Below are 57,351 nucleotides of genomic sequence, written 5' to 3'. Positions count from 1 at the left end.
TAAATTCCGGCTATGCCTTAGCCCGGCTACAAGGATCCCGCGCGAGGAGTCGCGATTAGGGAGAGCAGTAGTAGCGGAGCGGCAATACGCATGATGTCTCAATCCTTCCAGTCGATAACGCTACTACCAATAACGAGATTTTTATGCTGTGTCAACCGGAATGGACAGGTTCAATCCACTGGTTTATTTAATCGGATTGTAAAGGAGTGCAAATTCTCTTGTCCCATATTCGGTTCATGCCTGATTATCTGGTCATTCCTGCTGTACTCGATCACCCGCACAATCAGATCGACTTATCAGCCCTTGCTGAATTATCTGAGGTATTCCATGGAAAAACGCAGACCTGGCCGTCCAGTCGGACGTTCCGACATTCGTGACAAGCTGCTTGCCGCCGCACGCGAACGTTTTCTCAACACCCCCTACAGCAAGGTGACGACCCGCGAGATTGCCGAGCTGGCAGGCTCCAATCTGGCGATGATCCACTACTACTTCGGCAGCAAGGAAGGCCTCTACAAGGCGGTGCTGGGGGATGTGGCCGAGCCCCTCGAGCAAGCCTGGCACGACGAGAGCAGCAACCGCAGCCTGACCGATCTGCTCAATACCTACTATCAGGTGATGGCGCCCAACAGCGAGCTGACCTCCGCCATCTCCAGCGCATTGTCCACTGAAAAGAGCCCGGGGCGTGATTTTGTGCTGAGCCGCCTGCTGGATCGCCAACTTCCCCAGTTCGATGCCCTGCTCGAATCCATGCGCTCCAACGGCCAGCTGGCGGACAACCTGGACCCCGAGATGCTGAAGATCTCCTTCCTCAGCATGATGTGGCAGCCTTTCGTGATGAAGGATCTCTACGAGCAGGTGTTTGGCCTGACGGTGGATGAGCACTTCATGAGCCGCCTCGCCGCCCACAACTGCCGCCTGATGGAAAACGGCCTGCGCGGTGCCCTGAACTGACTTTTTCGGGATGACGGATGAAAAAGGGCCCCTGGGCCCTTTTTTTCATCAATCTGTTATCTGGGCGTCAACGAAGTGTCATGCCGCCCTCCTAGTCTGCACTCAGGATGCAAAGGAGGGCCGTGATGAACAAGATCCAGCAATGGGACCTGCGGGTGTGCCGTGTCTGCCTGCTCCACCCCTACAATCAGCCGCAGGCCAGGATAAGCCGGCTTGTCTCCCGTACCGGTGACGGCCCCCTCTATGCCGTGGCGGCCTGCCTGCTCTGGTGGCAGGGGAGCGCCGGGCAGGAGGCGGTCAGGGTGGCGCTCTGGGCGTTTGCCCTCGAGTTGCCGCTCTACCTGCTGCTCAAGAATGCCCTCAAACGCCAGCGCCCGGCAGGGCTGCCTGTCTTCATCACCCCGTCGGATCGTTACAGCCTGCCCTCGGGCCATACCGCGGCCGCCTTTCTGATGGCGACCGTACTGGCCGCCAGTTTCTCGCTCTGGGCACCGCTGCTGTTTGTCTGGGCCGCGCTGGTGGGGGCGTCCCGCCTGCTGCTCGGGGTGCATTATCTGAGCGATCTGGTGGCCGGGGCGCTGCTTGGTGGTGGTTGCGCCCTCTGGGCGCTGGGTTGGAGCCAGGGATGAGGATACTGTTCGGCGTTCAGGGGACCGGCAACGGCCATATCAGTCGCAGCCGGACCCTGGCGCGCGCATTGAAGAGCAGGGGCGTGGCGGTGGATTATCTGTTCAGTGGGCGCGCCGCCGACGGCTACTTCGAAATGGGGGAGTTCGGGGATTATCGCACCTTCCCCGGTATCACTTTCGCCAGCCATCAGGGGCGCATCTCGGGCTGGCGTACCCTCAAGGGACTCTCTCCCCTGCGTTTCTGGCAAGATCTGCGTACCCTCGATTGTCGCGAGTACGATCTGGTCATCAGCGACTTCGAGCCGCTCAGTGCCCATGCTGCTCGCCGCTGGGGCAAACCCAGCCTCACCATCAGCCATCAGGCGAGCTTCGACTGGCCCATTCCGCGCTGGGGAGAGAGCGGCTTCAACCGCCAGCTGATGCGCCATTTTGCGCCGGTACGCCAGTCCCTGGGACTGCACTGGTTCCATTTCGGCCAGCCCCTGCTGCCTCCCATCGTCGATCCCCTCGAGCCGGTGCCGGACAACCAGCAGGTCCTGGTCTATCTGCCATTCGAGCAGACAGAGACGATCGCGGCCCTGTTGTCGCGTTTCAGCCCGCAGTCGTTCATCTGCTTCCATCCCGAGGTGCGCAAGCGCAGCGAGTGGCGCAACATCCGCTTTGAACCTCAGGCAAGAGAGGGGTTCAAGCTGGCGCTGGCCGGTTGTCGCGGGGTCATCAGCAATGCGGGATTCGAGCTTGCCTCCGAGGCGCTCTCCCTCGGCAAGAAGCTGCTGGTCAAACCCCTGGGTGGCCAGTTCGAGCAGTTGACCAACGGCAGGACCCTGGAACTGATGGGGCTGGCCCAGTTGATGGACAGCCTGGATGCCAATGCGGTGCGAAGCTGGCTGGAGGCCCCTTCTCCTGGCAGAGTACGCTATCCCGATGTGGCAGGAGAGCTGGCCGACTGGTTGCTGGCCGGTGCCGGGGAGGAGGTGGGGGCGCTCTCCCGCCGCCTCTGGGGCAGGACTCTCTTTCCGGAGGAGGTGTGTGACAGCCTGGGGGAGCTTGCCAGCCGTACCGGCCAGGAGCGTCCCTGGTTATCCCAACTCAGCGCCTTTGACTAAACTGAGTCGATCCCACCACGGAGAGGACGGACACCATGCGCTTTACCAATGAAAACGGCGACACCATGACCCTGGCAGACAATCTCACCCTGCATGAGCTGCTCGACATGGGTGTCAGCATCTCGGTCTGCGAAGAGACGGATCCGGATCAGCAGATCTGGCTGGCAGAACCCGAAGACGAGCAGTGAAACCAGCCAGTTTTTGACGGCCCACCCCCTCGGGGTGGGCCGTTTATTTTGTTCCTGACCGACGCGGGCAGCATGATCCGCTGGTTGTTCCCCCCAGGGCCCCTCTTTGTTGCCCGTCTGGTGGCCAAGTCACTGAATGTTAATAGCTGTTTGAAATTTATGACTGTTATGGCCAGACAAAGCCGTGGACAAGCGTTCACGGGCGGGTTAAGTTGGTTTTTCACCCGCTTTTCGGGTGAATGATGGAAAACCCCTATTTTTCTACTATCGACGGCTCCGAACTCGCCTGATCTGCCTGCAGACAACAACAAGACTCGGATCGGCGCTGCCGGGAAGCAGCGGACTGTCGATAGCTTTCGCTTAACGGAGCAAAGCCTGGAGGGCTTTATCATGGAGATGTTATCAGGCGCCCAGATGGTGGTTAGAGCGCTGGAAGATCAGGGAGTGGAACACGTTTTCGGCTACCCTGGTGGCTCAGTGCTCGACATCTATGACGCTCTCTTCGAAAACGGCAAGATGGAGCATGTCCTGGTGCGGCACGAGCAGGCCGCAGTGCACATGGCGGACGGTTACGCCCGCTCCACCGGCAAGGTGGGCACTGTGCTGGTGACCTCGGGTCCCGGCGCCACCAACTGCATCACGGGGATCGCAACCGCCTACATGGATTCCATTCCCCTGGTGATCCTGTCCGGCCAGGTGCCGACCAGCATGATCGGGGAGGATGCGTTCCAGGAGACCGACATGATCGGCATCTCCCGCCCGGTGGTGAAGCACAGCTTCCTGTGCAAGAAAGCCAGCGACATTCCCGAGGCCATCAAGAAGGCCTATTACATTGCCGCCAGTGGCCGCCCGGGGCCCGTGGTGGTGGATCTGCCTAAAGACGTGCAGAATCCGAAAGAGAAGTTCCCCTATCAGTATCCCGAGTCCGTTTCCCTGCGCTCCTACAATCCGACCAAGGCGGGACACAAGGGCCAGATCAAGCGGGCTGCCAAGCTGCTGACCGAGGCGAGCCGCCCGGTCATGTACGTGGGTGGCGGCGCCATCAACGCCAATGCGGATCACCTGGTGACCAAGCTGGCGGAGCTGCTGAACCTGCCGGTGACCACCACGCTCATGGGACTGGGCGCCTTCTCCGGCACCCATCCGCAGTTCATCGGCATGCTCGGCATGCACGGCACCTTCGAAGCGAACAAGAGCATGCACAACGCGGATCTCATCTTCGCCGTGGGTGCCCGCTTCGATGACCGCGTGACCAACAACGTGGCCAAGTTCTGCCCGAATGCCACCATAGTCCACATCGACATCGATCCCACCTCCATCTCCAAGACGGTGCAGGCTCATGTGCCCATCGTCGGCTCGGTGGAAACCGTGCTGGAGCAGATGCTGGAAGTGATTCGCGAGTGTGGTTTCGACAACGACAAGCAGGTATTGGCGGACTGGTGGAGCCAGATCGGCCAGTGGCGCTCCCGCAACTGCCTGGCCTACGAAACCCATCCCACCCTGATCAAGCCGCAGCAGGTCATCGAGACTCTCTACAAGGTGACCAAGGGGGAGGCGTTCGTCGCCTCCGACGTGGGCCAGCATCAGATGTTTGCCGCCCTCTACTACCCGTTTGCCAAACCACGTCAGTGGATCAACTCAGGTGGTCTCGGCACCATGGGCTTTGGCATTCCCGCCGCCATGGGCGCCCAGTTTGCCAACCCGGATGCGGTGGTCTGCTGCGTCACCGGCGACGGCTCGGTGCAGATGAACATCCAGGAGCTCTCCACCTGCATGCAGTACGGGGTGCCCATCAAGATCATCTCCATCAACAACCGTGCGCTGGGCATGGTCAAGCAGTGGCAGAAGATGTTCTACGGTGGCCGTCACAGCCACTCCTACATGGAATCCCTGCCTGACTTCGTCAAGCTGGCGGAAGCCTATGGCCACGTCGGCATTGCGGTGAGCGATCCGGCGGAGCTGGAGAGCGCCATGGAGAAGGCCTTTGCCATGAAGGACAGACTGGTGTTCATGGACATCTCGGTCGATCCGGACGAGCACGTCTATCCGATGCAGATCAAATTTGGTGCCATGGACGAGATGTGGCTGAGCAAGACGGAGAGAACCTGATGAGACATATAATTTCCGTTCTGCTGGAGAACGAATCCGGCGCCCTGAGCCGTGTGGTAGGCCTCTTCTCCCAGCGCGGCTACAACATCGAGACCCTGACGGTGGCCCCCACCGAGGATCCCACTCTGTCCCGCATGACCATCGTCACCATGGGGGATGAGCGGGTGCTGGAGCAGATCCAGAAGCAGCTGCACAAGCTGGTGGACGTGCTCAAGGTGTGTGACCTGAGCGAGGGTGAGCACATCGAGCGGGAGATCGCGCTGGTCAAGGCGCGCGCCGCCGGTGGTGCACGTGACGAACTGAAGCGGCTGGCGGACATCTTCCGTGGCCAGATCGTCGACGTCACCCCCGAGCTCTACACGGTGCAGCTCGTCGGGACCAGCGAAAAGCTGGACGCCTTCATCAAGACGGCTGCCCAGACCAACGAGATCATCGAAGTGGTGCGCTCCGGTGTCTGTGGCATCTCCCGGGCGGACAAATCCCTGCGTCCCTGATGTGGCCGGATGTGAAAATAGCTGTTCAAGGGCTCTTCGGAGCCCTTTTTCGTGTCTGGCAGCGTTGCGGGCAAGTGGGGGGGCCGGTAGGGATGCTGGCCACAGCATCAGGAGGTTATCGAGGGGGTGAAAGAGAAGGGGGAAGGGAGGGTCTTCACCTGTCATTTTCTTTCAAATGATCGGTAAACTATCCACAAAAGCTGTGGAAAACTCTGTAGATTAGCGGTGTGTCTGGCGTTAGTCGCATGATCTTAAAGGGATATTTCAATTTGATCCTGGCTGGATCGCATTTGTGCAATCCCCTGGCGAGGGTGTGAGCGTTTGCTTATCCCTCGTGCCTTGCCAAGGGCGGAACGCGGATCTGTCCGTGGATCCGGACGGGATCCCGACCTGATCTTGCGGATCAACATTTCTGGGCGCGAACCATAAAAAAACCCGCCTCTCGGCGGGTTTTTCATTGCATCGGACTGCGGGTCGATTACTCAGCCTGGGCTGCCTGGATGCCGGTCAGGGCGATGGTGTAGACGATGTCGTCCACCAGGGCGCCACGGGAGAGGTCGTTGACCGGCTTGCGCATGCCTTGCAGCATGGGGCCGATAGAGACCAGCTCGGCGGAGCGCTGTACCGCCTTGTAGGTGGTGTTGCCGGTATTGAGATCCGGGAAGACGAACACGGTGGCCTTGCCGGCAACCGGGGAGTTCGGTGCCTTGGACTTGGCGACGTTCTCCATGATGGCCGCATCGTACTGCAGCGGGCCGTCGATGATGAGGTCGGGACGCTTGGCCTTGGCCAGCTCGGTGGCTTCACGCACTTTCTCTACATCGGCGCCGGCGCCGGAGGTGCCGGTGGAGTAGGAGATCATGGCCACGCGCGGCTCGATGCCGAAGGCGGCAGCGGAGTCGGCGGACTGGATGGCGATCTCGGCCAGTTGCTCGGCGGTGGGATCCGGGTTGATGGCGCAGTCACCGTAGACCAGCACCTGATCCGGCAGCAGCATGAAGAAGATGGAGGAGATCAGGGAAGAGCCCGGGGCGGTCTTGATGATCTGCATCGGCGGACGGATGGTGTTGGCCGTGGTGTGCACGGCGCCGGATACCAGACCGTCGACCTCGTTGCGCTCCAGCATCATGGTACCCAGTACCACGTTGTCTTCCAGCTGCTCGCGGGCAACCACTTCGGTCATGCCCTTGTTCTTGCGCAGCTCGACCAGACGAGCCACATAGCGCTCGCGTACGGCAACCGGATCGATGATCTCGACGCGGTCGGTCAGTACCACGCCCTGCTGTTCGGCAACACGACGGATCTCTTCCGGGTTGCCCAGCAGGACCGGACGGGCTATGCCACGCTCGGCACAGATAGCGGCAGCCTTGATGGTCCGCGGCTCTTCCCCTTCCGGCAGCACGACGCGCTTGTTGGCCTGACGGGCCAGTTCGGTCAGCTGGTAGCGGAAAGCCGGCGGGCTCAGGCGACGGGAACGGGTGGACTTGGCGGAGAGAGACTCGATCCAGTGCTTGTCGATGTGACCAGCAACGTAGTCCTGCACCAGCTCGATACGCTCGCGGTCATCTTCCGGGATGTCGACGTTGAAGTTCTGCAGGCTGACGGCGGTCTGCCAGGTGTTGGTGCCGGTGATCATGATCGGCAGACCGGTGGCCATGGCCTGTTGGCACAGGGCCATCACCTGCGGTTCCGGGTGGTAGTTGCCGGTCAGCAGCAGGGCACCCAGCTTGACGCCGTTCATGGCGGAGAGGCAGGCGGAGACGATGACGTCGGAGCGGTCGCCGGAAGTCACCAGCAGGCTGCCCGGACGGAAGTGCTCGATCATGTTGTGGATGGAGCGGGCGCAGAAGGTCACGGTCTGCAGGCGGCGGCTTTCCAGCTCACCCTTGTTGATGATCTTGGCGGCCAGGTGCTTGGCGAGATCCTTGGCGCGCGGTGCGATCAGCTGGGTGTTCCAGGGAATGCAGCCGAGGATGCGCAGCGGACTCTTGCCGAAGACCTGCAGCACTTCCAGGTTGTGGCCGGTATCGGCGCCGTGGTGGTGCGCTTCGAACATCTCGGTCAGGTCGGGACGGGTCACGCCGTGCTCGTCAACCGGGGCACCCACCTTGTTGATGACGCAGCCCACGATGCGCGGGTTGTTGACGCCACCGAAGTTGGAGCAGGCCAGCTCGATGCGCTCTTTGAGCTTCTGGCTGGAGTCGTTGCCCGGATGGGTCACGAACACCATGTCGGCGTCCAGCGCCTTGGCGACGTCGTAGTTCAGCTTGTTGGCAAAGGGTTGCTTGTCGGTCGGAACCAGGCCCTCGATCACCACCACTTCGGCGCCGCTGCTCTTCACGTGCTCTTCGAAGCGGGCCACGATCTCTTCCAGCAGGATGTCGGTGTTGCTGGAGGTGATCATGTTCTCGGCGTAGGAGAGGGCAAACGGCTCGGGCGGATTGATGTTGGCAGCGGCGCGGATCACGGCGGTGGAGCGCTCGGTACCGGTTTCACCCGGACGCGGCTGGGCGACCGGTTTGAAGAAGCTGACATTGACACCGTGACGTTCCATGGCGCGAACGACGCCAAGACTCACGGAGGTTACGCCGACACCAGTGCCGACCGGGATGAGCATAATAGTGCGTGCCACTTATTACCCCTTGTTCATTTTTTGGGATCAGGAAAAGGCCGCCCTGGGGCGGCCTTGCTCTACAGCTAATTTATGCGCCGACCAGTTCCAGCGCGTCGTGGGCGATGACCCACTCTTCGTTGGTCGGGATAACCAGGGCCTTGGTGGAACCAGCCTTGGTGATCTCGCCGCCCTTGCCGAAGCGAGCCTTCAGGTTGGCGTCGTGGTCGACGTCAAAGCCCAGCAGGCCCAGCTTGTTCAGGGTGATCTCACGGATCGGGGCGGAGTTCTCGCCGATGCCGCCGGTGAAGACCACGGCATCCAGACGACCGTCCATGGCGGCGGCGTAGGCACCGATGTACTTGGCCAGACGGTAGCAGTACACGTCCATGGCGCGCTTGGCTTCTTCCTTGCTGTCGTAGTTGTCTTCAACGAAACGGCAGTCGGAGGTGACTTCGGTCAGACCCTGCAGGCCGGATTCCTTGGTCAGCATGGTGTTGATCTCGGCAACGCTCATGCCCAGCTTGTCGTGCAGGAAGAAGATGATGGCCGGATCGATGTCACCGGAACGGGTACCCATCACCAGGCCTTCCAGAGGGGTCAGGCCCATGGAGGTGTCGACGGACTGGCCGTTCTTGATGGCGCAGACGGAGCCGCCGTTGCCCAGGTGGCAGTTGATGATGTTCAGCTCTTCCACCGGCTTGTTCAGCTGCTTGGCGGCCTCCAGGCTGATGTAGTAGTGGCTGGTGCCGTGGGCGCCGTAGCGACGGATGCCGTTCTCCTTGTAGAGCTTGTACGGCAGGGCGTACAGGAAGGCTTCTTCCGGCATGGTCTGGTGGAAGGCGGTGTCGAACACGGCCACGTTCTTCTCGGCCAGCTCCGGGAAGACCTTCAGGGCGGCACGGATACCGATCAGGTGAGCCGGGTTGTGCAGCGGTGCGTAAGGAATGGCGGCTTCGATGCCGGCAATGACGTCATCACAGATGCGAACGGAGGAGGTGAAACGCTCGCCGCCGTGTACCACGCGGTGGCCGATGGCGATCAGGTTCTTGGACAGTTCCGGGTTGAGCGGCAGGATCTTGTGAACGATGAAGTCCAGCGCTTCCTGGTGAGCGGCACCGGCACCCAGATCAGCGTTGCCTTTCTCGCCGTTCAGCTTCCACTTGATGCGGGCGTCGTCGAGGTTGAAGCATTCGGCCAGGCCGGACAGCAGGTCATCACCGGTGATTGCGTCAATGACAGCAAACTTCAGGGACGAGCTGCCACAGTTAAGAACAAGAACCAGCTTACTCATGAATAAATCCTATCGCAGATTGGGTTGGGTTGGAGGATGCGCCGGACGCGGTGCGTCCAAAAACTATCAACTTATCCTTATGAGGGTTGGCAATCTGTTGCTTGCCCCTTGTATAGTGATACAAGACCCGATATTCAGACGTCCCTGACTGGTCAGTGGCCGTGCCCCAGCGTAAAAATGGGCGTACAAAGGATAACCTGATTGTTGAAAAATAACAAAGTCATCCTCAACCTTTGTTATTGCCTCTCAAATATTGTCGAGGTTTTGCCGTTAATGCGTTCGAAAAGAGCTCGGAGGTAGCATGAGCATGAACATTTTTGGAACTAAATTACAGCAAGGCCGTCATTATATGACTCTTTGGCCGCGCCGTCCCGAGCTTAATTCCATGTTCCCGGAGAATCGGGTGATCAAGGCCACCGAATTCGCCCTCAAGGTGATCCCGGCACTGGCGGTGCTCAGCGTCATGGTGCAGTTCCAGTTTGGCGAGCTTCATTACTGGCCCTCCGTGATGGCGTCCGTGCTCTTCCTGCTCAGCCTGCCGCTACAAGGGTACTACTGGCTCGGCCAGCGCGCCGATACCCGGCTACCCCCCTCCCTCGCCACCTGGTATCGGGAGATAAACGGCAAGATGAACGAGCAAGGCGGTCAACGTCAGCTGGTGGCGCGTCCCCGCTACGAAGAGCTGGCCGATACCCTCAACGCCGCCTTCAAGCAGCTAGACAAATCCTTCCTCTACGAATGACTTTCCGAAGTCAGACTGACGACAAAGGCGCCCTCAGGCGCCTTTTTCACATTCAGGCGGCCAGCACTTTGCTGATCTCCTGGATGGATAGCTTGTACTGACGGGGGCACTGACGCCAGACCGCCAGCATGCGCTGGTACTTGTCCCGCATGGCGATGTCGCTGGAGAGCTCATCGCAGGGGCAGGGCAGTTCGGGGAAGCGCTTGTCCACTTCCAGCAGGAAGCAGACGTAATCCGCCAGTTCCCGCTCCTGGCTGCGGCTGTAGCCGTTGAAGGCAAGGCGGCTCTCGTTGACATCGGCCCGGGCGCTGGCATCCAGGTTGCCCCAGGAGATGGCCAGTGCATGGTGCAGTTCCAGAGTGTCCAGCACCTCCTGGCAGGTGGCGAGATCCAGGTGGCCGAAGCTCTTCTCCAGCTCGAGGATCTGCAGGCAGTAGCCGCGCTCGACGATGGTGCTGGCACGCTGGTAAAACGCCGCCTTTTCCGGATTGAGTTTGGCCAGGATCTCGTACTGGTTGCTCAGGATCAGGCGTTCGGTGTGGCTCATGTTCATGGGCTGTCTCGCTGGAAAATGAATCTGGGGTCACGTTAACCCATATCCAGGATGAATTTTTTGATCTGAGAGGGGAGGTTGGCGAGAAAAAGGGGTAAGAGGCGCCCTGGTGAGCCGCCAGAGAGTGGGGGCTGATGCCGTGGTGAAACGAGGAGGGCCCGCCATGGCGAGCCCTGCAACAATGCCGCTGGTGGCTTAGCCCTTGACGAGGTCGAGCACCACCTGATGGTGATCGCTGGTCTTGAACTTGTCGAAGCGATGGGCAACCTTGCCCTCTTCATCGATGAGGAAGCTCAGGCGATGAATGCCGTCATACTCCTTGCCCATGAACTTCTTCGGACCCCAGACGCCAAAGGCATCGGCCACCGCGTGATCCTCATCGGCCAGCAGGCGGAAGTTGAGGTTGTCGCGCTCCTCGAACTTTTTCAGGCGCTTGGCGCTGTCCGGGCTGATGCCGAGCACCACCACATTGAGGGCAGCCAGCTCGCTATTGACGTCGCGCAGACCGCAGGCCTGGGTGGTGCAACCCGGGGTCATCGCCTTGGGGTAGAAATAGATCAGCACCTTCTTGCCGCGCAGATCGGCGAGGCGAACCTGATTGCCGTCCTGATCGGAGAGGGAGAAATCGGGGGCCTGGGTACCAGCTTCTAGTGGTGACATGGGGTCTCCTCGGATAAACGCCGTCAGGCGTACTTGTGATTGACGATGAATTCGAACGACTCGGCGCCCAGTCCACGACAGAAATCGGCGAAGGCCGTCTTCGAACCGGGCTCTTCTCCCTGCTTGGAGAGATTCAACTGAAAGTTCGCCTTGAGCAGGTTGAAGGGCTGCTGTTCCAGGGTGATGGTCTGCATGGCCTGGATGTCCCAGCCGTGATCGCTGAAGAACTGGGTGCACTGACTTACGATGCCCGGCTGATCCCGGATCAGCACCTCTGCGCTGGCGCTGATGTCATATTGCAGGGAGTGGTGGCGCTCGGTGCGTTTCATCATGGTGATGAGATCCCACTCCTGGCTGCGCAGTGGGAGGCTGATTTCCAGTTGCATCAGGCTGTTCCAGTCACCGGACAGCAGCATGATGAAGGTGAATTCGTTGCCGAAGATGCCAAGACGGCTGTCGACAATGTTGCAACCGCAGCCACTGACGTGACGGGTCACCTCATTGACGATGCCAGGCCTGTCCGTGCCGATGGCCGTTACGACCAGGTAGTGAGTCATAAATCGTCTCTCGTCCATTATTGAGAATGCGTTGACCGCGGGTGCCGGTACCCTGCTGGGAGGCCTCTTGCGCGCGCGTGCATTCATACGTTTTGTGCCGGATGGTAACACGGCTTGTCCCGTGCCTCCCTTGTTTTTCAAAAGGGGCAGCTTTACCATTACGCCCCTGAAAATCGGGAGAATTATCCATGTTACGCGGTAGTATTGTTGCGCTCGTTACCCCCATGCTGCCCTCGGGCGACATCGATTGGGTCAGTCTGGCAGCGCTGGTGGAATATCATGTGGATGCCGGGACCAGCGCCATCGTCGCCGTGGGAACCACGGGAGAGTCGGTCACCCTGAGCGAGCAGGAACATATCGCCGTGGTTGAGAAGACGGTGGAGTACGCCGCCGGACGCATTCCCGTCATCGCGGGCTGCGGCTCCAACAATACTGCTCACGCCATCGCCCTTTCCCGGCGTTTCGCCACCATGGGCGTGGTGGCGGGTCTCTCGGTTACCCCCTATTACAACAAACCCACCCAGGAAGGCCTCTATCGTCACTATTGTGCGATCGCCGAGGCTAGTGGTCTGCCTCAAATTCTCTATAATGTGCCCGGTCGCACCTGCTGTGACCTCAAACCCGAGACGGTGGCCCGTCTGGCCAAGGTGCCCGGCATCATAGGTTTGAAAGAAGCGACTGGCGATCTTGGCCGTACCCCGCTGCTGCGCGAACTGTGCGGGCCGGATTTCGCGCTTTATAGTGGCGATGACGCCAGCGGATGTGATTTTATGCTGCAAGGGGGCGATGGTGTCATTTCGGTCACCACCAATATTGCGGCGCCCCAGATGGCCGACATGTGTCGTGCTGCCCTGGCCGGTGATGCCGGGCAGGCTCATGACATCAACAATCGATTGATGCCGTTGCATCAGACTCTGTTCTGTGAACCGAGTCCCATCCCGGTGAAATGGGCCTGTGCCCGGCTGGGATTGATGGCGACGGCGACCTTGCGTCTGCCCCTGACCGATCTCACCCCCGAGGGGGAAGCGGCGATGGCGCGAGCACTGACGACTGCGGAGTTGATGGCGAGTGTTTAAAGCAAATGGAAAGGGAAATGCAGTGCGCCTGGTACTGAGTGTCGCGACGGTGGCCGTGCTGGCTGCCTGCAGCTCACCCCAGGAACGCAAAATGGCCAACCGTGGCTTCGAGTATGAAGAGAGCCGCCTCGAAGGCCGCGCCTTCCTTGTGCCCGCCGGGTTGAGTACCCCCGCCTTTAACAGCAATTTCGACATTCCGGCCCTGCCCGAGAGCAGCCGTGAGGGCGCCCTCGGGGCCAAGGTGGACGTGCGTCCGCCCGCCCAGTTGCTCACCGTGGTGCCCGGCAGCCAGGTGGTGGCCAATGCCAGCGAGCCGACCGTCGCCTTCTATGCCCTCAGCACTTCCCAGAGCGTGGAGCGCGATACCTGGGCCTTCCTGATGAACTTCCTGGCCGAACACAAGGTCACCACCGAGAAGCTGGACCAGCAGGACGGCGTCTTGCAGACCGGCTGGTTTGACAACTCCGCGGTGCTCGATGGCTGGGCGGAAGATGACGATGACTTCAAGATCCGTCAGCGTTACCAGTTCACCCTGCGCAACGATGTGCAGCGCCACGCCATCAAGATGTCGGTACGGGTGCTGGATCACGAAGAGACCATCGACGGCGAGACCAGCACTGTGCTGACGCCGGCGGACGCTCAGCGTTATGCTACCCGCGCCCTGAACCAGTTCTTCCTCTATTACGACAAGCAGCTCAAGGCCCGTGAACAGCACAAGTCCAGCGATGGCATGGGGCTGGAGCTGGGTCTGGACAACAACGAGCTGAGCGCCTGGATTGCCGAAGGGTCGTTTGACCAGGTGTGGCGCCGCCTCAATCAGGTGCTGCCTGCCTATGGTTTCACCATCAAGGATACCCAGCAGTCCCTGGGCTGGATCGACGTGGAGTACGACGAGCCGGACAGCGAGTTCTGGAAGGCCAAGGGAGCGGAACCGTTCAAGCTCGAGGAAGACAAGTATCGCTTCCAGCTCGGCGAGATGACGGGCGGCAAGACCTCCATCACCCTGTTCGACAAGGACAAGAAGCCTGTCGCATCCGGTGTCATCTCCCAGATGTACATCAGCCTGTCCGAGGCCTTTGCCAAGGGCTTGGCCGATCAGGGGGCGAAGTAAGCATGGAAACAGGGGCCTCGCGCCCCTGTTTTGTTATGTCCGGGTTGCCGCAGGGCCAGCGTGCCGAGCCGGTTGCCCCGGGCCTGAGTACCTGATGATGTGAATCCCCCACAGACAGGGGTCTGGTGCCCCTGCCTAACTAGTCCCACAACAGGAAGTGTTATTAGCCATGAGTCTTGCAGATCAAGTATTGGCGGTGAACGACGATTTGCCGATCCGTACCGATAAACCTGTCCATTCCGGCAAAGTGCGCAGCGTCTACTGGTTGACCCCGGCAGACAGTGCCCGGCTCATTCGGGAGAAAGGCTATGATGTGCCGGCCGATACGCCCCTGGCCCTCATGGTGATCAGTGATCGCATCTCGGCTTTCGACTGCATCTGGCAAGGGGTGGACGGTCTGAACGGCGTGCCGGGCAAGGGCGCGGCGCTCAATGCCATCTCCAGCCACTGGTTCAAGCTGTTCAAGGAGCAGGGGCTGGCGGACAGCCACATCCTGGACATCCCGCACCCCTTCGTCTGGATCGTGCAAAAAGCCCGTCCCGTGATGATCGAGGCCATTGCCCGCCAGTACATCACCGGCTCCATGTGGCGTGCCTACAAGGATGGTGAGCGGGAATTCTGCGGCATCACCCTGCCGGAAGGGCTCAAGAAGGATCAGAAGCTGCCCGAGATCCTCATCACCCCGTCCACCAAGGGGATCCTCAAGGGGCTGGATGGCGTGCCGGAAGCGGACGACGTCAACGTCTCCCGCGGCGACATCGAGCGCCACCATCAGGCCTTCGGCTTCCGCTCCCCGGCGGACATCGACCACTACGAGGCGCTGCTCAAAGAGGGCTTCAACGTCATCAGCGAGGCGCTGGCTGCCCTGGATCAGGTCTTCGTCGACACCAAGTTCGAGTTCGGTTACGTGACCGATGCCGCCGGTCGCGAGAAGCTCATCTACATGGATGAAGTGGGCACCCCCGACAGCTCCCGCATCTGGGACGGCGCAGCCCTTCGCGGCGGCGAGATCATCGAGAAGTCCAAAGAGGGCTTCCGCCAGTGGCTGCTGAACCACTTCCCGGATCCGGACATCCTGCTCAACAAGAACCGCATGCCCGAGCGCTTCGCCCTGGCCCGGGACAACAAGCTGCCCACCGAGGTGATGATGGATATCTCCCGCACCTATGTGGGGATCGCCGAGATGATCATCGGTCAGCCGCTGGTACGCAGTGCCAATCCGAAGCAGGAGATCATCGAGGTACTGCGGGAGCAGTACGGCCTGATCGACTGAGGCCGACCGCTTTTTTTGCCGCAGGCGCACAAACGTTTGCCGGTGGCAGGGGAGGCGTTTGCAACGCAGATGACAAAACGGGCCCCATGACGGGGCCCGTTTTCATTGGGTTGTCCGGAGCGCTCAGCCATTGACCCGGAAGATCTGACCGGTCTGTACCCCCAGTACCGATTTCTTGTAGGCCTGGGCCACCCGGGCGGCGGGTACCGGCACGAAGCCCGGGAAGAAGTCGGCATACTTGCCCATGGACTCTTCCAGCACGGTGGGGCTCACCACGTTGATGCGAATGCCCCTTGGCAGCTCGCAGGCGGCCCCTTTCACGAAGTGCTCGATGGCACCGTTGATGGTGGTGGCGCTCACCCCCCAGTGGATGGGCTCCTCGCTCAGAATGCCGCTGATGAGGGTGATGGAGCCACGGTCGCTCAGGTGGGCAATGGCGGCCCGGGTCAGGTTGATCTGGCCCATCAGCTTGCTCTGAAGCCCCACCTGCCATTGCTCGTCCGTCATCTCGGTCAGGGCATTGAAGGCGACGCTGCCGCTGGCGACCACCAGGGCATCGAAGGACCCGACCTGCTCGAAGAGCGCTCTGATGGAGGCGGGGTCGCGCATGTCCACTCTGGCATCCCCCTGGCTGTGACCGACCCGGATCACCTGGTGATCCTGGGCAAGCAGTTCGCTGACGGCGGCGCCAATGGTGCCGGAGGCACCCACAATCACAATCTTCATATCTATCGCTCCTGGTTGAGATGAGTTGATGATAGCGGGATAAAAAGGGAGAAAAAGCGCTTATGATGAACCCATTGTTTCCATATTGGTGCTAATGATGGATATCACCCACCTGGCCAGTTTCTATGAAGTGGTGCAACGGGGCAGTTTCTCCGCCGCTGCCGATACCCTGGGGGTGAGCAAGGGGATGCTGAGCCGCCATGTGAGCGCCCTGGAGTCCGCCCTCAATGCCCAGCTGCTCCAGCGCACGACCCGCAGACTCAGCCTGACCGAGGCGGGGCGGGTGCTTCACCAGCAGGCCGGCGAGATCTTCGCCCTGGCCCGGGAGGCGGAGGAGGGGATCCGCGCCCTGACCGAGGAGGACAGCGGCCGCCTGCGCTTCACCTGCCCGGTCAGCACGGGGGACCGCATGGTGAGCGAACTGCTCGCCCGTTTTGCCGAGCTCTGCCCCGGCGTCCAGGTCGAGCTCAACTTCACCAATGCCATGATCGACATGAGCCAGGGGGAGAATGACATTGCCCTGCGGGCCATGGAGCTGATCCCCGACAACCTGGTGGCCCTGCCGCTCGGCAGGCTCAAGGATGTGGTGGTGGCAAGCCCCGCCCTGCTGGCGCGGGAGGGGATCCCCGCCACTCCCTATGAGCTGGGGGGGCGCTCCTGCCTGCTGCAGGGCCACAACCCGGACTGGGAGCAGTGGCACTTTCGCCAGGGGGAGGAGGAGGCGCACATCCTGGTGCAGGGGCGAGTGCGGGCCAACCACTACAGCACCCTGCTGCAACTGGCCCGGGCGGGCATGGGGTTTGCCAAGTGTCCACTGATGCTGGTGGAGGCCAGCCTGGCCCGAGGGGAGCTGGTGGCCGTGCTGACGGAGTGGCAGACCGGCCTGCACCCGATCCATGTGCTGCACGCCCAGCAGCGCCGGGTGCCGCGCAAGATCCGGCTGTTCAAGCAGGTGCTGGCCCAGTGGTTTGCCGAGCGGCCCCATTATCTGCTGGGGTGAGCCTGCATCCCGTTATTTTTCTGTCATCTGGGGCTGCTACCCTGCGCCCTTCATCGCGAAAGGAGAGTCAGGGAATGAAGCGTCATCAGGGTTGGGCAGGGGTTGCGCTGCTGTGCTGCGGCGGTGTGCAGGCCGAGGTCAGGGTCGAGGTGCCCCGGGATTTCCAGATCCTGGCGGTGAGCGCCGGCAAGGTGCAGGACGAGCAGCATGCCGTGCTGGCCGACGGGGAGCAGCAACTGCTGGTGCGCTACGAGGGGGTGATCCCGAGTCGCAACAGCAGCGACAACGATCGCCAGGTTCGCTCCGAGCCTCAGGTGCTTCGCTATGAGGCACGCGGGCAGTCGGTGCGCCTGCAGGCTCCCGTGCCTGCGGACGAGGCCGGGATGGAACGCTACGCCAGGGCCCCTGTCCTGGGCCTGGTGGCGGGGGGGCAGCCCCTCGAGGTGCGCCAGGATACGCTGATGGTGCAGGGGATGCAGATCGGCATGGACTGGCATGCCAGGCTGATGGAGTACAACCGCAGCGAGGGGCCTGCCGTGCTCGCCGGTGCGGCGGATGTGACTGCGGCCGCCGTGGCGACGCCCCGGGCCTCCTCCGTGCCGGCCAGCGCCCTGGAAGGGCAGTTGCAACAGCTTTTCCTGCAGGCGGACCCCGCGCTTCGCAAGCGCTTCATCGGTTGGGCCGTGCCGCGCCTTTAAGTTTGCTCCCCGTTGCAGTAACGTGGGCACATCTTTGATTCCCGATGTGCCCATGTTGATCAGCGAGGCCCCCATGTTTGAATTGCACCCCCGCCTTCAGGCGGATACCCGGATACTGGGGGATCTGCCCCTGTGCCGCGTCCTGCTGGCCAAAGACAGCCAGTATCCCTGGCTGATTCTGGTGCCACGGGTCGCCAACCTGCGGGAGATCCATCATCTGGCCCCCGAGCAGCAACAGCAGTTGATGCAGGAGTCCTGCGCCGTCGCCACCCTGATGGAGCGGGCACTCGGCCCGGACAAGATCAACGTGGCGGCCCTCGGCAATCTGGTGCCTCAGCTGCACCTGCACCACGTGGCCCGCTTCAGCTCGGATGCGGCCTGGCCCGGCCCCATCTGGGGTGCCTGTCCCGCCATTCCCTATGAGGAGCAGGCCTTGCAAGGGGCGGCTGCCAGTTGGCAAACCCGTCTGGCTACCCTGGATGGATTTCAGCCATTTCTGACTGATAATCCAGTCAAGTGAGAGGTGGCTCGCGCTTTGGGCACCGGGATCACGCAATCTGTTAGCGTATCGCGTCGGTGCATGGTGACATGGGCGACACGAGTGACAGCCCCATTATTTCGATCAGCAGGAAGGTTCCATGATAGTGACAAGATCCGAGGATGATGCCGTATTGACCACAGAGGACGTACTGCTGAGCCTGTGCAATTCGGTGACGAGCGTATTGAGTGCGGCGACCCAGACCCAGGTGCGCTTCTCCGGCATGGTGCAGCGGATCAGCAAGACCTGCCTCAAGCCTGACATCGGCTGTTTCGTGCTGTTTGACGGCGGCTTCTCCGGGCTGGTGGTGATCAACTTCTCCGCCGCCGCGGCCATGGAGCTCTACCAGAGCTACATGCTGAGCATGGGGCTCTCCAAGGAGGATCTCGCCATCTCCCACACCTCGGACGAGGTGAGCAACGTCATGGGCGAGCTGATGAACCAGATCGTCGGCAGCTTCACCACCAAGGTGGGGCGCGAGCTGCAGACCCACATCACCCAGAACCAGCCCAAGATGCTGGCGCTCAACAAGCAGGTGATGCTGAGCGTCGACACCAACCTCGACAATCCCGAGACCCGCCGGGTGACCTTCTTCACCGCCAGCAACAACATCTTCTATCTGGAGCTGGCCATGGACAAGACGGAGTTTATCCGGATCCATGATGGCGGCGTGCAGGAGGAGGTGGATCCCGACGAGCTGATCGCCCAGGCCAAGCAGTCAGCCAAACCGGCACCGGCGGCCGCGCCGGCGAGCAACGAGCACGACGATCTGCTGGATTCCCTCGGCATCTGATGGTCGAGGGTTGTGCAAATGAAGAGGCCACCCCGGGGGTGGCCTTCTTGCTTGGGGCGGGTCAGAAGTTGTAAAGCAGCCCGGTACTGAAGCGAAGCGCCTCGGCATCGTAGAAGTCGATGTCGGAGTCGGCGCTGGAGTAGGCTGCGGTGAAGGTGGCGGCAAGGGGTTTGATGCCGAACAGGTTGTGCCAGAAGAAGGTGCCATTGAGGGCGAACTCGCTGGCATCGGCGCGCTGGCCGAACAGGGGATTCGCCTCGTCATACTTGCGCTTGCCGGCGTAGAGGTTGCTCACGATGGACCACTGGGAGGCGCGCTTGGCATAGGTCAGCTGCAGACCGGTGTTCTTGAAGCTCTCCGCACTCCCGTCCAGGCGGGCCTCCTTGTAGAGGAAGGCGGGCTCCAGCAACTGGTCGCCGCCGAAGTGGTACTGGTAGGAGAGTGCCAGGTCGTGGACCTTGCCATTGCGGCTCAGCATGGAGGCGTAGTGGGTGCCGTGGGTCAGGTCATATTGCTGGCCACTGCGCTCCTCGTCGAGCTCCACTTCCCGGCTGGTCAGGGTGGCGTAGACGTTGCTGCCCCAGATCCTGTCCCAGGCAAAGCGCACCCCTTTCGAGGTGAGATCGGTGGCGCTGCGATCCACGCCGGTGGCGAAGGGATCGCTCCACACTTCCACCGGCATGAGGTTGAACACCAGGGAGGTGGCGACGATACCCTTGTCACCCATCTCCTGGCGCAGACCGAGTTGCTGGGTAAAGTCGAAGCGCACCGCGTCCTGGATGAGGTTGCCGAGGAAGACCTGGGTGCGGGTATCGGCGAAGGTGTAGCGGATATCGGCATTGAGCAGCGGGCTCAGACCGCTTTCGCGGCCGGGGGAGCCCAGATCATCGATACGGCTGTTGCTGTCGTCACCGGCATAGAAGTTGGACTTGTGGCTGCCGGCATTGACCCCGCCCAGCAGAAAACCGGACCAGCCGGTCTGGCGGGGGATCTCCCCCAGATCGGCGTGGGCGGTGGTGGCGACCAGCAGGCCAAGGCTCAACAGAACATGATTTCGCATCGGGTATGCTCCTGACATAACGAATGAGAAGGGTGACAGTGCGCCCCGGTATTCCGGTGGAACCGGTGCTGACTGAGGCATGGCAGGCATGCTACCCCAGCCGGAGTGTGACGTTAATCAATAATTGAATACGCGACGGACAAGAGTTCATGGCGCCGTACTGGTATCCTGTTTGCGCAAGAAAAGGGGAGAAAACAACGAGATGAAGCAGATCAAATCCTGGGCGCAATATTACGTCGACCTGATGACCAAGCTGGGACTGGTGCGCTTCAGCATGTTCCTGGCCACCGCCATCATAGTGCTGGCCGTTTCGATCCAGATGGGGGTGACCCTGTTTTTGCGCGGCACCGTGGACATCGTCGACCTGGTGCGCTCTGTCTTCTTCGGCCTGCTGGTGACCCCCTGGGCCGTCTATTTTCTCTCCATCGTGGTGGATCAGCTGGAGGACTCCCGCCAACGGCTGACCCGGATGGTGCGCAAGTTGCAAGACATGCGCGAGCGGGATCTCGAGCTCAACAGCCAGTTGCAGGAGAACATCAGCCGGCTCAACGCCCAGATCGCCGAGACCAACCGGGCCGAGGCCCTGCGCCAGCAAGCCATCGAGGATCTCGAAAACGAAGTGTTCCAGCGGGAGAAGGCCCAGTTGCATCTGGGGGAGCGTACCGCCCTCTTGCGCTCCTTCATCGACTGCTCCCCCGATCTGGTCTATTACCGCAACGAGGACGAGCAGTTCTCCGGTTGCAACCGCGCCATGGAGGAGCTCACCGGCAAGGTGGAGGCGGAACTCATCGGCCTGACCCCGTTCGATGTCTACAAGCACGACATCGCCAGCAAGGTGGTGGAGACCGACAAGCAGGTCTTCGCCCAGAACGAGCCGCTCACCTATGAGCAGTGGCTGGAGTATCCCGATGGCCGCAAGGCCTACTTCGAGCTGCGCAAGGTGCCCTTCTTCGACCGCTTCGGCAAGCGGCTCGGCCTGCTCGGCTTTGGTCGCGACATCACCGAGCGCAAGCAGTACCAGGACAAGCTGGAGAAGGCGAGTCGGGACAAGACCACCTTCATCTCCACCATCAGCCACGAGCTGCGCACCCCGCTCAATGGCATCGTCGGACTGAGCCGGATGCTGATGGATACGCCCCTCGATGCCAGACAGCAGCAGCAGCTCAAGACCATCCACCTGAGCGCGGTGACGCTCGGCAACATCTTCAACGACATCATCGATCTGGACAAGCTCGACCGTCGTCGGCTGGAGATTGCGCCGGCTCCGCTGGATTTGCCCGCCTTCCTCGACGAGCTGGAGACGCTGTCGCGCATCCAGGCGGAGCAGAAGGGGCTCTACCTGCACTTCGACCGGGACGGCGACATGCCCCAGTTCGTGATGGCGGACGGCACCCGGCTGCGCCAGGTGCTGTGGAACCTGGTGGGCAATGCGGTCAAGTTCACCGATGAAGGGGGCGTCACCATACGCTGTCTCGCCCACGCCGCTGATGAACCGGGCAAGCTGGCGCTGCACTTCGAGGTGGAAGACACCGGGGTGGGCATTCCCCGCGCCCAGCAGGAGAAGATCTTCGCCATGTACTATCAGGTGCAGGGCAAGAAGCACGCCACCGGCACCGGCATCGGGCTGGCGGTCTCCCGTCAGCTGGTGCAGGCGATGGGCGGCCAGCTCTACGTGGACAGCGACCCGGGCGAAGGCGCCTGCTTCACCGCCGAGCTGGAGGTGGACTGCGTCGAGCCCAAGGCCGCGGCCCCGGAGCCCGAGATGCCCTGCCTCGATATCCTGCTGGTGGAGGACGTCGAGCTCAACGTGACAGTGGCCTGCGCTCTGCTGAACAAGCTCGGCCATCAGGTCAAGGTGGCGCGGGATGGTGCAGAGGCGCTGGCCATGGCCAACCCGGATGATTTCGACTTGATCCTGCTCGACATCCAGTTGCCGGATATGACGGGGTTCGATGTGGCGGAGCAACTGCTCGCGCGCTACGGCGACAGCCTGCCCCCCATGGTGGCGCTCACCGCCAATGCCACCGGCGATCGCCAGTACTACCGGGATCACGGCATGCAGGATGTGATCAACAAGCCGCTGGGCTCCAAGGCGGTGCGGGAGGTGATAGGCCACCTGTTTGCGGATCTCGCCGGGGACGAGGCGGACGAGCAGGACGATGTCCACCATCAGGATGCCCTGCTGGATCTGCCCTTCCTCACCGATTACGCCAGCACGGTCGGCAAGCCGGTGCTGCTCTCCAGCGTCGAGCTGTTCGAGAAGATGATGCCGGACTACATGGCAGTACTCGACTCCAACATGATTGCCAGGGATCAGGCCGGTGTGGTGGAGGAGGCCCACAAGATCAAGGGGGCGGCGGGCTCCATCGGCCTGCGCCGGTTGCAGCAGACGGCCCAGCTTATCCAGAGCCCGGATCACCCCGCCTGGTGGGAGAACGTGGAAGACTGGATTGAAACCCTGCGCCGGGAATACCCGGGTGACATCGCCCGCCTGCGGCGCTGGCTGCTCTCGTAGACACGACGCCTCAGGCAAGGAGCCACGACATGTATGACCGTTTGATCCCCCCCGAGCGCATTCACCCCTGGGGAGACGAAGACCTGCTGGAGGCGACGGAGCAGGACCGCACCCGCATCGTGCAGGCGGCGCCGGTGCGTCGGTTGCAGCAGAAGACCCAGGTCTTCCCGCTCGATGTGAAAGCCTCGGTGCGCAGCCGCCTCACCCATTCGCTGGAGGTGCAGGAGACCGGTCGCCAGATCAGTCGCCGCATCCTGGCGGCGCTGCCGGCCGGAGTGGTGTGCGAGGGGGCCTTCATCAATCTGGTGGAGATGTCCTGCCTGTTGCACGATGTCGGCAACCCGCCGTTTGGCCATTTCGGCGAGCAGGTGATGAGTCAGTGGCTTGCCCAGGAGCTGGACGGCCTCTTCGCCCGTGCCCACGACCAGTTGCCGAGCGCCCAGTGGGCAACCCTTCGCCAGGATCTGCTGGTGTTTGACGGCAATGCCCAGAGCCTGCGACTGGTGCACAGCCTGCACGAGCTGAACCTCACCCTGGGGCAACTGGCGGCGCTGTGCAAATACCCGCAGCAGCCCCTGCCGGGATTGCACCATCCCCAGGGCTATGGTCAGCACCACGGCTGGACCAGCAAGCGCGGCATCTTCTTCAGCGAACAACCCCTCTATCGTGCCCTCGGCCAGAGCCTGGGGCTGGCCGAGGGGTGCCGTCATCCGCTGGTCTACATCATGGAGGCGGCGGACGACATCTCTTACTGCATCGCCGATCTCGAGGATGCGGTGGACAGGCACATCCTCACCCAGAACGAACTGCTGGCAGCCCTGCGCGAGGCGGACGAGGGCGGTTACATGGCCGACCTGCTCGATGAGGCGCTTGCCTCCGGTCGGGGGTTCTTCCCCCATTTTCGCCAGCATCTGACCCGGGATCTGGTGGCGCTGGCCGCCCATACCTATGTGGCCGAGCACGATCAGATCCTGAGCGGGGCCTATCCCCAGGCGCTGCTGCACGGTCAGGCTCCGGCAGCCCGGGTACTCGATACCCTCAAGCGGGTGGCTCGCGAGCTGGTGTTCATGCGCCCGGAGGTGGAGGCGCTGGAGCTGGAAGGCTATGCCGCCCTGCGCGGGGTGCTCTCCACCTACGCCTGCCTGCTGGCCCTGCCCGTCAGCCAGTTCGAGCGGCTGCTCGCAGGCAACGGCGGGAGCGAGCTCTTCTTTGCCCGGCGGCTGTTCCACCGCCTCTCTGCCCGCCACCTCAAGGCGTACCGGCTGGCGGTGGCGAGCCGGGATCCCCGTTTCGAAAAGGAGAGCGAGCAGGAGTGGTACTACCGGGTGCGGCTGCTGCTCGATTATGTGAGCGGCATGACGGATACCTATGCACTGGAGGAGTTCCGGCTGTTGTCAGGGATTTGACTGAACCTCTTTTTGGCCGCATTCCACCCATATGGGTGGGAGAGATATTGCGTAAAATTCGGTGTTTTTTTACACTGCGGCAACTTGTTCAACTTTCACACGGTAAGGAGACGACCATGCAACATTCCATGTTCAACGTTGCGTTCGTTCGCTGCTCTGGCAGCGCGAAGACTCGTGCTCTTTATTTGCCGCGTGGAGGGGACAGGTAACACCTGCTTTTTTCATCACCCGCGGTTGTCCCGCAGGGTGATCACCTCTCTCCGGGGGAACCGCACGTTCAACTGGAGAATATTATGTCTATCGAACTCGCCCTGCTGCGCCACGTAGAGACCCTGGTTCAAAAAAGGATCACCCGGCTGGAGCGTCGCGTCAGCTACCTGCATCTTTCACCTGCCCTGCTCAAAGACATCGGGCTGGAAGGCAAGGAAGTGCAGATCGCCCACATCCGTGAGCGGGAGTTTCAAACCGGTTTCCGGCTCGGGAACCGAATAACCTGATGGGAGGGGGCATGGCCCCCGACCTGGTGGATGGCAGGCCTGGGCCTGCCATTTTTCTTTCCTGATGAGCATTGTCTCAATTTAGTTGTCGCACATTGCGCCAAACACTCTATGATCCCCCTCCGTTTCGTATGGGAGTTGATAATGTTCCGCCGCTGCTGTCGTCTCATCCTGCTATGTGGTCTGGCTTTCTGGAGCCTGATGGTTGCGGCTGCGCCGGCGCAACTGGACCAGAGCAACTTCACCCTGGACGAACTGCACTGGCTTGCCACCCATGATGAACTGGTCGTCGGCATGCCTTCGGCGGCCTGGCCACCCTATGTCTATACCGATGGGCACGGCAACTTCACCGGCCCCCTGGATGAGTTCGCCTCCCAGATTGCAGCCAGGCTGGGGGTGAGCCTTCGCTACCGTGCCTACGTCAACAATGCGGCGGTCCAGCAGGCCTTGCTGGATGGCAAGGTCGACATGTTGATCGGGGTGGCACCGAGCCCGACCCGCACCCTGCAGATGCAATTTACCTCCGAGCTGATGGCACTGCCCCGCGCCGTGCTGCTGACGGGGGGGCGGGAGAGCCTCTCCCTGGAGGAGGCCTATGGGGTGCGCTGGGTCTGCGTCTTCGGTGTCAGCGCCTGCGATGAGCTGCTGCGCCTGGGGATATCGAACCTGATCACGGCCGACAGCCGGGACGAGGCGATCTTCATGCTCAAGGAGGGCAAGGCTGATGCCTACCTGGCCGAGCTGCCCATGCTGAACAGGCTGCAAGCCATGGCGGGCATGGCGCTGGCCAGGATCGACTGGATGAGGGATACCTCCCTCGCCATGGCCGTGGCGCCCAGGAATGATGTCTTGCAGGGATTGCTGGAGCGGGCCCTCGAGGATATCTCTCCCCTCGAGCGTCGCGCCATTCTGGAGGCGGGGGATATCCTCGACTATGCCCTGGTGAAAAGGAGCAGGGAGATCGTCTTCAATCCGCAGGAGCAGGCGTGGTTGCAAGCACATCCGGTCATCCGCTACGGGGTTGCCCCGGATTGGCCCGGGATGAGCGAGGTGGACGACAGGGGGCGGCTCAAGGGGCTTATTGCCGATATGCTGACACTGATGAGCCAGCGTGCCGGGCTCCAGTTCACCCTGGTGCCGACCCGGAGCTGGGCCCAGAGCATGGCGCTCTTCCAGGATCGCAAGCTGGATCTCATCCCGGCCATGACTCCTACCGCGGAGCGTCAGCAGTTTGCCCGCTTTACCCCCAACTACGCGTCGATCAACCGGGTGGTCGTGGCGAGGCAGGGGATGGCCGAGCTCACCGCCGCCAGGGCACTGAAAGGGCACAGGGTGGGCATGGTGGGGGGCTCGGTGGAGCAGGTCTTGCTGAACGAGGTGGGGGCCATCGCCGTGCCGGTGGCCAGCGATGCCGAATTGCTGCCCCTGCTGGACCAGCAGAAGGTCGACTATGTGCTGATGAGCACCACCACCCTGGAGCAGTCGCTGCAAAAGGGATTCAGCGACCGCTATCAGGTGGTCTTCTCCGGCAGCGACCTGCGGGTACCCATCGCCATGGCGACCCAGTTGCAGGACCCCATGCTGCAGCAGATCCTCACCAAGGTGCTGATCGCCATTCCCCCCGACGAGCTCTCCGCCCTGGAGAAAAAGTGGCTCTCCCTGACCATACAGACGGGACTGGATCCGAAGACGGTGCTGCTCTGGTCCTCCCTCGGCGGCGGCATTTTCCTGCTCTGCCTCTTGCTGTTCATGGGCTGGAACCGGACGTTGCGCCGCCAGATCAGCCAGCGGCGGGAGGCCGAGCGGCGGCTCGAGGAGCAGCTGGTGTTTGTCCAGATGATGCTGGATGCCCTGCCCAACCAGGTGGTGCTGACCAACGAGCGCTATGAAGTGGCAATGACGAACCGGGCGTATCGGCAGATGTTCCTCGGCGGGGAGAACCTGACGGGCTCCTATGAGCGGTTGCTCCAGGATCGATTGCCCGAGTCGATCCGTGCCAGGGTGATGGAGGAGGATGCCAGCGTCTGGGAGAGCGGAGAGGAGCTTCATGGACGGGGCGAGATCCGGTTTGATGACGATCGCCTGCACCAGATGATCTACACCAAGCGGCTCTTTGCGGGGCCCGATGACAAGCGGCTCGGGATCCTGACCGTGCTGACCGACGTGACCGAGCTGGAGCAGGCGCGGTTTGCGGCCCAGGAGGCGCAGACCCGGCTGACCCAGATCACTGACAGCATGCCGGGTCTGGTCTATCAGTATCACTGGCTTGGGCCGGGCAAGGGGCACTTCCTCTACACCTCGCAAGGGGTCAGGGAGATGGTGGGGGTCGAAGAGGACCTGGTCGGCATGGCGGTCACCGGTGCCTCCATCCTGGGGCTGACAGGCAAGGCGCACCAGGACTTCGTGGCCACGGTGGATCGTCATGCCCTGAGCATGCAGCCGCTGGATCTCGAGGTGGAGATCCGGCGCCAGGGGGAGGCGGGCTATTTGCAGATCCGTGGTCATTTCGTTCACCAGGAGGGGCTTGAAGGGGTCATATTGAACGGCGTGGTGCAGGACATCACCAAGCTCAAGCGCCAGGAGCTGGAGCTGCGCCAGGCCAGGCGGGTGGCGGAGGAGGCGACCCAGGCGCGCAGCCGCTTCCTCGCCACCATGAGTCATGAGCTTCGCACTCCCATCTCCGGCATGCACGGTATGCTGGAGCTGCTGCAAATGAGCCCGCTGGATGACGATCAGCGCTACATGTTGCGCAATATCTCGACCTCCACCAACCACCTGCTCTATCTGGTGAACGACATCCTGGACTTCTCCAAGATGGAAGCCGGGCAGTTGCAACTGCACCCCCATCACTGCCGCCTGACCTCGGTGATTTGCGATGTCATCCGGGGACATGCGGCCCTGGCCTATGGCAAGGGGCTCAACGTGACGCTGCGGTGGGGGAAGACGGTGCCGGAACTGGCCTGCATCGACGGGATAAGGGTGGGGCAGGTGATCTCCAATCTGTTGAACAACGCGGTGAAGTTCACCGAGGCGGGGGCGATCGCCATCCAGGTGGATTATGAAGACGACCGGCTGGCCTTCCGGGTCCGGGATACCGGGATAGGCATCGCCCTGGAGCAGCAGCGCACTCTCTTCATCCCGTTCAAGCAGGTGGAGTCCGACACCAATCGCCGGTTTGGCGGCACCGGGCTTGGGCTTGCCATCTGTCATCAACTCACCCAGAAAATGGGGGGGAGCCTGACCCTGGAAAGTACCCCCGGAATGGGCACCTGCGCGACCTTCACGCTGCCCCTGGCCGAGTGCCAGTGGGAAGCGCCGCCCCTGACCGGTCAGGTATGGTGGTGGTTTGGGGAGGATGAGGGGCTGGAATCGGTGATGGCCAGGCTGGGCGCCAGACTGGTTCGCATGGAGGCACACCATTGGCAGCAGCCCCTCGAGGGGCATCTGCTGGCGCAGGAGAATCACCTGGAGCAGGCCCTTGGCAGTGACTGGCTGGCCTGTTTGCAGCGTTCGAACCTCAAGGGCATAGTACTCTCTCCCCATGAGGCCCTGCGGGGACGCATGGGGGGCGACGCCTGGTGGCGACTGGGACAATCGCCTCTCTACCCCGATCTGTTGCTGGAAACCTGCCAGTCACTGTTCAACCAGCAGGCGAGCCAGTCGATGGGGATGGAGGGGGAGAAGCTCAGGGGGCGGGTGCTGGTGGCGGATGATCACCCCGTCAACCGGGCATTGCTGACGAGGCAGCTCGCGATCCTGGGGCTCGAATCCGAGGTGGTGGAAGATGGCGAGGAGGCGCTGCGCGCCTGGCAGGGGCAGGACTTCGCCCTGCTGCTGACCGACTGCCACATGCCGGTGATGGATGGCTATGCCCTCACGCGAGCCTTGCGGGATGCCGGGGACAGTGCTCCCATTATCGGGGTGACGGCCGATACCTCTGAGGAGGCGAGCCAGCAGATGCGTGATGCCGGCATGAACGACATGCTGTTCAAGCCCTACAGCCTGGATGCCCTGAGCCAGACCCTGGGACGCTGGTTGCCGACTCAGGAAGAACAGCTCGCCTCGGAGGCGCCCCGGCAAGCCAGGGTTCAGCTGCCAGGCATAAGCTGGTTGACCCTGTTCGGGGATGAGGCGGTGGCTCGCAGCATGGCCAGCGAATACCTGGAAGCCAACGAGCAGGATGGCGAGGACATGAGGCTGGCGCTGGCCAGCCAGGATACCCAGGCGCTGGTGGAGACGGCACATCGCATCAAGGGGGCCGCGCGCATGGTAGGACAGCAGGCATTGGCAGAGGAGGCGGCCCGGCTGGAGGCGGCGGCCAGATTGAAACAACTGGACAAGCTCGATGACCTGGCCAGGGCGGTACAGGCATTGATGGACTCTATCAGAGGTGAAACGGGGTTATGGCTCGATGAATAGCGCACGGCATGAGTTGGCGATCATGGTGGTGGAGGATCACAACTTCCAGCGCAAGGCCCTGATGCACCAGATCCGCGGACTGGGCTACGGCAACCTGCTGGAGGCGCAGGACGGGGAGGAGGCGCTGGCACAGTGCCAGCACCACAGGGTCGACATCCTGTTCTGCGATCTGCGCATGCCGGGCATGGATGGCATGGCGCTGCTGCGCCGCCTCTCCCTTGGCGGGTTTCGCGGCGGCATCGTGCTGTGCAGCGCCCTGGAGGATGACGTGGTCGATGCCGTGCTGCGCATGAGCCGGGCCTATGGCCTGCAGGTGCTGGGGCGCATCGAGAAACCCGCGTCTCCCCAGCAGATCGCGCAGCTCATCGGTGCCTGGCGGCCCCAGCAGGTACGCAGCCAGGAAGAGGATGGTTATCACCTGACCCTGGATGAGCTGCGCCGGGCGCTGGATCAGGACCAGTTGCTGCCCTGGTATCAACCCAAGGTGGGTTTTCACAACGGGGAGTGGCTCGGCATGGAGGCGCTTGCCCGCTGGCAGCACCCCGAATATGGCCTCATCTCGCCAGCCCGTTTCATCCCGCTGGCGGAGCACAACGGGCTCATCGACCCGCTCACCGAGGTGATCATCGGCAAGGCGCTGCGGGACGGCCACCTGTGGGAGAAGACCGGGCTCTCCCTGAACCTGTCGATGAACCTCTCCACCACCTCCCTCATCGAGGGGGATCTGTGCAACACCCTGCTCAGCCACTGCCAGCGCTGGAGCATCAACCCCGAGCTCATCACCCTCGAAGTGACCGAGAGCGCCTTCGTCAAGGATCTTGGCAAGTCGCTGGAGGTGCTGACCCGCTTGCGGATGCACGGTTTTGGTCTCTCCATCGATGATTTCGGGACCGGCTACTCCTCCATGCAGCAGCTCGCCCTGCTCCCCTTTACCGAGTTGAAACTGGACAGATCCTTCGTGGATCGCTGCTATGAAGATCCCTCTCGCCTAGCCATCATCGAGTCCAGCATCGAGCTGGCTCGCAAGTTGGGCTTGAAATCGGTGGCCGAGGGGGTCGAAGATGAGGCGACCTGGCAATTGCTGGCGAAGCTGGGGTGCGATCAATGCCAGGGCTTCTTCTCCGCCCGCCCCATGCCCCGCGAGGAGCTGATGGGGTGGCATCAGGGTTGGCAGGCTCGTTTGCCCGCGCTCATCAGACGCTAATCCCGGGCAGGATGCCCGACGAATTCCAAGGATGGCCATGAAAATATCAAGCAAGTTGTTGTTGAGCTTCTGTTTTATCAACCTGCTCATCATTCTCTCCTCCGCCCTTGTCTATCATCAGCTCGGCCGGATCGAAGGCTCGCAAGATGCCTTGCTGGCCCAGGCCCTGCCCGCCCTGCAGCGGGACGAGGCGAGCCAGAAAGCCCTGATTGCCACCGTTTCATCCCTGCGGGCCTATCTCATCCTCGGCAAGGATCCGGCACAGGGTGATCGCATCAAACAGGAGTGGGAAGAAGCCTGGCACGCCATCGAGCGCCAGCGTTTCACCCCCGACCTGACCCGGGCACTCAAGGGTTTCAAGGGGGCACAGTCACAGGTGTGGGCCCTGGCTCACACCGAAGAGAACCTGCCCGCCCACACCCTGATGCTGCTCGAGGCCGGCCCCCTGGCGGAATCGGCCCTCGATCAGTTGCAGTCTTTTGCCAATGAAGAGGTGGCGACGCCCCAGGCGACGTTGCCCGGTGACAGGCGCCTGCTGCTCAAGCAGGTGGGGGATGCCTACAACAGCCTGGGCAATGCGCTCTCCGCCCTGCGGGATTTCCTCATCTCGGGGGAGAAGGAGTACCTGGACAAGTACCGGGACTACTACCAGTTTCACCAGCAGCGGGTGGCCGAGCTGAAACAGCAAGAGGCCAACTTCACCGAGGCACAAAAGGGGCTCTGGACGCTCTTTGAAGAGATGTCAGCCCCCTTTGCAGAGCTGGTCGGTCAGGTGATCGAGAAGCGCCAGGCCCCGGACTGGGACAGGGCCAACCACCTGATGGCCACCGAGATAGAGCCCGCCCTGACCCGGCTGGCGGATCAGCTGGCGACCCAGGTGACCCATACCCGTGCCGAGGTGGACAAGATGGCGGGGGAGATGGCGGCCGCCAGTCAGACCATTCATCGCACCCTGCTGCTGGCCACCACCAGCGTCATCCTGCTGGGTACCCTGGTGGCCCTGCTGTTCAGCCGGCGCCTGACCCGGGACATCGCCAGCCTGGTGAAACGGGCGGGCCTGGTGGCCGATGGCCGCCTCCCCGTCACCCCCTTGCCCGTGCTTCGTCAGGATGAGCTGGGAGGGCTCACGGGCTCCATCAACCGAATGTCGGCACAGCTGCGCGAGCTGGTGGGGGAGATCCAGGGGGCGGTCGGTCAGGTGGAAGGGGCTGGCCGCGAAGTGGGCCAGACCACCAATGCCATCGTGGATGATCTGGCGAGCCAGAATCAGCGGCTCGATGCGGTGGCAGCCGCCATCGAGCAGATGTCGGTCAGTACCCGGGATGTGGCGGGCAACATTGCGGACGCGGCGGGAGCGGCTCGCCAGACCGAGCAACAGGCAAGGGAGGGAGAGCAAGCCCTCGCCCGCATGGGGACCACCATGGCGCAGATTGGTGCCATGATTGCCCAGGCAAACCAGGCGATGACGCAGCTCAGCAGCCAGAGCGAGCAGGTGGGGAGGGTCACCGAAGTGATCGCCACTATCGCCGAGCAGACCAATCTGCTGGCACTCAATGCGGCCATCGAGGCGGCGCGGGCCGGTGAGCAGGGACGGGGATTTGCCGTGGTGGCCGATGAAGTGAGGCAGTTGGCCAGCCGCACCAGCGCATCGACCATGGAGATCAACCAGACCATTGCCAGCATCCAGCAGCAGACCCGGGAGACCGCGGATACCGTGGGCAGCGGCACCCTGCTGGTGGAGCAGGGGCGCGGCGCCGTGGCCTCGGTGACCGAGACCCTGGAGTCGATGGCGACGCTGGTGCAGGATCTCAGCGGCCAGCTTGCCGCCATCGCCACCGCCACCGAGCAGCAGTCAAGGGCGGCGCAGGAGGTGGCGGGCACGGTGGAGGAGATTGCCGGGCTCAGCCATCAGTCCAGCGAGCATGGCCAGCAGGGGGAGCAGATCGCCGCCCGCCTGACCCGGGAGACCGGGAGACTGACATCGGCCATCAGCCGCTTCGAACTGGATGCCTGACGCAAGGGAGAGAAAAATGGGGCAGACCTCTGGGTCTGCCCCGTTTTTTTCGGCCCGATAACCTGGTGGTGGAAGGATGCACGTCGCAGGTGCGGTCCTGACCGTTCGGAATCAGGGGGATGGTGTCTTGTGTACTGCCCTGTGGCTCTTTCTGCCGACAGGACGGGTCACTCCAGGCGGCGGAAGGCCTGGTTTTCGAAGCTGCTGCAGGTCTCCTGGTTGAGCAGGTTGACCAGCAGGATGGCCCGCTTTTCGCCATCCGGCTCCAGATAGATGGCTTCAAACCCGGCGAGGGGGCCGGATTCGATAAGTACCTTGTCTCCCTGGGTCGGCAGACGGGCATAGCTGGCGCGCGCCTCGTCGCTGTCGTCCCGGCTCATGAGCCGGTAGATCAGCTGGCTGCTGACGGGGGTCCACTCCTTGCCGAAGTGGATGATGCGACTGATGCCCCGGGTCGATTTCAGGGTGACCGGGGTGACCTCTTCCAGATCCACGTAGATGAAGAGATAGTTGGGGAACATGGGCTCGCGCTGGGGCACGCGCTTGCCTCGCCGCAGTTTTTCAATCTCGACCATGGGGTAATAGGATTCAACGCCCTGGGCTGCCAGATGGGCGCGGGCGCGGGCCTCTTCCTTGGGTTTGCAGTAGGCCAGATACCATTTCTTCATTGTTGTTCTGTTTTTCGTGTTGCCGTGCTTGCGGCTATCATAACGGGGGTAAAAAAAAAGGCCACGCTTGACGTGGCCTTTTTTCCAGAGTGAGTGATTACCAACCTTTCACCAGACCGCCCTTGAACAGTTCGGTTCCCTTCTTGAAGACCTCGTCGGTCTGGAAGGACTGGACGAACTCCTTGACCTTCTCGTCGTCCTTGTTGTTCTCGCGAGCAACGATCAGGTTGACGTAGGGGGACTCCTTGTCTTCGACAAACAGGCCGTTCTCGGTCGGGGTCAGACCAATCTGACCGGCGAAGGTGTTGTTGATGATGGCCAGATCCACGTCTTCCAGGGAGCGCGGCAGTTGTGCGGCTTCCAGCTCGACGATCTTGAAGTTGCGCGGGTTGCTGGCGATGTCCAGTACGGTTGCTTCCAGACCGGCACCCTCTTTCAGCTTCAGCAGGCCCTGCTTCTCCAGCAGGATCAGGGAACGACCCAGGTTGGTCGGATCGTTCGGCACCGCGATCTGGGCACCGTCTTTCAGCTCGGACAGGGCCTTGACCTTCTTGGAGTAACCGGCGATCGGGTAGACGAAGGTGTTGCCGACCGGCACCAGCTTGAAGCCGCGATCACGGATCTGGGCATCCAGGTAGGGCTTGTGCTGGAAGGCGTTGACGTCGACGCTGCCGTCGTTCAGGGCCACGTTCGGGGTGACGTAGTCGGAGAAGGTGACCACTTCGACGGTCAGGCCGTATTTTTCCTTGGCCACCTTGGCCGCGGTCTCAACCAGCTCGGTCTCGGGACCGGCGATGGCGCCCACCTTCAGGGTCTTGTTCTCTTCCTTCTGGCCGCAACCGACCAGTACCAGGGTTGCCAGCAGCGCAGCCGCAACGGATTTGATGCCCAATTTCATAAAAACCTCCTGTCAGAAATCGACGATTAACGATGATCACATTGTTTGACCAGGCGCTCACCCGCGCTCTGGATGAGTTGAACCAGCACCACCAGAATGACCACGGTGACCAGCATGACGGTGGGATCGAAACGCTGGTAGCCGTAGCGAATACCCACATCACCGAGACCACCGCCTCCGATGGCACCAGCCATGGCGGAGTAGTTCACCAGGGTGACGAGGGTGATGATGACGCTGTTGAGGATCCCCGGCAGGGCCTCGGGCAGCAGCACCTTGGCGATGATTTGCAGGGGCTTGGCCCCCATGGCCTTGGCCGCTTCCAGCAGGCCGTCAGGCACCTCCATCAGGGCCCCTTCCACCAGGCGGGCGATGAAGGGAATGCAGCCCACGGTCAGCGGCACGATGGCGGCGATGGTGCCGATGCTGGTGCCGACGATGAAGCGGGTCAACGGAATGATGGCGACCAGCAGAATGATGAAGGGCACCGATCGACCGACGTTGACGATGACGCCCAGGACCTTGTTGAGCAGCGGATTGGCCAGGATCTGGCCCGCCTTGGTCACGTGCAGCGCCACGCCGAGCGGCAGGCCGAGCAGGCAGCCGAACAGGGCGGAGGCAAACACCATGATGAGGGTGTCGCCCAGAGCCGAAATCAGCAGATTAATCATTGCTTCGGACATAACCCATTACCTCCAGCTGAATGTGGTTGTCGATGAGGAACTGTTGGGTGGCCTCGCACTGGGCCTCGTCCCCGAACAGTTCCGCCAGCAGGAAGCCGAACTTGACGCCACCGGCGTATTCGATGTCTGCGCTCAGGATGCTGATGTCGATGTTGAAACGGCGGCTCGCCTCGGAAATCAGCGGCGAATCCACCGTGGTCCCGGTAAAGCCGAGCTTCACCAGGGGATAGCTGCCGGGCACCCGGTCGCTACTCATCCGATCCTGATACTCCTGGGGCACTTCCAGGTGGATGGTGGAGTGGATGAAATCCCGGGCCAGCTGGGTCTTGGCATTGCTGAAGAACCAGGCCACTTCCCCCTGCTCGATGAGACGGCCGTCGCTGATGATGGCCACTTCGTCGCAGATCCCCTTCACCACGTCCATTTCGTGGGTGATGAGCAGGATGGTGAGCCCCAGCTTGACGTTGATCTCCTTGAGCAGGGTCAGGATCGAGCGGGTGGTCTGGGGGTCGAGGGCCGAGGTTGCCTCGTCACACAGCAGGACCTTGGGAGCCGGTGCCAGGGCACGGGCGATGGCGACGCGCTGCTTCTGCCCGCCGGAGAGCTCGGACGGATAGGCGTGGGCACGGGCTTCCAGCCCGACCAGGGCCAGCAGTTCGCTGACCCGGCTCTGGATCTTGTCCTTGCTCCAGCCCGCCAGCTCCAGCGGGAAGGCGATGTTGGCGGAGACGGTGCGAGAGGCCAGCAGGTTGAAGTGCTGGAAGATCATGCCGATCTGGCGGCGAGCCTGAGTCAGATCCCGCTCGCTGAGGGCGACCAGGTCCTGGCCATCGACGATGACCTGCCCCTCGGTGGGGCGCTCCAGCAGGTTGACGCAGCGGATGAGGGTACTCTTGCCGGCACCGGAGGCACCGATCACCCCGAAGATCTTGCCTTGGGGCACATGCAGGCTCACGTCACGCAGGGCGTGCACGGCATCACTGCCTTTACCGTAGACTTTGTTGAGACCGATCAACTTAATCATGGATTCTTCCGTGCTAACAGCCTTAAAGCACAGGGCGCTACAGGCGGGTAAATTGGGCAGAGGTTTCACTGGGTAGCTCTGTCATCATGGAGGATGATGCTAAGATGTCCGGATGGCTGTGTCAACGCATGTTTTTACGTCTAGACGTCTAAAAAATGGATAAGGATTCCCGCCATTTGACTATGGTGTGGAGGTATAACCACCAGCATCAATATTAGATTCCGATTTGATGACTCTAGTCCGAATATATGCTGGTAAATACCTTTTATGTCGTCGATTTGATGCCTCCCCTTCGGACAAGGTGCCCGGTCGTCCGGGCAGCATCGCTGCCGGTTTCCCCTTCCTCCTGCCGTCTCTTTTTCTGCTTTCTTTTCCATCTCCTTGATGCAGAACAATAAATGACCAGTTCGTGGCCGTGTCGACATGCCAGCTCCCTATACTGGCTGCAGGTGGATGCCAGGAGGGAGGCGAGATGCGATTCCAACAGATCAAGGACCTGATGCTCTATCTCGAGGAGCTTCATCATCGGCAAGGGCGCATTTACGGGCGCCAGATCCCCCGGGTGGATGCTGAGCGCAGCAGGATGTTGCTGGCCTATCTGCAAGGGCGGGAGGATGCCGCGGCGGCTCATCTGCACGATTATCGCGAGCAGATGGGAAGCGCGGTGAAGGAGACCTGGCTGGATCAGGGGTTTGGCGAGGATCTGCTGGCCGAGGGGGATCGTCTGGCGCTGCCCGCCACAACCCAGCCCGCGGAGATAGTGGCCCTGGTGTCACGCCAGGAGGAGAGGCTCATCGGCGAGCTGGAACGTCTGGCCCGGGAGTGCCCCACGCCCGACACGGCGGCGCTGCTGAAAGCCCTGGCCTCCATGGCCCAATCCCGCCTGACCCGTCTGGTACACGGTGCTCATCGCCTCGACGATCTCTGAGCCCGAATGAGAGAGACCCGGCACGGGCCGGGTCTTCTGATGTTGCTGGCGGTCAGCTCCCTTGCCGGGCCGCGCCATAGAGGGCGGCGCCTATGATGCCGGCCTGGTTGAGGTTCGCGGCCGCCACCAGGGGAGCCCGGGTCTCAATCTTGTCGATGAACTTGTCGAGCTTGGCGGCGCTGCCGCCCCCCAGGATGAAGAGGTCGGGGGAGAACAGAAACTCCAGGCGAGCCAGGTATTTGTTGAAACGTTTGCCCCAGCGGCCCCAGGAAAGATCCTCGCGCTTGCGCACCGCATCGGAGCAATAGTGTTCGGCCACCATGCCTTCCAGCATCAGGTGACCCAGTTCGGTATTGGGCAGCAACTGGCCATTGACGAAGACGGCGGTACCGATGCCGGTGCCGACGGTGATGAGAATGATGACCCCCTGGCGATCCTGCCCGGTGCCAAAGCGCATCTCCGCCAGACCGGCCGCATCGGCGTCGTTCAGGACATGGCAGGGCAGGCCGGTCACATCGGCAAACAGGTGGGCGGCATCGGTCTCAATCCAGCTCTTGTCGATGTTGGAGGCATTCTTGGCGATGCCGTTGTGGATGGTGGCGGGAAAACCGCACCCCACGGGACCCTTCCATTGGAAGTGCTCGACCAGCGCCTTGAGGGTGTGTGCCACGGCGGCCGGGGTTGCCGGTTGCGGTGTGGCGATGCGGTGGCGTTCGCCAATCAGCTCCCCGGTTTCGGTGTCGACCAGGCAGCCCTTGATCCCGGACCCCCCAATATCTACTCCCAGCATCTGCATCAGAATCTTCCTTTTATTGTGCCGATGTTCAATGGTCGGCAGAGCATGAAAAAATGGCTGCGATCCGGCAAGTGCCAGATCACTTATGCGTGATCCGGCAGACCTTTTTCGATGCAGCGGATCAGCAATCGCGTCTTTTTATTCTCTTCCTGCTGACGCTTGGCCAGGGTCGCCAGCGCCCACTCGATATGCTCGGCCACCATGGGCGCCGCCTCAGGCAGCGCCTGTTGCAGGGCGGCCAGGACCTCGCTGCTGGCCGGTCCGTTGCCAAGGGCTACCGCCAGGTTGCGGCGCCAGCGCTGATAGCCGATGCGGCGGATGGGGCTGCCTTCAGTGTGCTTGAGAAATTCGGCCTCGCTCCAGCCCCACAAGGTCAAGAGGGGCGGGCGGTGCAGATTGGGGCGCGGAGTGAAATCGGGCTCCGGGCTCGCATCCGCATAGCGGTTCCAGGGGCAGATGAGCTGGCAGTCGTCACAGCCATAGATGCGATTGCCCATGAGCGGCCTGAACTCCTCGGGAATGGGGCCGTCATTCTCGATGGTGAGATAGGAGATGCAGCGCCGTCCGTCTACCACATAGGGGGTGATGATGGCACCGGTGGGGCAGATATTGATGCAGGCCACGCACTTGCCACACAGCTCCTTCTCCACCGGGGTATCCACGGGCAGCGGCAGGGCGATGAGCAATTCTCCCAGAAAGAAGAAGGAGCCGGCGGACTCGTTGATCAGCAGCGAGTGCTTTCCCACCCAGCCAAGGCCGGCCTTGGCCGCCAGCGGCCTTTCCAGAATAGGGGCCGAGTCGACAAAGGGGCGCCACTCGCCCAGGGTTTGTCCCGCTGCCTGCAATAGGGTGTCGCACCGCAGCTCGATGCGCTCCCCCAACTGTTTGAGCCGGTTGCGCAGCACCTTGTGGTAGTCGCGGCCGAGGGCATAGCGGCTGATGTAGCCGAGGGTGGGATCGCGCAGGGTGGCGGCAAAGCCCGCCTCGAACGGGAGGTAGTTCATCCGCACCGAGATGACCCGCAAGGTGCCCGGCAACAGCTCGTGGGGGCGGGCCCTCATCATGCCGTGGCGCGCCATGTAGTCCATGGTCCCGTGATAACCGGCATCCAGCCAGGCCTGCAACCTTGGCTCTTCCAGGGTGAGGTCGGTGTCGGCGATGCCGACCTGGTCAAATCCTAGCTCCCTTGCCCAGAGCTTGATATCGTGGGCCAGTTGCGCAAGTTCGGCAGCCGTCATGCAGCATCCTCCCTCTGCCTGCAGGAGTGTGGCAGGCGCAGGGCGGCAATATGGCGTGCCAGTTGCCGGGTCATGGGATGATGAAACGTGGGGGCCGTCATGGTAGAGGTGTTCGGGGACGCTATCCGCAAAAATGAGTGGGAGAGTCTAGCACAACCCCTGTGGCGGGCCGAGCAGATCCGCAGCATGGAACGGCGCTGGGCCGAGCAGGAGGGGCTTCCCCTCTATGTGCTGATGGAGCGGGCCGGGACTGCGCTGTGCAACTATGCCTGTCACCACTGGCCCGACAGCCGTCAGTGGTGGATCTTCGTCGGCCCTGGCAACAACGGTGGGGATGGCTACGTGCTGGCCCGCCTTGCCCGGCGCATCGGCCTCGAGCCTCTGGTGATTGCCGCCCGGGCTCCCGGCCTGCTGAGGGGAGATGCCAGGCGGGCTGCCGAAGAGTGGCTCGCATCGGGGGGGGGCGTGACCATGGCCGAGGATCTGCTTCCCGCCACGCTGCCGCCGCCGGATCTGGTCATAGACGCACTGCTCGGTACCGGCGTCCAGCTTCCCCTCTCCTCGTCAATGACAAAGATCGTCGCAACAATCAATGGCTTGAACGCGCCCGTGCTGGCGGTGGATCTCCCCTCCGGTCTCAATGCCGACACCGGCCGCGCCATGGGCGCACTGGTGCGTGCCACCCGCACCCTCACTTTCATCGGCATCAAGCAGGGCATGCTCACCGCCGACGGGGTGGACGGAGTCGGCCACCTCGACCGGGATCCCCTGGGAGTGACGCCGGGGGAGGAACGGGTTCCCGCTGCCGAGCGGATCGATTATCCCAGCCTCAAGGGGTTGCTGACCCCGCGCAGGCGCTCGGCTCACAAGGGACACAGCGGCAAGGTACTGCTGACGGGGGGGAACCTCGGCATGCAGGGGGCCATTCTGCTGGCGGGTCAGGCCTGCCTGCGGGCGGGGGCGGGATTGGTACGCCTGCGCCAGCACCCGGATTGCCCGGCGGCCAGCCTGGTTCAACCCGAGCTGATGGGATGCCCAGCGGACATGGATGAAGGGTGGGCATCGGTGCAGGTACTGGGCCCCGGGCTCGGTCAGGATGGGTGGGGCCGGGCCCGGTTCGAACAGGGCATCGGAGCCGCCGTGCCACTGGTATTGGACGCCGATGGATTGAATTGGCTGGCGCAGGCCCCCCGTCATCAGGATAATTGGGTGCTCACGCCCCACCCCGGGGAGGCGGCTCGCCTGCTGGGTTGCTCCATCGCCGAGGTCGAGGGGGACAGGTTTGCGGCCGTCTCGCGACTGCAACAGCGCTACGGTGGTGTGGTGTTGCTCAAGGGGGCGGGGTCGCTCATCTGCGACGGCAGGCGCATTTCCCTGTGCGACGAGGGCAACCCCGGCATGGCCAGTGGCGGCATGGGTGACCTCTTGTCTGGTATAATCGCCGCCCTTCTGGCTCAGGGCTGGTCTGCGGGCATGGCCACCCGACTCGGGGCCGTGATCCACGCAGAGGCCGCCGATCTGGCCGCTGCCGAGGGTGAGAGGGGCATGCTGGCATCGGATCTGCTGCCCTGGATCCGTCGTCTGGTCAATCCGACACAGTAACAAGTAACAAGAAGAACATGGCAAAAACCTTGATGATGACACTGCCGGACGAGGCAGCAACAGTGGCGCTGGGTGGCCGTCTGGCAAAGGCGTGCCAACAGGCCACCACGGTATTTCTGCACGGTGCCCTCGGGGCCGGCAAAACCACCCTGACCCGAGGCTGGGTGCAGGGACTGGGTCATGAGGGCAAGGTCAAGAGTCCGACCTATACCCTGGTGGAGCCCTATGAGCTTGCCCAGTGGCAGGTCTATCACTTCGATCTCTATCGACTGGCCGACCCGGAAGAGCTGGAGTTCATGGGCATTCGCGACTATTTCGCCGCCGATACCCTCTGCCTGGTGGAGTGGCCAGAGAAGGGCGAGGGCTGGCTGCCAGCCCCGGATCTCGAGATCACCCTGAGTTATGCAAACGAGCAGCGCGCGGTGCAGATTGATGCCCGCACTGCTATCGGCGAAGCCATTCTGGAACGGTTGTCATCTCAGTGCGCGTGATCCTTGTTTTTGTTCTCTCCCTGATGGCATTGCCCACCTGGGCCAATCAGCTCAAGAGTGTGCGGGTGTGGCCATCACCGGACAACACCCGGGTGGTGCTCGACATGAGCAGCGCCCCCAATTTCAACTACTTCACCCTGACCGGTCCGAACCGTCTGGTCATCGACCTGAAAGGGGCGAGCAACGCCACCAACCTGGCCCGCATCGAGAACAAGAGCGAGCTGGTGCGCAAGATCCGCGAGAGCACGCCGCTGGAGAAGGGCGGCCTGCGACTGGTGCTGGATCTCGGCTCTGCCATCAAGCCGGTGGTCTTCCCGCTGGCGCCGGCAGGTCCCTATGGCCACCGTCTGGTGATCGATCTTCCCTATGAAGAGAAGGGGAGCGCTGCGGCGCAGCCCGCTCCCGTCGGGGGGCACGGCAAGGCCATCGTCATCGCCATCGATCCTGGTCACGGCGGGGAAGACCCGGGCTCCATCGGCCCGCGCCGCACCTACGAGAAACGGGTGACCCTGGCGGTCTCCCAGAAGCTGGCGACCCTCATCGACCGGGAGCCCGGCATGCGCGCCGTGCTGACCCGCCGTGGCGACTACTTCGTCGATCTCAACAAACGCTCCGAGATTGCCCGCAAGGCCAAGGCAGACCTGCTGGTGTCAGTGCATGCCGACAGCTTCCACAACTCGACTCCTCGCGGCGCCTCCGTCTGGGTGCTGTCGACCAACCGCGCCAACCGCGAGATGGGTAGCTGGCTCGAGAAGCAGGAGAAACAGGGGGAACTGCTGGGAGGCGTTGGCAAGGTATTGGCCGAGTCTGATCCCAACCCCTATCTGGCGCAGACCTTCCTGGATCTCTCCATGGACAAGTCCAGGGCCGAAGGCTATGACGTCAGCCGCCAGATCCTGCGCTCGCTCGGGCGGGTGGCCAGATTGCACAAGAAGGCGCCGGAACATGCGAGTCTGGCGGTGCTGAAGGCGCCGGACATCCCCTCGGTACTGGTGGAGACGGGCTTTATCTCGAACCACGCCGAGGAGAAGCTGCTGGCCACCGCCAGCTATCAGGATCAGCTGGCCCGGGCCATCTTCGAGGGGATCCGCAACTATTACCGCAGTCATCCGACCAAGGGGCCCATGCTCACCGGCAAGGGCCAGGTTGCTGCCCCGCCGCGTCAGGCGCCTGCCAACAAGCCGGTCGCTGTCAGCAAGCCGGCTGCCCAGCCAACGCAGCAGGTCGTGACCAACCGGATGCCGGCGAGCGAGCCCTATCGCGTCGGTGAGGGCGGCGCCCCGGTCAGCAGCGTCGGCAGCGCCTCCGGTGCCGGCGTGATCAAACCTTACAAGGTCGCAGCCCAGGAGCCGAGTGCGCCGGTAGCCAGCGTGCAGAGCAACGACAAGTCCAACATGATCCGCCACGTGGTCACCCGTGGTCAGAGTCTCTCCCGGCTCGCCGAGAAACATGGGGTGAGTCAGGCGCGACTGGTGGAGATCAACAAGCTTAAGTCGCGGGACATCCAGATAGGGCAGGTGCTCTATATTCCGCGAAAATAGCGCGGGTGAAGAACGCCGCCCTTCTCTGCCGATGGCAGGGAGGGGCGGTGAGCATTGATGGCGCCAGGTCCACCTCTTCCCCTTTTTCATCTGCAGGAGCAAGCGATGCCAATCCGTATATTGCCGCCGATTCTGGCCAACCAGATTGCTGCCGGTGAGGTGGTGGAGCGGCCCTCCTCCGTGGTCAAGGAGCTGGTGGAAAACAGCCTGGATGCGGGGGCTGACCGGGTCGAGATCGACATCGACAAGGGAGGCGCCAAGCTTATCCGCATTCGTGACAACGGCTGCGGTGTCGCCAGGGATGAGCTGGTGCTGGCGCTGTCGCGCCACGCCACCTCCAAGGTGGCGACCCTGGACGATCTGGAAGGGATCAACAGCCTGGGCTTTCGCGGGGAGGCGCTCGCCTCCATCAGCTCCGTCTCCCGCCTCACCTTCACCTCCCGTACGGCAGAGCAGAGCGAGGCCTGGCAGGCCCAGGCGGAAGGGCGTGAGATGAGCGTCACCGTCAAGCCGGCGGCCCACCCGGTGGGCACCACGGTGGAGGTGGTGGATCTCTTCTTCAACACCCCGGCGCGGCGCAAGTTCATGCGCAGCGAAAAGACCGAATTTGCCCACATCGACGAACTGGTGCGCCGCATCGCGCTCTCCCGCTTCGACGCCACCCTGATCCTGCGTCACAACGGCAAAGTGGTGCGCCAGTACAAGGCGGCCAACACGGTGGCGGAGCAGGAGCGCCGCCTTGCCGCCGTCTGCGGCTCCCCCTTCATGCACCATGCCCTGGCGGTATCGAGCGAACACAGCGACGTGCGGTTGTGGGGCTGGCTGGCCACTCCGGCAGGGGCCAGGCCGCAGAACGACCTGCAATACACTTATGTCAATGGCCGCATGATGCGGGACAAGCTCATCAATCACGCCATCCGCCAGGCCTATGACGAGCTGCTGCCCGCCGATCGCTTCGCGGCCTATGTGCTTTATATCGAGCTGGATCCCCGCCAGGTGGACGTCAACGTCCATCCGGCCAAGCACGAAGTGCGTTTCCATCAGGCGCGTCTCATCCACGATTTTATCTTCCAGGCGCTGTTTACCGCCCTGCGCCAGGACGGAGCAGGGAGCGCCACCGATGAACCCCTGGCCGAGACCCAGGTCGAGCTGCCGGGCAGCCCGGAGATCACCTATCCGGGTCAGGCGCCGCGCACCGAGTGGTACGGTGCCGAACACGGCTATCGGGCTCCTGCCCCTGCACGAGATGGCGACGGCGTGCGGGAAGGCGGTGGTGGCAGGGGAGGACACTACCAGCCTCCCGAACCCCCGAGCCGGGCCGCGATGCGAGGCATGGGCGCCTTGCTCACCACCCTGCCCGAGGTGGCGACGCCGGCATCCCGGCCCGGAGCCGAGAGCGGTGCCGTCGAGACGCCAGCCCGAACGGGGGAGTGGCGCGCCCTGAGCCTGGTCGAGCAGGCCTATCTGCTGATGGAGCGTCAGGGGCAGCTGGCGCTGCTCTCCCTGGTGCGCGCCGAGCGTCTGTTGTTGCGCCACTGGCTGCTGGATGCCTGGGGCCAGGGGCTGGCGGCCCAGCCTCTATTGCTGCCGGTCTCCTTCAAGTTGCCGAAAAACCTGGTAGCCCTGGTGGAGGAGCGGGAACGCCTGCTCAAACGCATGGGGCTGGAGTTGAAAAGCGGGGGGCGCGACACCATGATCCTGACTCGGGTGCCCGCCCTGCTGCGCCAGACCGATCTGGCCCGCCTCTTACCCGAATTGTTGCAACTGGTCGAGAGCGGATCTGACAGTGATGCCGACGCGCAGGCTGGGGTACTATGCCAGTGGTTGGTGGAACAAGGCATAAGTGCCGAAAAAATATACGATTTTGCCACTGCCACCCGGTTGTTGACGGAACTTGTTGCCGATTTCAGTGACCAACTGGCAGACGTTCGCATGGTGCGCCCGTTGTCGCTGGCGAACGTGCTGGCCGAGTTTGCCGATGGCAACTGACGGCGTCTCGTCGTCTGTTGCATCCATATGACCAGTTTTATGCCGGCTCGCCCGTGAAGGGGCGGCCGAAGGGAGTGTTTAACGTGGCTGACTTGCCGACTGCAATTTTTCTGATGGGGCCGACGGCCTCCGGCAAGACGGATCTCGCCATTGAACTGTGCCAGGCCCTGCCCTGCGACATCATCAGCGTGGACTCTGCGCTCATCTATCGCGGCATGGACATAGGCACCGCCAAGCCGACGCCAGCCGAGCTGGCGCAGGCCCCGCATCGGCTGATCGACATCCTGGATCCCGCCATGAGCTATTCGGCGGCGGATTTTTGCAAGGATGCCCTGCGGGAGATGAAAGAGATCGCCGACCGTGGCCGCATTCCGCTGCTGGTGGGCGGCACCATGCTCTATTTCAAGGCGCTGCTGGAGGGGCTTTCTCCGCTGCCTTCCGCCGATCCCACCATTCGGGCCGGCATCGAGGAAGATGCTGCCCGCCTCGGCTGGCAGGCGCTGCACGACGAACTGGTGCGCATCGACCCGGTGGCCGGTGCCCGCATCCACCCCAACGATCCCCAGCGCCTGTGCCGGGCGCTCGAGGTTTACCGCATCAGCGGCAAGACCCTCACCGAGCTGACCCAGGTACAGGGAGAGGGGCTGCCCTACCGGGCGCTGCAGTTTGCCATCGCGCCGAGGGATCGGGCCGTGCTGCACCAGCGCATCGAACAGCGGTTTGACAAGATGCTGGGCAGCGGCTTCGAGCAGGAGGTCAGGGCGCTTTACGAGCGGGGGGATCTTACCCCGGATCTTCCCTCCATTCGCTGCGTGGGATACCGCCAAATGTGGGACTACCTGGCGGGGGAAGTCGAGTATGATGAGATGCGTTATCGCGGTATTGTTGCCACCCGCCAGTTGGCCAAGCGTCAGATGACCTGGTTGCGCGGTTGGCCTGATGTGACCTGGTTGGAATCTGGTGAGTCTGGCAATCTGGCCAGGGTCGTCGCCCAAGCTGGTCCGGCTTGACACTCCTGTATAATCAGGTTGTTATATTGAATATCCGGTGTTTAAAAACAACAAACTATAAGGAAAAGAAAGATGGCTAAGGGGCAATCTCTCCAAGACCCGTTTTTGAATGCGCTGCGCCGTGAGCGTATTCCTGTTTCTATCTATTTGGTGAACGGTATCAAACTGCAGGGGCAGATCGAATCGTTTGACCAGTTTGTGATTCTGCTGAAGAACACCGTGAGCCAGATGGTCTACAAGCACGCCATTTCCACCGTGGTGCCGGCCCGTGCCGTCAACCATCACCAGCACGCCCCGGGCGCCGCCGGTGAAGAGCAGGGTGAAGCCGAGGCGTGATATCCTGCGGCGAGTTCACTCGCCAACTCAGATCCATCATGATACCTGTCAAGGAGCAAGCGCTTGTTTGACCGTTACGAAGCTGGTGAACAGGCCGTTCTGGTACATGTCAACTTCAGCGATGAGGGCGAGCGGGAGGATCTGGACGAGCTCAAGATGCTGGTGAGCTCGGCCGGGGTCAATGCACTGGGGGTGATCACCACCAGTCGCAGCGCACCCAGCGCCAAATTTTTTGTCGGCAGCGGCAAGGCGGAAGAGATCGCGTCCCAGGTCCAGATGCTGGACGCCGACGTGGTCATCTTCAACCATGCCCTGACCCCCGCCCAGGAGCGCAACCTGGAGCGTCTGTTCCAGTGCCGGGTCGTGGACAGAACAGGCCTTATCCTCGATATCTTCGCCCAGCGCGCCCGCACTCACGAAGGCAAGTTGCAGGTCGAACTGGCCCAGTTGCGCCATCTTTCCACTCGTCTGGTGCGAGGCTGGACCCACCTTGAGCGACAAAAGGGGGGGATCGGTCTGCGCGGCCCGGGTGAAACCCAGCTTGAAACCGACCGACGCCTGCTGCGTGAGCGCATCAAGGCCATTTTGCGCCGCCTCGACAAGGTGGCCAAGCAGCGGGAGCAGGGGCGCCGTGCCCGCAACCGCAACGAAGTGCCGACCGTTTCTCTGGTGGGGTATACCAACGCCGGAAAATCCACTTTGTTCAACCAACTTACAGATGCCAGCGTGTATGCTGCCGACCAATTGTTCGCAACCCTGGACCCCACCCTGCGTAAATTGGTGATCCAGGATGTGGGTGATGTGATCCTGGCGGATACAGTTGGATTTATTCGGCACTTGCCCCATGATCTGGTCGCGGCCTTCAAGGCGACCCTGCAGGAGACTCGCGAAGCGGACCTGCTGCTGCACGTGGTGGACTGCGCCGATGAACAGATGCAGGAGAATATCGAGTCGGTCCAGCGTGTGCTGGCCGAGATCGAGGCAGATGACCGTCCCCAGCTGATGATCTGCAACAAGATCGACAAGCTGGGGGATCGTCCGGCTGGTCTTGAACGGGATGAGGCTGGACGACCGGTGCGAGTCTGGTTGTCGGCCCAGACTGGCGAGGGCAGTGAATACCTGTTCCAGGCACTGACCGAACTGCTGGCCGGCTCCATGGTGCATCACACCCTGCAACTGCCCCCTTCCGCCGCCAGACTGCGCAGTGCGCTCTATCGGCTGAAAGGTATCGAGCAGGAAGGTTTCAGCGAGGAGGGGGACTTTGTGCTGGAAGTTCGCCTGCAACTGGCTGACTGGAACCGCCTCATGAAACAAGAAGGTGAGAGTTTACAACGCTTTATCAGGCATTGATGAGTCGATGAACATAAATGGTTTGCTGACTTCATCGCCCCTCTGTGGCCCGATAGAGATGATATCCATCCGCATGTATTAATGGAGACGCTGATGGCTTGGAATGAGCCTGGTAACAATGGCAAAGACCGTGACCCCTGGGGGAACAACGGCAAGAATCAGGGCCCCCCTGATCTGGACGAGATGCTTCGCAAGGTGAGCCGTCGTTTTGGCGGTCTGCTCGGTGGTGGCAAATCCGGTGGTGGTGACGTCGGCAAGTTCGGCCTCTCCATCGCCTTGGTGGTGGCCGTGGTGGTGTGGGTCGTCAGCGGCTTCTACACCATTCGCGAAGCCGAGCGAGGCGTGGTGCTGCGCTTTGGCGAATACTCCCACAACGTGGATCCCGGCCTGCGCTGGAAACCGACCTTCATCGACCGGGTGATCCCGGTGGACGTGGAGTCTGTCCGTTCCCTGCCGGCGTCCGGTTTCATGCTGACCCAGGATGAGAACGTGGTACGGGTCGAGATGGACGTGCAGTATCGCGTGGTCGATCCCGAGCAGTACCTGTTCAGCGTGACCAACGCCGACGAGAGCCTGAGCCAGGCCACCGACAGCGCCCTGCGCTACGTGGTGGGTCACACCAGGATGGACGATGTGCTGACCACGGGTCGTGAGAAGGTGCGTCAGGAAACCTGGCAGGTGATCGACAGCATCATCGAGCCCTATCAGATGGGTCTGCAGATCGTGGACGTCAACTTCCTGCCGGCGCGTCCGCCGGAAGAGGTGAAGGATGCGTTTGATGACGCCATCTCCGCCCAGGAAGATGAGCAGCGTTTCATCCGTGAAGCGGAAGCCTATGCCCGTGAAGTGGAGCCCAAGGCTCGTGGCCAGGTCAAACGTCTGGAGCAGGAGGCCGAAGCCTACAAGTCCCAGATCGTGTTGAAGGCCAAGGGTGAAGTCGCTCGCTTCAACGAGCTGCTGCCCCAGTATCAGGCCGCGCCCGAGCTGACCCGTGATCGTATCTACCTGGAAACCATGGAAGAGCTCTATCAGCAGGCCAACAAGGTGGTTGTCGACATGCCGGCCGGCAACAACAGCATGATCTACCTGCCGCTCGACAAGCTCTCTGGCAAGGCGAATGCCGTGCAACCGGCACGTCCTGCGGGCACCCCGGCAGTCGAGGCGGCGCAGCCGTCCAACGAAGGGGCCAACTCCACTCCGACCCCGCTGCGTGGCGGTGATCGTTTCAGCACAGGGAGAAACTGATAGATGAAAAAGCTAGCTATTGGTGTCATCGCTGTGGCCGCCATGGTCTGCTTCTCTTCCATCTTCATCGTCGATGAAGGACAGAAGGGGATCGTGGTGCAGTTTGGCAAGGTGAAACGGGTCGACTCCGGTGAGCCGCGCCTGTACGAGCCGGGCCTGCACTTCAAGGTGCCGCTCATCGACCAGGTACGCAAGATGGATGCCCGCATCCAGACTCTGGAAGGCCAGGCGGATCGCTTCGTTACGTCCGAGAAGAAGGACCTCATCATCGACTCCTACGTGAAGTGGAAGATCGAGGACTTCTCCAAGTACTACCTGGCGACCGGTGGTGGCAACAAGATCCAGGCTGAAGACCTGCTCAAGCGCAAGATCAACAACGGCCTGCGTTCCGAGATCGGTAACCGCACCATCAAGGATATCGTCTCCGGCGAGCGCAGTACCGTGATGGAAGATGCCCTGATGAAGATGGCGCGCTCCTCCGAGCTCGGCATCAAGGTGGTGGATGTGCGCATCAAGCAGATCAACCTGCCGGTGGAAGTTTCCAGCTCCATCTATCAGCGGATGCGTGCCGAGCGGACCGCGGTTGCCCGTGAACACCGTTCACAGGGCCGCGAGCAGGCCGAGATCCTGCGTGCCGACATCGACCGCAAGGTGACCGTGATGATCGCCGACGCCGAGAGTAATGCCCGTCAACTGCGTGGTGAAGGGGATGCCGAAGCCGCCAGGATCTATGCCGACAGCTACAAGAAGGACCCGGAGTTCTTCAGTTTCGTGCGCAGCATGGAGGCCTATCGCAAGAGCTTCGCCGGTGGCAACGACCTCATGGTCCTGAAACCGGACAGCGAGTTCTTCCGCTACCTCAAGTCGCCGCACGGCAACAAGCAGTAAACATGTGTTGATATGACCCAAGGGCCTGATGATTCAGGCCCTTTTGTTTGCCGGCCACAGACCGGCAGGGGAACAGGGATAGGGAGAGGTGATGCTGACATCCATGTTGATGGGGCTGGGGTTGCTGCTGCTCTTCGAAGGATTGGGGCCCTTGCTCGCTCCCAGGGCATGGCAGCAGATGCTGCGCCTGCTCGGGGAGTTGCCGCCGGAACAGCTGCGCCGCATCGGCGGCTGTCTGGTGGTGGCAGGTGGTGTCATCTTGTGGGCGTTGGCCCGTTAGAGCCTGTGTTGATACGACAGTGGCACGGGGAATTCGGACAATAAAAAAGAGGCCAGAGGGCCTCTTTTTTATTGTCCGCCGGCTGGCATCAGGCGCTGCGCTGCACCGCCATGTGGGCCAGGGTCTCCAGCGCTTGCTTGTGCCGGGAGTCAGGCAGGATGGCGAGGGCGGCGATGGCCTTGTCAGCCTCTTCCCGAGCTCGCTGGCGGGAGTATTCGAGAGCTCCGGTGCGATCCAGGATGCCCAGAATACGCTCCAGGTGATCCATCCCGTTGCGGTGCTCGATGGCATCGCGCACCAGTTGACGCTCTTCCGGGGTACCCACTTCCATGGCGCGCAACAGCGGCAGGGTCGGCTTGCCTTCGGCCAGATCGTCACCCACGTTCTTGCCCATCTCCTCGCTCTGGGAGCAGTAGTCCATCACGTCGTCGATGATCTGGAACGCGGTACCCAGGTACTTGCCGTAGTCGGTCATGGCCTGCTCGACGGGCTCGGGCTGATGGGTCAGCACGGCGGCGAGTCGGGTCGCGGCTTCAAACAGCTTGGCGGTCTTGCAGTAGATGACCGTCATGTAGCTCTCTTCCGTGGTATCCGGATCGTTGCAGTTCATCAGCTGCAGCACTTCTCCTTCGGCGATGGTATTGGTGGCATCGGAGAGGATCTCCATCACCTTCAGGTTGGAGAGTTCGCTCATCATCTGGAAGGAGCGGCTGTAGAGGTAGTCACCCACCAGAACACTGGCGGCGTTGCCAAACAGGGCGTTGGCGGTTTCCCGGCCGCGGCGCAGGTCGGATTCGTCGACCACGTCGTCGTGCAGCAGGGTGGAGGTGTGAATGAATTCGATGATGGCGGCCAGTTTCAGGTGATCTTCACCCTCATAGCCCAGTGCGCGTGCGGCCATCACGGTCAGCATGGGGCGCATCCGTTTTCCGCCTGCACTGACAATATAGAAACCCAGCTGGTTGATCAGGCTGACATCGGACTGGAGTCTCGCCAGGATCAGTTCATTGACCGCCGTCATGTCGGCGGCACAGAGCGCACGGATAGTCTGTTGGTCCATAAGTCTCGTAACGTGACGGCAGCATTTACTGCGTTTTTAGCAATGGCGGGGATTCTACACGATTTCACAATGGGTTACAGTTAGGCGTTTATTCACGGGGGCAGATATGCGCACAAAATAAACTTTTTGCTAAATTGGCCTTGCCTCGGCAAATCGTTCTGCGTAGAATGCCCGCCCATTGTTATAGGTTTTTGTGCGTGTCTGGCCTTGAGCAAAAGACACGCCTTTACGGAGTTAATCAAATGTACGCGGTATTCCAAAGCGGCGGAAAACAACACCGTGTGGCCGAAGGTCAAATCGTTCGTCTGGAAAAGCTGAACGTTGAGACTGGCGCTACCATCGACTTCAACGAAGTGCTGATGGTTGCTGCAGGCGACACTTTCAAAGTAGGTGCTCCTTTCGTTGAAGGTGGCAAGGTTGTGGCTGAAGTTGTGGCTCACGGCCGTGGCGAGAAAGTGACTATCGTCAAGTTCCGTCGTCGTAAGCACCACCGTAAGCAAGCGGGCCACCGTCAGTGGTTCACTGAAGTCAAAATCACTGGCATCAGCGCTTAATTAGAGGAGTCCGATAGATGGCACACAAAAAAGCTGGCGGTTCATCCCGCAACGGTCGCGATTCTGAAGCTAAACGCCTGGGCGTGAAGCGTTTCGGCGGCGAAACAGTTCTGGCTGGCAGCATCATCGTTCGTCAGCGCGGCACCAAGTTCCACGCTGGTGAGAACGTTGGTCTGGGCAAGGACCACACTCTGTTCGCTACCGCGAACGGTAAAGTGCAGTTCGAAGTTAAAGGTCCGCAGAATCGTAAGTACGTCAGCATCGTTGCTGAGTAATTACGGACCGCAAGGATCCGAAGCCCCGCCAACCTGGCGGGGCTTTTGTTTTTCTGATGAGTTTGACGAAAAAACGGCACGCGGATGAGCCGGCGCAGACAGCCCTCATCGGCCAGATGCGCCTCGCCCGAAGGGGCCCGTATCACTATAATTGCGTATCGGTTTTTCGAATTAAGGTGACGGTTACCTATGAAGTTTGTTGATGAAGTCCAGATTCGAGTCGATGCCGGTGACGGTGGTAACGGTTGTGTGAGCTTCCGCCGCGAGAAGTACATCCCGAACGGCGGCCCGGACGGCGGTGACGGCGGTGATGGTGGCGACGTGTATCTGGTGGCCGATGAAAACCTGAACACCCTGATCGACTACCGTTTCGAGCGCTTCCACGCCGCCGAGCGTGGCGAGAACGGCCAGAGTGCCAACTGTACCGGTCGTCGCGGCAAGGACAAGATCCTGCGCGTGCCGGTCGGTACCCGTGCCACCGATGAAGACACCGGTGAACTGCTGGGGGATTTGACCAGTCACGATCAGAAGCTGCTGGTTGCCAAGGGCGGCTTCCACGGCCTTGGCAACACCCGCTTCAAGAGCTCGGTCAACCGGGCGCCGCGCCAGAAGAGCAACGGCACCCCGGGTGAAGTGCGTACCCTGAGGCTGGAGCTGCTGCTGCTGGCGGATGTCGGCATGCTGGGTCTGCCCAACGCAGGCAAGTCCACCTTCATTCGCGCCGTTTCTGCGGCCCGTCCGAAAGTGGCAGACTACCCCTTCACCACCCTGGTACCGAACCTGGGCGTGGTGCGTGGCGAGAACTCCCGCTCCTTCGTCATTGCTGACATTCCCGGCCTCATCGAAGGGGCTGCCGAGGGGGCAGGCCTGGGGATCCGCTTCCTCAAGCACCTGGAGCGTTGCCGCGTCCTGATCCACCTGGTGGATATCTGCCCGGTGGATGGCTCCGATCCTGCCGAGAACGCCGTGACCATCGTCCGGGAGCTGGAAAAATACAGCCCCGAGCTTGCGGGCAAGCCGCGCTGGCTGGTGTTCAACAAGATGGACCTGATCCTGGAAGAAGAGGCTCAGGAAGTGATGGACAGAGTCAAGGCAGCCCTCAACCACGAAGGTCCGGTCTACGCCATCACCGCCATCAGCAAGGAAGGCACCAAGAAGGTGTGCTACGACATCCTGGATCTGCTGGATACCATGCCTCGTCAGCTGGCGGAAGATGCCAGAGACGCCATCGAGAAGGTGGAGTTCAAGTGGGATGACTATCACAAGAACCAGCTTGCCAAGGCGGAAGCCGATGCCCTGGCGGCGTCCAAGGCCTTCGATGATGGCTTGGACGATGACGACTGGGACGATGAGGACGACGACGGCGTCGAAGTCATTTACGTTCGCGATTGAGCATCATGTTCGTGACAAGACCGGAGCCAGACAGGCTCCGGTTTTTTTATGGGAGGATCGACGGGATCACCCTATAGATATATTTTTCATGTCTCTTATTGCCTGACAGTGGCTGCGGATTATACTGCGCACCTGAATGTAACCTGTATGAAACATTATGCTAACCATTCAAATTGAATCGATATGCATGACTGTTTTGGTTTGTTCTTATGGATGGTTCGCCTGATAAAATATTTATGCTTGAAATGATCAATTAACGGCTTGTTTGTGCAGTTTTTTGGGTTATTCTTGCGCCCGTTTTCCGGGCGATGGCATGAGTATGCAGGCGGCCCGGCTGAAGGAAAAGTCACATTTAAGGCTGTTTATATGTTGGAAAAGACCCTGGAAGCACCGGCAATCCGTACTCGCCGCAACGTGCTGATGTTTTTGATCCCGTCACTGATCGGGATCCTGCTGTTCATGACCCCGGTCATCTATGACGGCAATGTCACCATTCCCGTCGCCGTGTTGGCGAAGCTGGTTCAAACGGTGTTTGCCGATCATCTGGTGGCCATGGTCAGCGCCATCATCACCACCACCATGCTGATGACCCTGATCGCTTGGCTGTTCAAACCGGCGATCCTGGTAAAACGGCCCTTCCTCAACAGCCTGTTCAACGTCTCCCCCTTCTGGGCGTGCGTGCGGGTGCTGGGCGGGGTCTTCGTGCTGTTGACCTTCTTTGAAGCCGGTCCCGAGGTACTGCGCTCAGGGGCGACCGGCGGCCTGGTGCTGCACGATCTGCTGCCGGTACTGTTCTCCGTCTTCATCTTTGCGGGCCTGCTGCTGCCCTTGCTGCTGGATTTTGGTCTGCTGGAGTTTGTCGGTACCATGATGACCCACATCATGCGTCCGGTGTTCCGTCTGCCGGGTCGTTCTGCGGTGGACTGCTTCGCCTCCTGGCTCGGTGATGGCAGCGTCGGGATCCTGCTGACCAGCAAGCAGTATGAAGGCAAGTTTTACACCCAGCGGGAAGCGGCCGTCATCGGTACCACCTTCTCCGCCGTCTCCATCACCTTCTGTCTGGTGGTGATCTCCCAGGTGAAGCTGGAGCACATGTTCGTCCCCTTCTACCTGACCGTCTGCCTGGCCGGTGTGGTGGCCGCCATCGTGGTACCGCGCCTGCCGCCGCTCTCCTGGAAGAAGGATGTCTACAGCGACGGTACTCCCCTGTGCCGCAAGCAGGAGGCGATCCCCCACCAGCACAGCGTGCTGAGCTATGGCTATCAGCGCGCCCTGGCCAAGGCCGACAGCATGACCGACATGGGCGCCGTGGCGCGGGAAGGGATGAAGAATGCCCTGGACATGGTGTTCGGCGTGCTGCCTGTGGTGATGGCGATCGGCACCTGTGCCCTGATGCTGGCGGAGCATACCCCCATCTTCAACTGGCTGGGGGCGCCCTTTGTTCCCTTGCTGGAGCTGCTGCAACTGCCGGAGGCAGAAGCCGCGTCCAAGACCATCATGGTGGGCTTCGCCGACATGTTCATCCCGGCGGTGCTGGCGTCCACCATAGAGAGCGACATCACCCGCTTCGTGATCGCCGCCATGTCGGTCACCCAGCTTATCTATATGTCGGAAGTGGGAGCCCTGCTGCTGGGCAGCAAGATCCCGGTCAAGCTGTGGGAGCTGTTCGTCATCTTCTTGCTGCGCACCCTGATCACCCTGCCGGTGATCGCCGGCGTCGCCCACCTGCTGTTCTAAGAGGCGGCCCCACGCGAAAAACGGTCAACCTGGGTTGACCGTTTTTTTATGGGTTTATGCGGGCAGGGGCGGCTCAGTGCGCCTCCGCCAGCAGGGCCTGACAGGCCGCCTCGTCCAGCTGCTGGGGGGCGAGGAAGCGCTTTGCATAGTCCCGCCAGATGCCGCTCTCGATGAAGAGGGCAAACAGGGCCGGGTCTATGTGATGCTCCTGCACCATCTTCTGCATGATGGCCAGGGACTGGGAGACCGTCTTGCCCGACTTGTAGGGGCGGTCGCTCGCGGTCAGCGCCTCGAAGATGTCGGCGATGGCCATGATGCGGGCGGGGATGCTCATCTGCCCCCCCTGCAACTGGCGCGGATAACCGGTGCCATCCATCCGCTCGTGATGGCCTCCCGCTATCTCCGGCACCTTGCGAAGGTGCTGGGGGAAGGGGAGCCGCTCCAGCATGCGGATGGTCTGGATGATGTGCTCGTTGATCTTGTAGCGCTCCTCCTCGGTGAGCGTGCCTCGGCCGATGGCGAGGTTGTAGTGCTCGCCCCTGTTGTAGAGGTGGGCGGGCACCCGCACCTTGAAGCCCCAGGGGTTGTGGCGGGCGAGGTTGTCCTGGGCGGGGCGGGGGATCAGGTGAACCGGCTTGTCGGCGAGCAGCGTCTCGCGGCAGGGCAGGGGGGAGGGGCCGGGGTGGCGCCTGAGCTCCTCCTGACTGATGCCGAGGCGATCGTCCAGGGTGCGCAGCCAGGTGCGGTTGGCGATGGTCGCGAGTCGCTCCAGCTTCTCCGGTGCCATCCACTCCCCACCCAGATTGCATTCGGCGACGAAGGCGAACTCCTCGTCCAGGGCGTGCCAGCGCGGGCCGGCCTCCTCCTCGGCCGCCTGCCGCTCCGAGGCCGGCAGCCGGGCCGCCAGCGCGTCGATATGGGCATCCCGCTTGAGCACCTCGAAGCGGGTGCGGATCTCGTGGATCCTGTCGTAGATGGTCTCGAGCTTGGTCGCCTTGTCCACCACGAACTCCGGGGTGGTGACCTTGCCGCAGTCGTGCAGCCAGCTCGCGATATGGATGGCCTCCCACTCCTCTTCGTTGAGCCGGAAATCGGCAAAGGGCCCCGTCTGCTGTGAGCAGGCAGCCTGGGTCAGCATCCTGGCCAGTTCCGGCACCCGCTGGCAGTGGCCGCCGGTGTATGGGCTCTTGGCATCGATGGCACCGGCGATGAGCTCGATGAAGGCTTCCAGCAGTTGCTTCTGCTCCTCCAGCAGGCGCTGGTTTTCGATGGCGGAGGAGGAAGTGCCCGCCAGCGCCTCGATGAGGCTGATGCGCGAGGCCAGTTCGCGGGCCGAGCAGTCTGGCAGGATCAGCAGCAGGCAGCCGATCAGCTCCTGACGGTGGTTGTGAAGGGGCTCGACCAGCAGTTGGCAGGCACCAGGGAAGGGGCCCCAGTCGGTGAGGTAGCGGGCCCACTGTGCCTCGTCGAGGGGCAGGCAGAGGCGCTCCGTGTGGTAGAGGCCGCCGAGCAGCGCCGCCTGCCACTGTACCTGTTCGCACGCCAGCGGCTGCCCCTGCCAGATGGCGTGAACGGCCTGCATCTCGCTCTCCTGGGCCAGGAAGAGGCAGCCGCCCTCGGCCTGGGCAGCCGCCACCGTCTCGTGCAGGATGCGGCTGAGCAACGAATCGAAGCGATGCTCTGCCGCCAGCGCCCGGCCCATGTTCATGAAATTGCCGAGGGTCAGGCGCATGCTGGACATGGCGCGGGCGAGATCGTCAATTTCGCGGATCGCCGAATCTGGCCCCGGGCTGTCGCCAAAGTCGAAGTGCTGGATCCGCTCAGCCTCCCCGGTCAATACCAGCAAGGGGGCGGCAGTGCGCCGGGCAGCCAGCCAGATGACGGGCAGCAGGAGCAGCAGACCGGCAAGGGCCCAGGCGAGATTGTGCAGGGCATCCTGGCGCGCCGGGGCGGTGAGCACCTCGGTGGGCACCAGGAGGGCGAGATAAAACGGGGACTCTTCCCCGAGGGAGGAGAGGTTGACCAGCCACTCCTGACCCTGAACCGTGGCCAGGGTCAGCTCGGCGGGGTGATGCAGCAGGGCAGGCCGCGCAGCCATCTCCTGTTGCAGCCTGGTGAGAATGGGGTGATTGAGGGCCGACAGCATGGGCAGGCGGCTCAGTTGCTCGAAGCTTGGAAGGCGCTCGGGATCCGTGGCCAGCAGGGTCCCGACCTCGTCAAACAGCACCAGCTGGCTGTGACCGGGCAGGGGCAACTCGCCGATGAGGGAAGAGAGTCCCTCCACGCCCGCATCGAGCCCGATCACCGCCCGGCGATCGTCGCTCTCCACCGCCAGTGTCATGCCTGGCTCCCGGGTAGTGAATAAGAGGTAGGGGTGGGTCACTATGATGCCCGTGCTCCAGCGCGCCTCCTTGTACCAGCCCCGATCTCGTGGATCGAAACGGTAATCCGGCATGGGGCGCCGCTCCAGCAGCCGCAGCCGCTGGTCGAAATAGAGGAACTCTCCCTGTCCCTGATGCAGGCTCTGGACCAGCAGGCGGCTCTCGGGCGGAGGCGCCTCCAACGCCCCTCTCGCCCGTTCGGTCAGCTTGCGTACCAGAAAGAAATCGCCGTCCTCGTAACCGGCATAGATGGCGCCGTAACTGGTGCTGTTGGCCAGTACTTCTGCCAGCTGGGGCAGGAAGGCTAGCCGCGTCTCCAGCCCTGTCATGGCGGACAGCTGGCCGCTGCGCAGCAGATTCAGGGACATGCGGGCCGGTCGCTGGTTCAGCTTGATGGCGAGGGCAAGCTGCTCCCGGTATTGCTGGAAGCTCTGACGTTCGTGCTCCAGCCCCTGCTGCATGCCCTGCTGGAACTGCAGCACGATGAGGGCGCCCCCCAGCAAGGAGAAGAGCAGGATGAAAAGGGTGGCAATGTATACGTAAAAGGGTCTGCGACTGAGACTTGCGTTTGTCATGGACGGATCCTTGTCCCCTGGCGATCGCCGTATTGGTCACCTAAGGAAGGTGCGAATAAGCGGGGAAATTCTTCTCGGCTGACTCAGTCATTTCATTTTTTCAGTTTGAGCCGATCTTTTCTCCCGTAAATGCCTTGAATCAGCCTATTTAGACCGTTTCTTCGCCATTTAAGGCGTTATTCCCAGTTT

At 62.0% G+C, this 57,351-nt stretch carries 50 protein-coding genes; 35 read left to right on the top strand and 15 right to left on the bottom strand.

What is annotated here, in order from left to right; genetic code table 11:
- The first annotated feature begins 327 nt into the window (after positions 1–327).
- The 6 genes from J9893_RS07370 to ilvN all read left to right on the top strand — a co-directional run bounded on the left by J9893_RS07370 (position 328) and on the right by ilvN (position 5,477).
- A complete protein-coding gene (locus J9893_RS07370) occupies positions 328–951 on the top strand; it encodes a TetR/AcrR family transcriptional regulator (RefSeq protein WP_010673155.1) in 624 nt (207 codons plus the stop codon).
- Positions 952–1,076: 125 nt separating this feature from the next.
- On the top strand, positions 1,077–1,580 hold the full coding sequence (locus J9893_RS07365; protein ID WP_043156166.1) for a phosphatase PAP2 family protein: 504 nt from the start codon (positions 1,077–1,079) through the stop codon (positions 1,578–1,580).
- Complete coding sequence (locus tag J9893_RS07360) at positions 1,577–2,686, top strand: MJ1255/VC2487 family glycosyltransferase (protein ID WP_210600693.1); 1,110 nt, start codon at positions 1,577–1,579, stop codon at positions 2,684–2,686. The genes J9893_RS07365 and J9893_RS07360 overlap by 4 nt, the downstream gene beginning before the upstream one ends.
- 35 nt (positions 2,687–2,721) lie before the next feature.
- Positions 2,722–2,874, top strand: a complete 153-nt coding sequence (locus tag J9893_RS07355; protein ID WP_010673158.1) for a hypothetical protein — start codon at positions 2,722–2,724, stop codon at positions 2,872–2,874.
- 390 nt (positions 2,875–3,264) lie between these two features.
- Complete coding sequence (locus J9893_RS07350; RefSeq protein ID WP_171865080.1) at positions 3,265–4,983, top strand: acetolactate synthase 3 large subunit; 1,719 nt, start codon at positions 3,265–3,267, stop codon at positions 4,981–4,983.
- Positions 4,983–5,477, top strand: a complete 495-nt coding sequence (ilvN, locus tag J9893_RS07345) for an acetolactate synthase small subunit (RefSeq protein ID WP_010673160.1) — start codon at positions 4,983–4,985, stop codon at positions 5,475–5,477. The genes J9893_RS07350 and ilvN overlap by 1 nt, the downstream gene beginning before the upstream one ends.
- 478 nt (positions 5,478–5,955) lie before the next feature.
- On the opposite strand, the gene pta is transcribed toward ilvN, so the two are convergent.
- Positions 5,956–8,109, bottom strand: a complete 2,154-nt coding sequence (gene pta, locus J9893_RS07340; RefSeq protein ID WP_119197348.1) for a phosphate acetyltransferase — start codon at positions 8,107–8,109, stop codon at positions 5,956–5,958.
- Positions 8,110–8,179: 70 nt separating this feature from the next.
- Entirely contained in the window at positions 8,180–9,382 is a 1,203-nt protein-coding gene (locus J9893_RS07335) for an acetate kinase (protein WP_041211117.1), read from the bottom strand.
- A gap of 301 nt (positions 9,383–9,683) precedes the next feature.
- On the opposite strand from J9893_RS07335, the gene yfbV reads away from it, so the two are divergent.
- Positions 9,684–10,124 (top strand): terminus macrodomain insulation protein YfbV, encoded by a 441-nt coding sequence (gene yfbV, locus J9893_RS07330; RefSeq protein ID WP_029313829.1) that lies wholly within the window; start codon positions 9,684–9,686, stop codon positions 10,122–10,124.
- A gap of 52 nt (positions 10,125–10,176) precedes the next feature.
- Here the strand turns inward: yfbV and J9893_RS07325 are convergent, their stop codons facing one another.
- The 3 genes from J9893_RS07325 to J9893_RS07315 all read right to left on the bottom strand — a co-directional run bounded on the left by J9893_RS07325 (position 10,177) and on the right by J9893_RS07315 (position 11,894).
- The gene (locus J9893_RS07325; protein ID WP_039040945.1) at positions 10,177–10,677 is read right to left on the bottom strand and encodes a YfbU family protein; all 501 of its coding nucleotides are present in this window, start codon (positions 10,675–10,677) and stop codon (positions 10,177–10,179) included.
- Between the two features lie 195 nt (positions 10,678–10,872).
- Entirely contained in the window at positions 10,873–11,337 is a 465-nt protein-coding gene (gene bcp, locus J9893_RS07320; RefSeq protein ID WP_010673165.1) for a thioredoxin-dependent thiol peroxidase, read from the bottom strand.
- A gap of 23 nt (positions 11,338–11,360) precedes the next feature.
- A complete protein-coding gene (locus J9893_RS07315) occupies positions 11,361–11,894 on the bottom strand; it encodes an ACT domain-containing protein (RefSeq protein ID WP_010673166.1) in 534 nt (177 codons plus the stop codon).
- A 188-nt stretch (positions 11,895–12,082) separates the two neighbouring features.
- On the opposite strand from J9893_RS07315, the gene dapA reads away from it, so the two are divergent.
- The 3 genes from dapA (at position 12,083) to J9893_RS07300 (ending at position 15,354) form a co-directional block, all read left to right on the top strand.
- A complete protein-coding gene (dapA, locus tag J9893_RS07310; RefSeq protein WP_029313831.1) occupies positions 12,083–12,970 on the top strand; it encodes a 4-hydroxy-tetrahydrodipicolinate synthase in 888 nt (295 codons plus the stop codon).
- Positions 12,963–14,081, top strand: coding sequence for an outer membrane protein assembly factor BamC (gene bamC / locus J9893_RS07305; protein WP_210600691.1), 1,119 nt, complete (start codon positions 12,963–12,965; stop codon positions 14,079–14,081). Before dapA ends, bamC begins: the two co-directional genes overlap by 8 nt.
- 169 nt (positions 14,082–14,250) lie before the next feature.
- Positions 14,251–15,354: a phosphoribosylaminoimidazolesuccinocarboxamide synthase gene (locus tag J9893_RS07300; RefSeq protein ID WP_210600689.1), complete on the top strand. Its 1,104-nt coding sequence runs from the start codon at positions 14,251–14,253 to the stop codon at positions 15,352–15,354.
- Positions 15,355–15,477: 123 nt separating this feature from the next.
- Here the strand turns inward: J9893_RS07300 and J9893_RS07295 are convergent, their stop codons facing one another.
- On the bottom strand, positions 15,478–16,080 hold the full coding sequence (locus tag J9893_RS07295) for a short chain dehydrogenase (protein WP_041211120.1): 603 nt from the start codon (positions 16,078–16,080) through the stop codon (positions 15,478–15,480).
- Positions 16,081–16,177: 97 nt separating this feature from the next.
- Between J9893_RS07295 and J9893_RS07290 the strand changes: the two genes are divergently transcribed.
- The 4 genes from J9893_RS07290 to J9893_RS07275 all read left to right on the top strand — a co-directional run bounded on the left by J9893_RS07290 (position 16,178) and on the right by J9893_RS07275 (position 19,109).
- A complete protein-coding gene (locus tag J9893_RS07290) occupies positions 16,178–17,080 on the top strand; it encodes a LysR family transcriptional regulator (RefSeq protein WP_210600687.1) in 903 nt (300 codons plus the stop codon).
- Positions 17,081–17,154: 74 nt separating this feature from the next.
- A complete protein-coding gene (locus J9893_RS07285) occupies positions 17,155–17,778 on the top strand; it encodes a DUF2057 domain-containing protein (RefSeq protein ID WP_201936017.1) in 624 nt (207 codons plus the stop codon).
- Between the two features lie 73 nt (positions 17,779–17,851).
- Positions 17,852–18,298, top strand: a complete 447-nt coding sequence (locus tag J9893_RS07280) for an HIT domain-containing protein (RefSeq protein WP_039040966.1) — start codon at positions 17,852–17,854, stop codon at positions 18,296–18,298.
- Positions 18,299–18,416: 118 nt separating this feature from the next.
- Positions 18,417–19,109, top strand: coding sequence for a DUF3334 family protein (locus J9893_RS07275; RefSeq protein WP_029313837.1), 693 nt, complete (start codon positions 18,417–18,419; stop codon positions 19,107–19,109).
- 61 nt (positions 19,110–19,170) lie between these two features.
- Here the strand turns inward: J9893_RS07275 and J9893_RS07270 are convergent, their stop codons facing one another.
- Positions 19,171–20,169, bottom strand: coding sequence for a DUF2860 family protein (locus tag J9893_RS07270; protein WP_039040951.1), 999 nt, complete (start codon positions 20,167–20,169; stop codon positions 19,171–19,173).
- Positions 20,170–20,371: 202 nt separating this feature from the next.
- On the opposite strand from J9893_RS07270, the gene arcB reads away from it, so the two are divergent.
- The 6 genes from arcB to J9893_RS07240 all read left to right on the top strand — a co-directional run bounded on the left by arcB (position 20,372) and on the right by J9893_RS07240 (position 32,224).
- Positions 20,372–22,684: an aerobic respiration two-component sensor histidine kinase ArcB gene (gene arcB, locus J9893_RS07265; protein ID WP_210600685.1), complete on the top strand. Its 2,313-nt coding sequence runs from the start codon at positions 20,372–20,374 to the stop codon at positions 22,682–22,684.
- A gap of 29 nt (positions 22,685–22,713) precedes the next feature.
- Entirely contained in the window at positions 22,714–24,090 is a 1,377-nt protein-coding gene (gene dgt, locus J9893_RS07260; protein ID WP_201996003.1) for a dGTPase, read from the top strand.
- Between the two features lie 293 nt (positions 24,091–24,383).
- Positions 24,384–24,587 (top strand): hypothetical protein, encoded by a 204-nt coding sequence (locus J9893_RS07255; RefSeq protein WP_041211124.1) that lies wholly within the window; start codon positions 24,384–24,386, stop codon positions 24,585–24,587.
- Between the two features lie 144 nt (positions 24,588–24,731).
- Entirely contained in the window at positions 24,732–29,006 is a 4,275-nt protein-coding gene (locus tag J9893_RS07250) for a transporter substrate-binding domain-containing protein (RefSeq protein WP_210600683.1), read from the top strand.
- A complete protein-coding gene (locus tag J9893_RS07245; protein ID WP_041214588.1) occupies positions 28,999–30,210 on the top strand; it encodes an EAL domain-containing response regulator in 1,212 nt (403 codons plus the stop codon). The genes J9893_RS07250 and J9893_RS07245 overlap by 8 nt, the downstream gene beginning before the upstream one ends.
- Positions 30,211–30,247: 37 nt before the next feature.
- Positions 30,248–32,224, top strand: a complete 1,977-nt coding sequence (locus tag J9893_RS07240) for a methyl-accepting chemotaxis protein (protein ID WP_128342008.1) — start codon at positions 30,248–30,250, stop codon at positions 32,222–32,224.
- A gap of 167 nt (positions 32,225–32,391) precedes the next feature.
- Here the strand turns inward: J9893_RS07240 and rfaH are convergent, their stop codons facing one another.
- The 4 genes from rfaH to metN form a co-directional block, all read right to left on the bottom strand.
- Positions 32,392–32,892: a transcription/translation regulatory transformer protein RfaH gene (gene rfaH / locus J9893_RS07235; RefSeq protein ID WP_010673182.1), complete on the bottom strand. Its 501-nt coding sequence runs from the start codon at positions 32,890–32,892 to the stop codon at positions 32,392–32,394.
- 97 nt (positions 32,893–32,989) lie between these two features.
- Positions 32,990–33,790: a methionine ABC transporter substrate-binding lipoprotein MetQ gene (gene metQ / locus J9893_RS07230; protein WP_210600681.1), complete on the bottom strand. Its 801-nt coding sequence runs from the start codon at positions 33,788–33,790 to the stop codon at positions 32,990–32,992.
- A gap of 26 nt (positions 33,791–33,816) precedes the next feature.
- Positions 33,817–34,470: a methionine ABC transporter permease gene (locus J9893_RS07225; protein ID WP_029313844.1), complete on the bottom strand. Its 654-nt coding sequence runs from the start codon at positions 34,468–34,470 to the stop codon at positions 33,817–33,819.
- Positions 34,451–35,494, bottom strand: a complete 1,044-nt coding sequence (gene metN / locus J9893_RS07220; protein WP_039040957.1) for a methionine ABC transporter ATP-binding protein MetN — start codon at positions 35,492–35,494, stop codon at positions 34,451–34,453. Before metN ends, J9893_RS07225 begins: the two co-directional genes overlap by 20 nt.
- 472 nt (positions 35,495–35,966) lie before the next feature.
- Here metN and J9893_RS07215 point away from each other — a divergent pair, with 472 nt between their 5' ends.
- Positions 35,967–36,422 (top strand): hypothetical protein, encoded by a 456-nt coding sequence (locus J9893_RS07215; RefSeq protein WP_039040959.1) that lies wholly within the window; start codon positions 35,967–35,969, stop codon positions 36,420–36,422.
- A gap of 52 nt (positions 36,423–36,474) precedes the next feature.
- Here J9893_RS07215 and ppgK read toward each other — a convergent pair whose 3' ends face one another.
- Together ppgK and queG are read right to left on the bottom strand one after the other, a co-directional pair.
- Positions 36,475–37,218, bottom strand: a complete 744-nt coding sequence (gene ppgK / locus J9893_RS07210; RefSeq protein ID WP_042016688.1) for a polyphosphate--glucose phosphotransferase — start codon at positions 37,216–37,218, stop codon at positions 36,475–36,477.
- A gap of 83 nt (positions 37,219–37,301) precedes the next feature.
- Positions 37,302–38,456, bottom strand: coding sequence for a tRNA epoxyqueuosine(34) reductase QueG (queG, locus tag J9893_RS07205; RefSeq protein WP_210600679.1), 1,155 nt, complete (start codon positions 38,454–38,456; stop codon positions 37,302–37,304).
- 99 nt (positions 38,457–38,555) lie between these two features.
- On the opposite strand from queG, the gene J9893_RS07200 reads away from it, so the two are divergent.
- The 10 genes from J9893_RS07200 to J9893_RS07155 all read left to right on the top strand — a co-directional run bounded on the left by J9893_RS07200 (position 38,556) and on the right by J9893_RS07155 (position 49,188).
- Positions 38,556–40,058 carry an NAD(P)H-hydrate dehydratase gene (locus J9893_RS07200; RefSeq protein ID WP_210600671.1) on the top strand — a complete coding sequence of 501 codons (1,503 nt, stop codon included), beginning with the start codon at positions 38,556–38,558 and terminating at the stop codon, positions 40,056–40,058.
- A gap of 17 nt (positions 40,059–40,075) precedes the next feature.
- Positions 40,076–40,549 carry a tRNA (adenosine(37)-N6)-threonylcarbamoyltransferase complex ATPase subunit type 1 TsaE gene (gene tsaE / locus J9893_RS07195; protein WP_109111729.1) on the top strand — a complete coding sequence of 158 codons (474 nt, stop codon included), beginning with the start codon at positions 40,076–40,078 and terminating at the stop codon, positions 40,547–40,549.
- A 23-nt stretch (positions 40,550–40,572) separates the two neighbouring features.
- Entirely contained in the window at positions 40,573–42,090 is a 1,518-nt protein-coding gene (locus tag J9893_RS07190; protein ID WP_202395083.1) for an N-acetylmuramoyl-L-alanine amidase, read from the top strand.
- 105 nt (positions 42,091–42,195) lie between these two features.
- Positions 42,196–44,079: a DNA mismatch repair endonuclease MutL gene (gene mutL, locus J9893_RS07185; RefSeq protein ID WP_113978126.1), complete on the top strand. Its 1,884-nt coding sequence runs from the start codon at positions 42,196–42,198 to the stop codon at positions 44,077–44,079.
- A 92-nt stretch (positions 44,080–44,171) separates the two neighbouring features.
- Complete coding sequence (gene miaA, locus J9893_RS07180) at positions 44,172–45,089, top strand: tRNA (adenosine(37)-N6)-dimethylallyltransferase MiaA (RefSeq protein WP_119197807.1); 918 nt, start codon at positions 44,172–44,174, stop codon at positions 45,087–45,089.
- Positions 45,090–45,161: 72 nt separating this feature from the next.
- The gene (gene hfq / locus J9893_RS07175; RefSeq protein ID WP_011704864.1) at positions 45,162–45,425 is read left to right on the top strand and encodes an RNA chaperone Hfq; all 264 of its coding nucleotides are present in this window, start codon (positions 45,162–45,164) and stop codon (positions 45,423–45,425) included.
- Positions 45,426–45,488: 63 nt separating this feature from the next.
- The gene (gene hflX / locus J9893_RS07170) at positions 45,489–46,775 is read left to right on the top strand and encodes a ribosome rescue GTPase HflX (RefSeq protein WP_010673194.1); all 1,287 of its coding nucleotides are present in this window, start codon (positions 45,489–45,491) and stop codon (positions 46,773–46,775) included.
- Between the two features lie 93 nt (positions 46,776–46,868).
- On the top strand, positions 46,869–48,020 hold the full coding sequence (hflK, locus tag J9893_RS07165) for an FtsH protease activity modulator HflK (protein ID WP_010673195.1): 1,152 nt from the start codon (positions 46,869–46,871) through the stop codon (positions 48,018–48,020).
- A gap of 3 nt (positions 48,021–48,023) precedes the next feature.
- Positions 48,024–48,908: a protease modulator HflC gene (gene hflC, locus J9893_RS07160; protein ID WP_010673196.1), complete on the top strand. Its 885-nt coding sequence runs from the start codon at positions 48,024–48,026 to the stop codon at positions 48,906–48,908.
- Between the two features lie 91 nt (positions 48,909–48,999).
- Entirely contained in the window at positions 49,000–49,188 is a 189-nt protein-coding gene (locus tag J9893_RS07155) for a DUF2065 family protein (protein ID WP_010673197.1), read from the top strand.
- 88 nt (positions 49,189–49,276) lie between these two features.
- On the opposite strand, the gene ispB is transcribed toward J9893_RS07155, so the two are convergent.
- Positions 49,277–50,248, bottom strand: a complete 972-nt coding sequence (ispB, locus tag J9893_RS07150) for an octaprenyl diphosphate synthase (RefSeq protein ID WP_010673198.1) — start codon at positions 50,246–50,248, stop codon at positions 49,277–49,279.
- Between the two features lie 242 nt (positions 50,249–50,490).
- Here ispB and rplU point away from each other — a divergent pair, with 242 nt between their 5' ends.
- The 4 genes from rplU (at position 50,491) to J9893_RS07130 (ending at position 54,206) form a co-directional block, all read left to right on the top strand.
- On the top strand, positions 50,491–50,802 hold the full coding sequence (rplU, locus tag J9893_RS07145; protein WP_005304210.1) for a 50S ribosomal protein L21: 312 nt from the start codon (positions 50,491–50,493) through the stop codon (positions 50,800–50,802).
- Positions 50,803–50,819: 17 nt separating this feature from the next.
- Positions 50,820–51,077, top strand: a complete 258-nt coding sequence (gene rpmA / locus J9893_RS07140; RefSeq protein ID WP_010673199.1) for a 50S ribosomal protein L27 — start codon at positions 50,820–50,822, stop codon at positions 51,075–51,077.
- Positions 51,078–51,266: 189 nt separating this feature from the next.
- Positions 51,267–52,469: an Obg family GTPase CgtA gene (gene cgtA, locus J9893_RS07135; protein WP_010673200.1), complete on the top strand. Its 1,203-nt coding sequence runs from the start codon at positions 51,267–51,269 to the stop codon at positions 52,467–52,469.
- 366 nt (positions 52,470–52,835) lie between these two features.
- Complete coding sequence (locus tag J9893_RS07130) at positions 52,836–54,206, top strand: YjiH family protein (RefSeq protein WP_210600669.1); 1,371 nt, start codon at positions 52,836–52,838, stop codon at positions 54,204–54,206.
- A 73-nt stretch (positions 54,207–54,279) separates the two neighbouring features.
- Here the strand turns inward: J9893_RS07130 and J9893_RS07125 are convergent, their stop codons facing one another.
- Positions 54,280–57,162, bottom strand: a complete 2,883-nt coding sequence (locus J9893_RS07125; protein ID WP_210600667.1) for an HD domain-containing phosphohydrolase — start codon at positions 57,160–57,162, stop codon at positions 54,280–54,282.
- Positions 57,163–57,351: the final 189 nt, after the last annotated feature.

The sequence above is a fragment of the Aeromonas sp. MaB10011B genome, from assembly GCF_017939325.1.
Taxonomy (GTDB): Bacteria; Pseudomonadota; Gammaproteobacteria; order Enterobacterales; family Aeromonadaceae; genus Aeromonas; species Aeromonas caviae.
This window is presented reverse-complemented; position numbering and strand designations above follow the sequence as displayed.

Bases quoted from the DNA above. Each gene is read 5' to 3' on its own strand.
- J9893_RS07335 (WP_041211117.1), bottom strand. From the start codon at position 9,382: ATGAGTAAGCTGGTTCTTGTTCTTAACTGTGGCAGCTCGTCCCTGAAG.
- J9893_RS07370 (WP_010673155.1), top strand. From the start codon at position 328: ATGGAAAAACGCAGACCTGGCCGTCCAGTCGGACGTTCCGACATTCGT.
- dgt (WP_201996003.1), top strand. From the start codon at position 22,714: ATGTATGACCGTTTGATCCCCCCCGAGCGCATTCACCCCTGGGGAGAC.
- J9893_RS07250 (WP_210600683.1), top strand. From the start codon at position 24,732: ATGTTCCGCCGCTGCTGTCGTCTCATCCTGCTATGTGGTCTGGCTTTC.
- rpmA (WP_010673199.1), top strand. From the start codon at position 50,820: ATGGCACACAAAAAAGCTGGCGGTTCATCCCGCAACGGTCGCGATTCT.
- J9893_RS07125 (WP_210600667.1), bottom strand. From the start codon at position 57,162: ATGACAAACGCAAGTCTCAGTCGCAGACCCTTTTACGTATACATTGCC.
- J9893_RS07280 (WP_039040966.1), top strand. From the start codon at position 17,852: ATGTTTGAATTGCACCCCCGCCTTCAGGCGGATACCCGGATACTGGGG.
- J9893_RS07325 (WP_039040945.1), bottom strand. From the start codon at position 10,677: ATGAACATGAGCCACACCGAACGCCTGATCCTGAGCAACCAGTACGAG.
- hflK (WP_010673195.1), top strand. From the start codon at position 46,869: ATGGCTTGGAATGAGCCTGGTAACAATGGCAAAGACCGTGACCCCTGG.
- hflC (WP_010673196.1), top strand. From the start codon at position 48,024: ATGAAAAAGCTAGCTATTGGTGTCATCGCTGTGGCCGCCATGGTCTGC.
- J9893_RS07355 (WP_010673158.1), top strand. From the start codon at position 2,722: ATGCGCTTTACCAATGAAAACGGCGACACCATGACCCTGGCAGACAAT.
- J9893_RS07200 (WP_210600671.1), top strand. From the start codon at position 38,556: ATGGTAGAGGTGTTCGGGGACGCTATCCGCAAAAATGAGTGGGAGAGT.
- J9893_RS07155 (WP_010673197.1), top strand. From the start codon at position 49,000: ATGCTGACATCCATGTTGATGGGGCTGGGGTTGCTGCTGCTCTTCGAA.
- ispB (WP_010673198.1), bottom strand. From the start codon at position 50,248: ATGGACCAACAGACTATCCGTGCGCTCTGTGCCGCCGACATGACGGCG.
- J9893_RS07245 (WP_041214588.1), top strand. From the start codon at position 28,999: ATGAATAGCGCACGGCATGAGTTGGCGATCATGGTGGTGGAGGATCAC.
- J9893_RS07295 (WP_041211120.1), bottom strand. From the start codon at position 16,080: ATGAAGATTGTGATTGTGGGTGCCTCCGGCACCATTGGCGCCGCCGTC.
- ppgK (WP_042016688.1), bottom strand. From the start codon at position 37,218: ATGCAGATGCTGGGAGTAGATATTGGGGGGTCCGGGATCAAGGGCTGC.
- J9893_RS07300 (WP_210600689.1), top strand. From the start codon at position 14,251: ATGAGTCTTGCAGATCAAGTATTGGCGGTGAACGACGATTTGCCGATC.
- rplU (WP_005304210.1), top strand. From the start codon at position 50,491: ATGTACGCGGTATTCCAAAGCGGCGGAAAACAACACCGTGTGGCCGAA.
- J9893_RS07285 (WP_201936017.1), top strand. From the start codon at position 17,155: ATGAAGCGTCATCAGGGTTGGGCAGGGGTTGCGCTGCTGTGCTGCGGC.
- yfbV (WP_029313829.1), top strand. From the start codon at position 9,684: ATGAGCATGAACATTTTTGGAACTAAATTACAGCAAGGCCGTCATTAT.
- J9893_RS07130 (WP_210600669.1), top strand. From the start codon at position 52,836: ATGTTGGAAAAGACCCTGGAAGCACCGGCAATCCGTACTCGCCGCAAC.
- J9893_RS07360 (WP_210600693.1), top strand. From the start codon at position 1,577: ATGAGGATACTGTTCGGCGTTCAGGGGACCGGCAACGGCCATATCAGT.
- queG (WP_210600679.1), bottom strand. From the start codon at position 38,456: ATGACGGCTGCCGAACTTGCGCAACTGGCCCACGATATCAAGCTCTGG.
- rfaH (WP_010673182.1), bottom strand. From the start codon at position 32,892: ATGAAGAAATGGTATCTGGCCTACTGCAAACCCAAGGAAGAGGCCCGC.
- J9893_RS07190 (WP_202395083.1), top strand. From the start codon at position 40,573: ATGGCATTGCCCACCTGGGCCAATCAGCTCAAGAGTGTGCGGGTGTGG.
- J9893_RS07255 (WP_041211124.1), top strand. From the start codon at position 24,384: ATGTCTATCGAACTCGCCCTGCTGCGCCACGTAGAGACCCTGGTTCAA.
- arcB (WP_210600685.1), top strand. From the start codon at position 20,372: ATGAAGCAGATCAAATCCTGGGCGCAATATTACGTCGACCTGATGACC.
- J9893_RS07350 (WP_171865080.1), top strand. From the start codon at position 3,265: ATGGAGATGTTATCAGGCGCCCAGATGGTGGTTAGAGCGCTGGAAGAT.
- tsaE (WP_109111729.1), top strand. From the start codon at position 40,076: ATGGCAAAAACCTTGATGATGACACTGCCGGACGAGGCAGCAACAGTG.
- J9893_RS07225 (WP_029313844.1), bottom strand. From the start codon at position 34,470: ATGTCCGAAGCAATGATTAATCTGCTGATTTCGGCTCTGGGCGACACC.
- hfq (WP_011704864.1), top strand. From the start codon at position 45,162: ATGGCTAAGGGGCAATCTCTCCAAGACCCGTTTTTGAATGCGCTGCGC.
- J9893_RS07240 (WP_128342008.1), top strand. From the start codon at position 30,248: ATGAAAATATCAAGCAAGTTGTTGTTGAGCTTCTGTTTTATCAACCTG.
- J9893_RS07290 (WP_210600687.1), top strand. From the start codon at position 16,178: ATGGATATCACCCACCTGGCCAGTTTCTATGAAGTGGTGCAACGGGGC.
- J9893_RS07215 (WP_039040959.1), top strand. From the start codon at position 35,967: ATGCGATTCCAACAGATCAAGGACCTGATGCTCTATCTCGAGGAGCTT.
- mutL (WP_113978126.1), top strand. From the start codon at position 42,196: ATGCCAATCCGTATATTGCCGCCGATTCTGGCCAACCAGATTGCTGCC.
- J9893_RS07365 (WP_043156166.1), top strand. From the start codon at position 1,077: ATGAACAAGATCCAGCAATGGGACCTGCGGGTGTGCCGTGTCTGCCTG.
- cgtA (WP_010673200.1), top strand. From the start codon at position 51,267: ATGAAGTTTGTTGATGAAGTCCAGATTCGAGTCGATGCCGGTGACGGT.
- bcp (WP_010673165.1), bottom strand. From the start codon at position 11,337: ATGTCACCACTAGAAGCTGGTACCCAGGCCCCCGATTTCTCCCTCTCC.
- metN (WP_039040957.1), bottom strand. From the start codon at position 35,494: ATGATTAAGTTGATCGGTCTCAACAAAGTCTACGGTAAAGGCAGTGAT.
- dapA (WP_029313831.1), top strand. From the start codon at position 12,083: ATGTTACGCGGTAGTATTGTTGCGCTCGTTACCCCCATGCTGCCCTCG.
- J9893_RS07315 (WP_010673166.1), bottom strand. From the start codon at position 11,894: ATGACTCACTACCTGGTCGTAACGGCCATCGGCACGGACAGGCCTGGC.
- metQ (WP_210600681.1), bottom strand. From the start codon at position 33,790: ATGAAATTGGGCATCAAATCCGTTGCGGCTGCGCTGCTGGCAACCCTG.
- J9893_RS07270 (WP_039040951.1), bottom strand. From the start codon at position 20,169: ATGCGAAATCATGTTCTGTTGAGCCTTGGCCTGCTGGTCGCCACCACC.
- J9893_RS07275 (WP_029313837.1), top strand. From the start codon at position 18,417: ATGATAGTGACAAGATCCGAGGATGATGCCGTATTGACCACAGAGGAC.
- ilvN (WP_010673160.1), top strand. From the start codon at position 4,983: ATGAGACATATAATTTCCGTTCTGCTGGAGAACGAATCCGGCGCCCTG.